The sequence below is a fragment of the Paenibacillus contaminans genome (assembly GCF_003285015.1).
GTDB lineage: Bacteria > Bacillota > Bacilli > Paenibacillales > NBRC-103111 > Paenibacillus_V > Paenibacillus_V contaminans.
In genome coordinates, this window is sequence record NZ_QMFB01000029.1 from 1 (window position 1) to 57,671 (window position 57,671).

Genomic DNA, 57,671 nt, shown 5'->3' on the forward strand with positions numbered 1-57,671 from the left:
AATCACCGTTATTTCTATACTTTTTGGCTGCGGAAAGTTGTTTTTTAACTTCTTTTTCGTTCATCTTCTATTAATATCCTGTATTTCCTGGCGGCAGTTTACCACGAGATCAAAGCGTTCTTGTGCCATGAATGGATTCCTCCTGCAATTGAGAAAGTATGGGAATTACCCCTTTCATTATAGTGAACGGGCATACTACATTCAATCTTATGAAGATAGCCCTCACCTGAAAGTATCGATATGAAATGTGCATTGCAACAAAACTGATGACGAGCAAGTCCTCCCCCTGACATGTAAGTATTAACGAATGCTGCCCCTTACTTCAACGATCAGGAGCAGGTCGCCTCGGCGCCTTGCAAACGTACCCGTTAGTTGAATCTCTCTTTTTTATTCAATTATTCCTTCGCCAGTTAGTTGTGTCCCACCGGGAATACCCAATTGACCAAAGGTGTAAGTATACTCAGATTGATTTTTCTTTTTTACCCCTTCAAGCGTAACGAAATATTCCTTACCTTCCTCTAAAAGGTTATATATCCTTGAGTCCTTTATCATTACTTTATACTTTAATTTGTTTTGACTACTGTCACTTGAGTTTGAACCAATTACCCACATTTTTAAGTGCCCAGGTCCAATATAATGTTCTTTCTTCTCAACATATATGAACATTGTAACACTTGTATAAGAGTTGTTCCCCAGCTCAGCGTAATAATACATCGAAGTAAAAAACGCTATTACCAATAAAACTGCAACCCAAATGCCCCATTTCCTCTTGTTAACCAAAAAATCACCTCAATCAGTTCTATATCTGCCCCTCACCTTAATTTACGTTTCCAACAGTTGGAAGGTTGCGCTATCCTGTCCGTTCGTTCAATCAACTTGCCCAAGAGACACAAGTGATAATATCCCATCTTATTTCGTTCAGGCGACCTGACAGGAATGAGATAATGTTCTTGTTATTTGGTTTTGACAAGAACTTTATCCCATAAACACAAGAAGCCGCTATTTACGCGGCTTTTTAGGACCACTATATGCGGTGGCGCATCTACCTTTATCTTACTCATACACAAACCTCCGAAAAATAGTCTAACGAATCCTGCGAGAAGTCGGGACGGTCATACTTTAATACAACCCGGAAGCCAGCAGCCACGCTCAACGTTCCACGGGCACGAGTCCTCGCCGCCCGCACTGCTCTTCACTTTTAAAGTGAGTACGGGACAAGCTGGCGAATGCTCTCTTAGGTTACGTTCAGGATAATGTCCTTTAGTTCAATCAGAGTCTTGATTCGATAGCTGGCCTGTGAGAAGTCATGTGTTTTTGTGAAATCGTTATGGACAATAGCACAGTCGATACCAGCCGCCACGGCTGAGTTTAACCCTCTGTTTGAATCCTCTACAACCAGGGTCTCTACTTTGGTAGCTCCGAAGCGCTTTAAGCCGGTCAAGTATGGTTCCGGGTGCGGCTTGGTACGCTCGTAGTCTTCGCGAACAAGGACGAATTCCATGAATTGTCTAATCTGGCGCTTTTCATGAATAAGTTGAAAATCCGCACGTTTTGCAGTCGTCACGATGGCCATGCGGACGTACTTTGACAGTTCGGTTAGAGTTTCAACTACGCCTTCAATCTCTATGGCTTCTGTTCTTAGATATTCCTGATAATAGACGTTGCGGACCTCACGCTGCTTGCTGATGGTCTGTTCATCAATACCTGCCGCCCTAGCTTGGGCCCAAGTGCCCAATGACTGGGTCATGTCGCGGAGGTATTGATCTTTATCCAAGGTAAATCCAATGTCAGCCAGAGCGCGTTCTCCCGCTTTATAATACCAGAATTCAGTATCAACCAGAACGCCATCATGATCGAAGAGTATGTACTTTTTCATTGTTTCGTTCTCCATTGGCATATTATGGTCATTCCCCTCCTTACCATGCTGGAGATCCACCATATTTTCTAACATGGCTTGCAATTCGCAACTATACTTACGGGAAAATGTAGGTGTTCCGCCGTGTGTTCATCATTCACATATATCGCATAGGTATGCTGTTCCCGCAAATCTGTGGAGTCCGACATGCTAAATGACTTGATCTCTCTGGTGCAATTCCTTCTTCAAGTTTCTTTCCTTCCCATGATCCCCTAACGAGTTTTACGTTTACGCGGATCATCGAATGTGCCGATAAAAACCATATCGTTGTACCGATAGTCAGGATCGCTTTCGGTGAAGGTCGCATTCCCATAGTAGCAGATGACATTGCCCTCATGAAGACCAATTTCGCGGCATCTTTCCACGATCGCTCGTTCGGTTTCCAGACTGTTGCAGCCGACCTCTGTGCATAACTCTTCGATCGGAACGATTCTCCGTTCCGCTGTCATGTAGCTGACAAAGAAATCGGTATCGATAAATTTGCAGCCAAAATCTCTATGAATGCCACAGTCCGAATCAGGGTCTTCCAGACCTTCGAAATATTCACTAAACCCCTCGAAGCTCTTGGTGGTGTTTCCCGCCCAGACCGAGATTTTGTCTGGCGTTCCATCGTTGATTTTTCTCATTGCGCTCGCCTCCAAAACTATTCTGAACGTTTTCCATCCGAAACTGACGGACGATCAGGCAAACCTCATCACGTAAAAATTGGGGCTAGATGCCCCAGCGCTAAGGAGTGTATCCGTTGATCTTTCGGGATATTTTCATATAGAAGATGCCCCCTGCCTGCCCGTTCCAGTTGTTCGATCATCGCCGCAATGCGTCCCTTGTTGAAATCGATAAAACGAAAATCGACCTGACGAAGGCTCTCCATGTCCCCCATGGGAGCAAAGGCTTCCACCTTAATCGCCGTATTGATCTCATTAAGCTTCAGAACCTCAAGCCGCTTGGCGGTCCACAGATTTCCGATGTCCCGCAGCGACTTCATGTAACTCAACTCTAGTTGCCGGAGATTGTCCAGCTTCGAGAAATCGCATAAACGTTCCACCTTAGAAAGCGACAAACTCAGAAATTCCAAATTTCGCATTTGTCCTATAGCTTGAATATCGGTCAGATTGCGTACAGAGGACAAAACCAGCATTCTCACGTTCGAATCGGCTATTACATCCAGCGATCCTTCAATTCGCAGCTATCGATAGACAAATACTTGATCAACGGCAGATATGCTACGACATCCAACCGGTCAATCGTGCAGTTCAACATAAGCGTATTCAGACGAGGGCATTCCGCTATAGGGGCCAAATCGTCGAATTTGCCATGCAGTTCAAGATAGGTTAATTTATTGTACATGCGGATAAAATCCAGACTTTGCGCTTTTTTCGACGAGTACACGTTTAAGAAGTCCATTTGCTTCATCTCGCCAAGCTTGGTCAAGTCCTGCGGTTGACGGAGATCCAGCCTCAGTGCGGCTACATGATTCATTGCAGCAAGTGTCCCCAGGAATTCCTCCGTATAGCGAGCCTTCTCGTCCCTATTCCATATGTGCAAAATCAGATCCGGCCGTTTGGCAAACACCCGTGCATCGAGTTCAAGTAAATCCTCCATCAGATCCGCGCCGACAGCGAAACTGACAGTTGCCCGGTGTCGCAACTGTTCAACCGCAGCGATCATCTTCTCTTCATTCCAGGGAGTCCCTTGCATGGAAGCATGCCAAGGTTTACTCATCATCTGTCACCTCCAAGCTCTGACTCTTGATCGTCGTAGCTTATTTTTCATGAGCCTATTTCTTCATTTAATCATCAATATCCGGAAAACACCAGAACACCAAATGCTTCAGTTCCTTCGCATAGCCTACCTGAATTCGATTCGGTTCAGTTTCAGTCGCAATAGGAGGCGGAATGTCACGAGCCACCCGACGCACCTAACTGGTAGAATCCATCGATGCGATCATTGCTGGTATCTGCCGTCTTGGCGTCTGCGATAGTTCCGCACAACCTCGTCTTTTGTCGGCATCTGTTCAAATACGCCACCCAGGTACTCCATTCTTGCCCTCAAATTATCTTTCATTTGTACCTCATGACAATAAGCGGTAACCCACCCCCTTCTCTAATCCGAATCTCATTCACATCCCCCGCTTGTAACGGACCGCTCCCTGCATCTGCATGACTTCGGCACTTCGGCACGCGACAGTCGTTTTTTTCTCAAGTGCGCCTGAATCGGCTTTCTTGAAAAGTATCTATATGAAAAGAGAACGCCCCCGAAGTTGAAGGGACGTTCTCTTGGATATTCCTGTCGAGATAATTTCTTTTCAAACAAACATTAGTGAGCGTTTTCAGACAGTGAAGGCACTCGCTTAATGACCCGGAGCCGGCTGCCTTCGAAGCGGTTATTGTGCCGGGCATTCTCCATGGTTGATTACAGATGAACTACGCGACGATAATACAAGTATTCGGCACGGTCCTCCCACTCCAACCCATCCTCGTAGGGGTCGCGATAATAGGTAGCGACAGGAAAATAGCCCCATGTGACGCCCATACCGCCGCAAATAAGCGAACCACCGTCCCCGCCTTTGCCGCGCACGAGTCCTTCAGGCGATACGGTCAGCTCCTGTTTGTACGGATCGCCAAGGAATTTTAGCCCCATGCCGCCACACTTCTCCAGATCGAAAGGTCTATCGCTAACTACCGGTTCGCCCTGCTCTTTCTGCTCCCGATCTAGTTCTTCGAAGTGCCTAACCTTCATCCGATAGTCAAAGCTATCGCCCCAAGGAAATAACGTTCGACAACCTCCGCCGTACACATATTCCCATTCATCTTCTGTTAACACATCGAAGCCATCAGGCAGTTCCTCTTTCGCCCACTCCTGCTGGCTGGGACTGTCAGCAAACAACCAGATGCGGATACGCCCGTCCTCTTTGTCCAATCGAAAAGACTGATGCTGCTCATAGAAGCCATAATTCGAGGTCTTGACGCGTTCGATCGCCTCCAGCACATCGTCGTCTTTTGCCGGATCCAAGTCAGCTAGTTCCACCTCATACCAGGCGACAGGGCGAGTTTGGCGCTCAATCATCAACGGGCCGATGTCAGCCACTCGCACAGGCGACATTTGCTGACGTATCAAATGCTCCAACTCCGCAGGCTCTCTGTTCAAATCCTCCAGGCCGCTCTCGAACTCTCCTTTCGTCTCTTCATCCGGTCCGTCTGCCCATTGCCCCCAGCCGAGTGTGACCCGGTCACCAGGCACATATACGAACTCGCAGCCTTCATACATAAAGATACCCGTTTCCAGCTCAAGGCCGAACCGCTCGAAGCGTTCCATTTTCAGAAACGTGAAGCCCGCAGGCAGACGTGTTTTCAACTCGCGCAACAACTGCTCCTTACATTCACTTGTCTGTTTATTCCATGTCGCTCGATCCTTTATCACGATTGTCCCCCTTTATTTTGCAGCAAACTACAATTCGATCCATTAAATACATGTTGGACGAGTTTTCGTCTACCTGCGATTCTGTATTTACTAGAATTTCTCCGATAAAATCATTAGCATACATTTGAAAGACCTACTTTCAGAAACATAAAAAGGGATTCTCTCACTTATCGCACTGTTCCCCCCATTAATCAAATCACCCGATAAACCTGCTCCACTACCACCACCCGCATCAGTTGGGGCGGGTAGGACAGAGGGCGATTGTCACAATAAATGCTATGACTTGTTTTATTAACTTGATGGACAGCAGAATATTACGATAATGCACGTTTTATTGTAATACTTCCTTCAGTCATAATTTGTATCAGCAAATTACAAGTTCCCTTCGATAGCAATTTCATCCACATGCTTTAGTGTTGCTACCAACCATCGACCTACATAATCAATAAATTCAGCGCTGGATGGGTTACTGATTGCTAGTATAGACCAATGGTTCAGGATCACTTTCCATTCCGATTTGTTAATGAAATTCATGCCGGTATGATCAAAATTCTCAAATCCCTTCACCTTAAGTGGATATACCTCCTTGATTCCTTCGTATAAAAGATGAAAATCCTCGCGATATATCCATAACCCGACACCCAAATTATCACGCCAATGCCCCTTCTCATCTTCAGCATAAGGGTACAAGCCGTAGCCGATATGCCCATCACCACGACGATGAAATTGCCGTACATCGATGAGATTATCTTTTTGGGTGATATAGAGTGTCAAAGCGGGATGCTCCATATGCTCTTTTATTTGCAAGACGATTTTTTCGAAATGTTTCTGTCTGCTGTTATCTTCCATACGGTTAAAAAAGCTACATTTCAATAAGAAATGCCCACTCCATCTCTCTTGCTCCGTCCACTCAAAAAGAAACAATTCTTTAGTTGTTCGGTCTGGTCTGCCTGCATTTACCCATTCGAATAAAACGGTTTCCTCTTGTACGGCTGTTATAGATGAACCTGTCTCAACAAGAGAAAAGTGCACTGTGCCAAAATACTCTATCAAAAACGACTTGATCCGAAGTTTTTGTTCGTGAAGTGTCAGATAAAATGTGCAAGCAATATCAATGTCATAACGCAATAATATAACTCCTTTTAGATTGTGGTAATGGGGTAATCTATACTTATAACTGGATTATTCTGCCCGATCGTTCAATAGACTACCTTTCGTGACGGTACTTTTACAACCTTCAAAACATCCCGTTTTTTGCTCAAGAAGCATCTCTTCCGCATCATTAGATAGAGGTAAGTCTTTTGCCCAAACGATTTCAAACTAGAAGGCGGCAGTATCCTTATTTTTCATTTTCACAAGCGATGGATCGGTTCCATCGCCACGCTATCGTATCCGTTAGTTGAATGTTCAACAGGTATCATCCATGCGTATCGAGTGACTCCTGTATGAATTGGGAGATGCGGATTGTTTAGAAGCCTAGGTTTTATTTCTTTAATGCGTTGTATTCAGCCCGAGTTTTTTTCGTGATAGATTCTGGACTACGCTCTAATAGAGGCTCAGCATCTTTAAGAGCGGAAACTGGAAGTTCTCCTTTATTTACTGCAATAACAATATCAGACATTCGTTCGTACTCAGTCCTGGATATTTTCACATAACCAGGGGCACTAGGATCAGAATATTGAGGGGCAACAGGACTGGAGTGTTGAGTATAAACAGCCGCAGATACACCTACGACAAGAACTGTAGCAATCGCACTGGAAAACATTATTTTCTTTGCTTTGTTCATTTGGTTGTTCCTCTTCTTTCCTTAATAAGATTTAGAAACAACACTATGAGAAGTTGGAATAAACTAGATTGTTTAATATTTATTCCATCCTAGTATCTTCCAATATTTTAGACGTGTATTATTCGGATTTGTTGCACTATACTGCCCTTTAGCTTAATGCAGCTGCCAAGATCGATCTAGCATCTGCATGATGGTGTCATTGAACAACCGTACCCGTTAGCGCAACGATTTATTTTCATCAATACAATCGTAAGCATCTCCAAGTGATTCAATCTCTTCTTTCAGCCAGTACCACCGTTCACCGTTATTTTGAACCAATTGATTCAATAACTCAGTAAATGATTTAGCAATTATAGGACATTCTCCTACAACTCCATGTCGGTCCCAAAAACTATCGTAACATATCCCAAGTCGTTCATTATGTAAATCAATAGAAATGTAGTCGCCATTTCCGTCATGACCAACTATAAACCAGTGGGAAGATATATCCTCATCTATATATCCCCCCACAATGACTGGATTGGAAAAAACGAACTCTGTAGACTGGACGATTTGACAGTGATAATCTTTGTTTTCAAATAGCCTCACGCCTCCACATAGCCCATAAAAACGTTTTAGATCTGTGGGGAGGTTGTACTTATCCGTTTGCGGCAAACCATTTGGCGGAACAACAGTGCAGTTCGGTAGGCTCGCTATCTGTCGTAGTAATTCCTCTATGTCCTTCAGGCTGCATCGTTCCTCTCTTTGGATTGCACTAGTGCCCGTTAGCTGAATATCCACCAGAACTTAATCAGGGGCGCTTCGGTCCGATTTTAACTCTTTTTTTTCTGTTTTTATCAAATAAAATCGCAATAAATAAACTGATAAAACTAACAATTAGTGGCATGAATATAAGGCTATCATTTTTGACAAAACCAGAAATTTCAATATCGAACATTTTACATATTATTATTCCTCCGAAACAAAGACCGCTTAAAAGAAACAAGCTAATTCCGATCTTTGAAATCATGGGCAGCTCATAAAATTCTTTAAGTGTTTTTATTTCGTAGGTTATTTTCATTTGTCCACCAGCTTTCGGTTCTTTATTAACGTACCCGTTAGCTTAATTACTCAGCCTTTTTTACAGCCATCATTATGTTTGACTTTGGAAAAATGTGAGCTATATATTTTAAATTCAACTCTACATCAACTCCATCATTTCACTATCGTACCCGTTAGCGTAATGATAAAGCACGATCGACTGATTAGGATTCTTTTCGATTTATTCGTATAAAGCTCCAGCGGTCGAACCATTTTGATTTAGATAATACGTGAAAATATGCTTATCTTTATCTGTGTACCACAATTCGATTTTTGCAACTTTGTCTTCATTAGACCAAAGAACCAAAAGCTGAGCTTTAATATATCCTTGTTCAAGACCCTTAACGTCAATTTTGTTTAAATCATCGTATTGATATCCTTGAATAGGCGATATATCATATCTCCAAACCGCTTGTTGCGAATCATCATTAGTTCGTTCTACACTCGGTTCTCCCAAAAGACTTTTTACATATTTTCCATCCACTCCGTTAGTTATGTGGTATTGGACCATCCAAACCTTTTTTGCCACTTCATCGACGTTTGTGGGCTCATTCATTATCGAAATCACACCGTCTATATCTATATACCTTATTCCAAGACCCAAACTTTCTGCTACAAAACGTACTGGTACATAAGCATGACCGTTATAGTTCAATACCGTATATTCACTGCCGATTTCTTTGTTTTGTCCATTCATTTCGAATTTCGCAGGAAACAAGTATGCTTGAATAGTGTCTGAAGCATATACAGCAGTCGTAGCTGTCAAACCAACTCCGCAAATTAGACCTAAAACAAACTTTTTCAAAATTTATCTCTCCCTTTGTTTACTACTGTAATTTATAGACGGAGCAAACAAGTGGTATATTTAACCATGTATATAATTTTCCTCAAACATACTTGCATGCAGGTATTCCACATAACTGCTCGCTAGTTGAGAAACGGCAGCCGATCGTTCAGCCCGGCCGCCGTCATGCATGTATTGAGCTCTTGTGCCCTTTAGTGAAGTACAGCTAATAACTGAACAGTAAATCTTCAGGAGGGTGATTCACTATGAAGATTATTTATTCTTAAATAACATTTGACTAGAATATAATACATTACATAGGCTTCTTCATCATCCATTAAAGATTTTTTAAATACATACCAGTTGGTTAAGTCTCTATCAGCTGAAACGGTCAGATTCATTAAAGAAACCAATTCATCAGAAACCCCAAGACAAAAGTGAGAGATAGCTTGCACTTCTTCATGAGAAGTAGGGGGTTCTTCATCTAATACTGGAGGGACAAGAAGAGAACCCTGATAAAGTATATCAACAATTTTACTCGTAAATGTTTCGTCGGTCTTTTTGAAGTGCTTATTTAAGGTTGTAATCAAAGCCCTTTTTGCCTTTAATACATGCTTCTGTTCCACGTGTTACCCACCATTTCGAATTTACTTTGTTGGAGCTCCCAATTGCATAATCCTGGCGTTTGCAATAACGACTCGTTAGTGTATCCTCCAACGCTCACGCAGTAAGAAAAAGTATATCAACTGATCTCTTAATTCTGTTTCTCTATCAAAATTAAGTTTATGAAGTAAGTTTATTGATCTGTCGTTTTTTTGCTCAACAGTAGCTTCAATTAAATCTAATTTCATCAGTTTGAAGCCAAAATCTATAACAGGCTTCAATGCTTCTTGCATAATTCCTTTTCCCCAATATCCTCTTGCTAAATCAAATCCTATTTCTGCTCTAGGTTGTTCTCCTTGAAACCAGCAATGGAATCCACAAGTTCCTATAAACTCAGCGTTTCTCTTACTAAAAATCCCCCAGCGGCAACCTGTATCTTCTAGGTGAAATCTTATGATTTCTTTAGCTTCTTCTCTGTCTTTACATGGACTTATATCCATAAATCTTGTAACATTCTCGTCTGAGAAATGATTAAAGACGGCATCAGTGTCGTCTAAAGTCAGAATGGCCAGTTTCAGCCTGTCTGTCTCTATATCAGGAAATATAAAGTTTAAAATGGACAATTTTATGGCCTCCATTATGTAGATCTCGTCATCCATAGATAATACCTCATATTGGAACTATCCTACCCGTTACTTCAGTATCCTGCTAATGGAATAGACGAGATAATAATAATAAAACCATAGGACCTATTACCATGAACCCAATAAATAACGCAATAATCTTCAATGGAATCGATAATCCTTTGGGCTCATATAAGTTATCAAGTTTTTCATTAATTTTCTTTAGCTCATTCAATATTTCTTTACTTAACTCATCAGACATACTCAATGCCCCCAGAACAGTAAACTTCTTCCCAACCTATATTACCATAATTAGGAATCTCCTGTCTTGAGTTTCACTCCGCAAAACTGCCCGTTAGCTAACGCTCACACCATGGTTGTTATTCGTCAATGTGTTTTCTAGTCTCATTCTCACGTTTTGATTCGATGTTTTATTTTTCCTTCATGACTTTTATAGCTATATATCTCACAAGGTTCGTCCTTAAATTCAACAAAGATCGTGATTCCCCACTCCCCGCCCTTAGATCGAACACCTTTAATAGAGGTTATGTCATTCTCTGAGTATTTTTTTGATGAAGTAGATATTCCTTAACATTAGATTCAAAAACTCCCAATTTGTAGCCAGTTAAGACATAAAATATGCCATAAAAAAGTGCGATAGTTAAGAATACGATCAGGACCATTTTGTAAAATATGCCCCTTGAACTTTTGATTTCCATGTTTTTTATCTCTACCTAATATTTATTTTCCTTTGACGATGTCGTCGAGTAATTCTGCCGTTAGGTGAATAAAGCAGCCGGTCATTCTGGTCGGCTGCCTTCATGGTGAATCTATTCTACTCTTGTACCCATATGCTCAATGACTGCTCTTGTATAGTTGATATTAACTTTTCGACCAAATATCCAAAGCTTGAGCTTTTCAATATCTATAAATGGACCTTCGAGAAGCATGTTTTTTTCAGAACGTTCGAGAAATGTTTTTGACCAGCGATCAAGGTTTTTAATATCGCCATTTCTGTGTAGGGATGAATATAATACCGCTTGTCGAAGATCCAAAAAGATCCCCAACTGTTCTAATAATAATTTGTACTCTATTGAGTTTTCTTCGGAGTACCCTTCAAGGAAATATGTAAGGTAACGTTGAGTAAATGAAATTGCATTTTCATCTTCTGAAGGAACTGCAATACCATAAAATAGATTTACTGAAATGTCCTGTACAAACCAACCATATTGACTCTCATCAAAATCAAATACAGTGATTGTTCCATCTGCTTTTACAGAATAGTTTCCATAGCAGAAATCACCATGAATTAAACCGAACGACTCGAAACATTTCGGTAGCAAATGTATTTTTTTTATTAACTTTTGAAAATTATTGACAAAACAGAGGATTCATTGCAGGAACATTATGAGTAAAAGCTTTTAGATAATCATTGTCATACCATAAAAATCTCTTTGGTTGTGTAGCCAGTGGCTCGTATCTTTTTGTTAATGAATGCATTTTTCCCGCAAGCTTTCCCAACAGCTTAAACTCTTCGTTTTGAGAAATGGTATCGCTCCATGGATTTCCCGATGCTTTATTATAAGCAACAACTATAAACTTATCCTGGTTGATTTCCAAAGTTTCAATACGAGACCCCACACAAGAGAGTACAGGACGCGAAACAGCGACACCATTTTCCGCCAAATATTCTATCCAATTTAATTCAGCCTCAATTTGTTCAATGCTTCTATGTGATGAATGTGAAATGCGTAAAATATATTCATTTCCACCTTTTTCGTAACCATAGACATAGCTTTGATTATTTCCAAGTAAATTAAGTCCTGCGGTGCTTATATCGTAAAGATCGGCTGCTTTTGTGCGAACTTCATACGTAAATCGCAATCTCATTTCTTGATTCATACGAACCTCCAAATAAGTTAAATTCGATACTGTTTACGTGTGGGGGATACTTAACTACCAAGGGAAACGATAGTTGAATACTGACAACAAGGTATTCGGTCAGAACTGAGCGACTTTGTTTTGTAATGTAACACCTGTTCCACATATTGTAAACTACCAGTGGATCAAGACAACTGCTCTTCTTTGAAGGACTGCCCACTTTCCTTTCTTCAACTATGCTGCCCTTAGCTGAACAGGCTGCCGATTGTGCCGGCAGCCTGTTCTCATTATGCTAGCGTTCCCGTTTCTGGTCCAGTGAAATGTCGAATACAAACCCCAAAGCTGAAAAGCCGACGTTCTTCATAATCAGGGGCGCCCCGACCTGAAAGGCTAAAATTCTACAATGTAGTATCCGAACCCATTTATTATCTTGGTGTTATTATATCGATGTATCCTTTCATTTCTCCCATAGTTTAAGTGCTGATGACCGTGAAACAAATACTTTGGTTTATACACTTCCATGAAATTAATAAAGCATTCGAATCCTTTATGAACGTAGTCATCACCGTCTCCAAGCTTATATACGGGTGCATGAGTCAACAATATATCGATCCCATTGTGCAGCCAAATCTTTGGCTTCAACTTAAGGATTCTCCACCGCATTTGCTTCTCAGTATAATGAAAATCTCCAGGGCCGTACTTGAAGCATCCGCCTAAACCAGCGATACGAAGCCCTTTGTAAGAAACAACTTTATCTTCGATGCTTTCGCATCCTTCAGGTGGATTTCCCCTGTAATCTGTATCGTGATTACCGTGCACGTAGTATAACGGAGCATTTATCATACTAACTAGAAAAGACAAATATTCTTGCTTCAAGTCGCCGCATGAGAAAATAATTTCAATGTCTTTAAATCTATTTTTGTCAAAATAATCCCAAATATATTTCGATTCTTCATCAGAGACAACTAACAGTTTCATTTTTTCCCTCCGACTTCAATCGTATCTTCTTAATTGATAGTTCATGTAACATCTTATGCAAGCCTTGTATTGTTATTGTTCTATATACTAACAAATAATTGAACTCAACTGTACGTTAGTTGAGAAACGGCAGCCGGTCGTTATGGCCGGCTGCCGTCATGTATAAATTGAGCTCTTGTACTCCGTTAGTTGAGCGACTCTATGAGAAGGCTCGAGGACTAATAGTACCTAAAAGTCATGGATACATTTTTACGGAAATTTAGACCAATGCCTCCATTTTAATTAAGCGCCCTCTCTACTTCCTACAATTTCTCTTGTATATTATACAAAAAAAGCCGCGCCCCCTTCGAAAGAGCGAGCACGGTGCAGTGATTAAGTTTACAACTCAGTTACCAACTTTATTGTATAGTTACTAACTATACTGTCTGCCAACAAAAAGGGTAGCGGCAATGCATCATGGGCAGAGGCCATATTTTCGCTTTCCATTCGTTGGAACAGCCAACTTCAGGAATTGAAACCTTTCGCCTTCAAAGGCTGCTGTCCACACGAGGCCATCCAAATAGTAGTTATCCAATTCCTCGGCTCTCCTCGTGGGTGTACCCAGCTTAGCTTCGATCTGGGCTCTTGAATCACTTTGTAACAATCCATTGGGAAGCGGACCGATATATTTTCCATGTTTCTTATTTTCTTCCATGATCGTCATTGTTAATTCGTCAAATATATAATCGCCCTCGCTTTTCTTGGTGATACCGTTGCTTTCAGCGCCAATATCGAAGTGGAGAACTACTCCCTCTTCACTCACAAAATAGGTCGTATCAAGATTCCTACGCACAGTCGGCCGCCAAGTTATCTTGTCCCGCGAAAGCTGATCGACCAAAGGAGGGTAAACGCTGCTGTGTCCCAAATATTCAATGTAATCCAGAGGGGTCATTACTGCCTATTCCTTCCTGCTTTTTAGTTATAATTATCCCGTTTTTTTGTTCAAGGGTCAATGTAATCTGCCCATTTAGCGGAACAGGCTACCGATTGTACAGGCAGCCTGTAACATAGTGCTATCGTACCTCGTTAGTCTTCTTTTAAACGTCACTTATTTATTACCGAGTTGTTCCGCCAAACCGATTAGAAGTCCTTCTTTTCCGCGAATGTAGCAGAGCCGATACGAGTCCTCGTACTGAACCACTTCGCCAACGAGCTGAGCACCATACTTAGTGAGTCTGGATACCATTTCGTCAATGTCTTCAACGGTGAACATGACGCGTAGATAACCGAGGGCATTTACAGGAGCAGTTCGGTGATCTGATATAGTTGGTGGGGTGAGAAAACGCGAAAGTTCAAGTCGGCTGTGGCCATCTGGGGTAACCATCATAGCAATCTCTACACACTGTGAACCCAGCCCGGTTACGCGACCCGCCCATTCACCTTCGACAGTAGCCCGCCCTTCGAGCTTCAAGCCAATCTCCTCGAAGAAAGAGATTGCGTCATCAAGGGATTCTACAACGATGCCAACATTGTCCATTCTTAGTAATTTGTTTGTTGCCATAGTTTTATCTCCTTATGTGTACAAATTTATTACCTGATCATTTTCATATTAATTCTATCAAGCACTACTAATTCCTTCCAAACGATTGATATCTTGTCACAATTCATGTTAACAAAGAAAAGTCTAAAACGAAATAATGAACGAAAAAGAGCTTTCCCCTCGGTAAGCCCCCACTCTCGTACCCTTTAGGATAATCGTTAATCCCATAAATATTTCGCATAACTGAACAAATTTCAAAGAATAAGGGATTCTCTGACTGCGCTATAGCCGGAGAATCCCTATTACAGTAATGTGCCCTTTAGGCCGCTGGGTCAACCGCACAACTAAACTGGAACGTAGGTTAACCTGATCACCTGCTCGCCAATTCGATCGCTTGCCATGAGGCGCAGCGGCGGCCGCGGACCGGCGAAGAACGGCTTGCCGTGACCCAGCACGACTGGATGGAGATAGAGTCGATACTCATCAACGAGACCGAGCTCCGTTAGACTGTGCGCCAACTCCGGCCCGGAAACTTCAATCACCCCTTCATGCTGAGCCTTCAGTCCACGTATGGCCGCTGCGAGGTCGCCCTCGATCAGAGAAGCGTTCGGACCGACGGACTTTAACGTCCTCGACACCACCCACTTCGGTTTGCTTTGCCACGCCGCTGCGTATTCCCGTTCCGGCTCATCCCATTCCAAATGGTCTTCGTCCCAATACCGCATGGTCTCGTACATGCGGCGCCCGTACAGGCTGCCCGCCAGGCCGCGCACGTCGTCGATGAAATGACGGAATACCACGGGGTCGGGCTGAAATGCCATGTGGTCAACGAACCCGTCCAGAGACTGGTTCAATGCGAAAACGATCTTTGCCATGCGAATGATTCTCCTCTCTGGTTTTCTCTCACATTCATCATCAGGAGTATACGTTCCATTTGCAGCCTCCTTAATGTCTACATTTTATCATCCAACAGCTTGCCCTGTTTCTCATGGATTGCTAATGTGCACAGTCATGTCCCCGACCGAATAGATGGTATAGGAGATTTCCGCAATGCGGTCAAAGGTCTGGCAGCAGTTAGACCATCATCTTCTGTAAAGCTTTCACATAACGTGATCTCGCAATGACAAAGTAGACGGTCTGGGCGACCAGAAAAGCCAGTGCTACTGTAAAAGTAGCCGTATTGACATATGAGATCTTCATATATCCCAGTACAGGCTTCAAAACCACAAGCGTTTGTATCGCGGATATCGGAATCGGAATAAAAAAGATAAAAGCAATTTGCTTCGTAGCCGCTGCACTCATTTCTCTGCTGCTCAGCCCGATCTTCGAAAGTGCATGGTACGTTCGGCTGTCGGCGGATAGCTCATTATGAAGCTTGAAGTACAAAAAGCTTGCCGTCGAAATCGAGAAGATCAAGGCGATAAAAATCCCGATAAAGCTGAACACTGAGGTCGTATTTTTCGTGCTCCAGTATTTATCGGAACGAACCGTCAAATAATTAGCACAATTTGGACAGTCTGGGACGCTGCCCCGGTTCTTATCCATTTGCTTCTGATTCCATGCGTACAGCTCTGTGCCGATCTTGGATTGCTCATCTTGCTGTGAGGGAAGCTGTGTCCAGGAAGGTACATGATAGAAATACTTTTGTCTGCTAGATAAATCAGCTGTTAATTGGGTAAAGTATGCATCTTCCACAATGAGCATAACCCCTGCATGACTAACGCCTCCCATCTGACGCATGCCGATTTCCTGCTCAATCGTAATGCTGGACTCGGTTCCCTCAAGCTTTAATGGCTGCCTTGGCAAACGATTTGAGCCCGGATAAACCGCCACAGCCGTTTGCTCCGACAGATGCTGCAACGGCGCTAGCTCCAGCAAAGTCGCCAGTTCACTAATCTGGCTTGCGCGAACAAACTCTACGTCGCTGCTAGTTGTTGGGTCGTGGGCATAATTCCGCAGCCCGGCGGCAATAGTGTCTATCCGATACCGCTCAAAAGCGATGCCGGCTTCCTGCATGGACTGCTCAATAGTCGCCAGCTCCGCATCGATATGCTCCGGCTGAATTACGTCATAGCTGAAAGCAAATTTATTGTTCAAAAACTGCTGCTTATTGTCTTGATCAACGGCCAGTACGAAGCCTGCGCTTATGCAAGCTATCGAAGTAACAACCGTCACCAGAAACAGCATTCTGGCATTATCCTTCAGCTTATAGCTGATCTCGGAAATCCACAGCAAATTAGTGCTTCGCCATACACGCTTTCGATTTCGTTTGAGCAAACGAATGATGAGAACCGACAGCTGGGAGTAAAAGAGATAGGTACTGGAAATGCCGGAAAAAGCGGCGATAATCAGAACTTTCGGAGATAAAGTGCCCTTGCCAAGGACCACAAAACCAATAGTCATCAAAATCGCGCCCAATATGGAAAGCCAAATCGAAGCATTCGGCTCCCGCTTCGGCCTGCTGCTGCCCTTCAAAAGCTCCAGCACCCGGTTTTTGCGAATAAACAACAGCGTAAATAGCGATATCGCCATAAATAAAGCAACAAAGCAGCTCGCCGTCAGAACAATTGCCTTCATTGGCCAATAAAAGGCCAGCTCGTTAATATCGATCATTTTTGTACTGAACAGCAAAAACAGCTTGGACAACAGCAGCCCGCCGGCGATTCCGGTGACAATGGCAACTGTGCCGATGATCATATTTTCCAAAAAAATCAGGCTATTTATTTGTCCTGGCTGTGCGCCCAGCATCATTAAAATCCCAAACTCCTTATTGCGGGACTTCAAAAAAGCGCTGATCGAGTAGAGCACAAAAAAGATCGCAAAAATAAACACCACGTACGCCGCTACCTGCATGCTGATTAACGTCAATTCGCCCATCGGCGCCCGCCGGATTTCAGGATGATAGATGAAAACGGCAAACGTAAAAAAAATCATCACCATAAAGGCGCTGCTTAACAAATAAGCCATGTAAGCACGGCCATTGCGCCTGACATTATTAAACGCGAACTGAGGAAAATTCATTCATATTCCCTCCCCAGAAAGACAAAGTATCGATGATTTTCTGAAAAAAGGTTTGACGATTTTCCCCGCGGTGAATTTCAGCAGCCAAACACCCGTCTTTAATAAACACAATCCGATGGCAGTAGCTGGCTGCAAGCGGATCATGAGTGACCAGCATCAGCGTAGTGCCCTGCCGTTCATTGATGTCGGCCAGCGATTCCATGACAACTTTCGAAGAGGTTGAATCCAGTGCTCCTGTGGGTTCGTCAGCGAGCAGCAACGATGGGGCAGCGATAACCGCCCTGGCTATGGCAGTCCGCTGGCGCTGCCCTCCAGATATATCATACGTCCGTTTGTTTAATATCGATGTAATATTCAAACGCTCGGCAATTTGCCTCAGCCTCTCTTCCATCTCCGACAGTCGATAGTTGTCCAGTGTCAGCGGAAGAACAATATTTTCTGCGACAGTAAGGGTGTCCAATAGATTGAAATCCTGAAATACAAAGCCAAGCTGCCGGCGACGAAATAATGCCAATTCCTTCTTTCTTAGCTGAAACGGATTGCTGCCGTTAATCAGCACCTCCCCGGAGCTGGGCTCATCAATCGTGGAAACCATATGAAGCAGTGTCGTTTTTCCGCTGCCTGACGGTCCCATAATGCCTACAAACTCTCCTTGCTCGATGGTCAGATGGATATCCGTTAATGCATGTGTCGCAATTTTTCCCGGGTATACTTTATTAAGAGCCTTCACTTGCAAAATACTCATGCTATTCATTCCTTTCAAGAAACGGATCATTGGTTCTTTCTCTATAAATCTACCTGATCGGCGGCGTAGAAACTATCGATTTACCTTAATGAAAGCTTACATCTCGGTTAAGTTTATGTTCGCCTTTGCGTTCGGTAGCTTGTTCAAATTCATTCCGTTCTACTAAATAGACATGGAAAGAAGTGCAGGAAATCAAAGCTTCCTGCACTTCTTTTCCTGCCCGTTTGGGCAAACTATGTGCGATGCTGAAACAACAGGGTTATGGTCGTGCCTGCTCCCGGCTTTGATTGCAACGCAACCTCGTGTCCAAGTCGTCCGCAAACCTCTTTAACCAAATACAAGCCCATTCCGGTAGATTCGTGATATTGTCTCCCGCGTTCCCCTGTATAGTAAGGATGAAATACGCGGTTCAAATCCTCCTTTTCAATCCCGATACCTTGATCCTGTACGGTCAGTTTACACGAATTACCCAGCTCTTCCGCTGAAATCGAAATCATTTTGCCTGTCCCGACGGTGTAGTTCAAAGCATTAACCACAATTTGATCCAACAAAAATCGCAGCCATTTCGCATCTGAATACACCTTCAAACCCTCTCTGATTTGGAGCAATGGGGTAATTCCCTTGCGGATAAACAGCTTGCGGTTCCCGGCTACAACCTCGTTGACGATCTGACGCAGCTCCACGGCTTCGACCGAGAAATCATGCTCGAACCGGTCGAGTCTGGCGGTGTACAAAACCATTTCCAGCCCTTTTCGCAACCGGTCCAGCTCCTCCTGGACGCTGTCGGCAGCCGGCTCCTCCAGCTCCTGCAGCAGCAGTTGAATGACGGAGATCGGCGTTTTCATCTGATGCACCCAGCGGTTCATGAAAACGAGATGCTGCTCGTTTCCGCTTTGCTGCTGCTGCAACTGGTCCTTGAAATGCCGATGGTAGCTGTGCAGCAGCTCATGTACCGCATCGGACAGCGGCGCCTCATCCATGGGCTGTAGCAACTCCTCCAGCGCAGCATGCGACAGTTCCAGGCGCCGATACAGCTCCCGGTGCTGGTAGTAGCGGTAAATCAAATATAATGCAAGTACAACCGTGCTTAACAGGAAGCCGTATAAGACGATCGCAAAAGGCCGCCCTTCTCCGGCAAGCCAATAAAGCAAAGGAACTAATGCAACCTGAACCGAATAAAACAGCAGCAGAGGCACATGCTCCTTCCAGAACAGCTTCATTGCAGGTCCTCCCGCTTTACTGCAAGCTTGTAACCCACTCCCCGGACCGTTTCTACCAGATCCTCAGAGCCAAGCTCCTTCAGTTTTTTGCGCAGCCTTGTAATGTACACATTTAAGGTGTTGTCATCGATAAAATGATGATCTTCCCACATCAGATCCAGCAGCTTCTCTCTGCTTACTGCTCTCCCCTGCTTCAGCATAAGCGCCTCCAGCAGCTGGCTTTCTTTCACAGTCAGTTCGGCTCCATTGCCCTCGTAGCTTACGATGTAGCGCTCGGGATACAGGGTTAGCTCGCCGGACTCCAGCTTTTTCTCTTCCTGGCTTGAAGCGTAAGCTCCGAAAGCTCTGCGTAAATGGCTGCGTATTTTGGCCATGACGACCTCATAATGAAAAGGCTTGGTTATGTAATCATCCGCCCCATTCTCAAGAGCCATCACCTGATCCATCTCATTGTCCCGGGCAGATATAAATATAATCGGGCAATGCGAATGCGTACGGATTTGTCGGCACCAGTAGAAGCCGTCGTACTTGGGCAGGTTTATATCGAGCAGTACCAGATCGGCTCCATATTCCTGAAGCTCCTCCAGCACATGATTGAAATCGGCTACCTCCCTCGCTTCGAATCCATATTTGGACATGTACGAGTGCAGCAGGCTGGAGATTTTCGCATCATCCTCGACTATGAATATTTTGTACATAAGACCAGCTCCTGTTTCCGACTTGAAAGCGCAAACGAATGGATTCCTTTGCAATTGTACCAAAATATACGCAAATAAACCTCCAAATCGCTGCTAACGATTTTGGAAGCTATTGTTTTGTCGAAAAGGATAGGTTGGACAAACTAAGCATTTATTTATCGAAACTGCCCGCTATTCCCCCAACCCACGACGCGCTTCGCGGCACCACAGATGATGTGACCCTATAAAATCAAAAACCCGCGTGTTATGCGGGTTTGAATCGTTCTTATGCAAAAATGTTTCTATTAAAGTAGCGAGAGGCGTCCATGATGCTTAGCTGTGCAAGCCCCCTTCCAAGCGAGGACGATTACGATAGTGACCGATCGGTATTTGGATGAGACTGGTTTTTCCATAATGAGCTAAATCGTAAATCTCATCGCAAAAACTTGGATTATATCCGAGCAACGGTCGCCCTCCCATTCCGATGGCGGAGGCTGCCAAGAGTAAGTGTTGTACAAGCATCCCTGCTTCCATTTGTTGAATACGGTATCCCCTGTACCCCAAAGCCGATTTGAAATAGTCTTTCTCACCAGCCACATGCATGCAGAGCGGTATTTGAAACAAATTGACGTTGTCCAGGGACATCCCCTCTTGCAGCCTGAATCTATGATCTCCGGGAAGTATTCGATGCAACTTATGGCTTGCACCGTCATAACGATAAGCGCCGTCTGGAATTCCTTCAACGTTATACATACAACAGTACAAGGACAAACGGGGCACAGACTTTTTGTGAGGACCCTTCAAATCATTGTAATAATAGAAGGATGCCGTCGCTTCTTGTAACAACGAAGCCACTGTCGACGCATTCAACTTGCTTAACACAAAATCCGACTCCGGCGAATACCGATTTCGGCAAATCGATGCCAGATCATATGACAAACGCTCCACACGGGGCATAAATACCGACCGCATTCCGCTGTCAACGTGATTCTCCGTTACGTCATAGCGAAACCGTTCCGTCGAATCCAGCATTGATTCTTCGTTCATTTTGGCCAGCATCGGGTATTCCTTAACTTTTTTCGACCTTATGAAATGTTCATGCTGAACGCCGGGTAGCTCCCTGCATAGATCAACCGCAGCAACTTCCCCATTTCCATAATTCCCGCCATAAAACCAATTTATCGCCGGCTCCATCGAAAGCGGAATCACCGCATATACGCTCTCCTCATTCTCAGATATCCCGAGTAAATGATTAACTGCCCGATCGAGATATTGAAAATATACGCCGGATTCATAACCGAAACGTTTCGTCACCTCAAGCAATTGCCCGATCAATACTCCGGAATCCAATCCTTGAAGTCGATAGGCAAAGTCGTTGTATTTATAAAAATTTTTCCAGAACATAACCGAAACAAAAACAGTGCAAAAACAATGTGACATATCGCAACGATTGCCGAGAGTACGGGCAAGATAGGAATCGAAATTTCCTTCACGAAGCAAAACCAAACGATGATGCGCCGCATCATAATGGTAAATCCCATAAGGGGTATTCATCGTCTTCAAATATACATATAGTTCGTTGGGATATAACCCCCCTCCTGACGGTATGAAACGCCGGTACATTTGAACCGGGCCCGCCGATAGGTTTACGGATTTAGCCGCAGAGTTTTGGCTTAATTGGGCGAGGCCATATACATGCCAGAGTAAATGACCGATTGTCGTCAAATCCGTATTGGCGGGCGATTCACGCCGTTCAAGCGTTAGCGGTACTTCCGAGGATAAAGGTACGACCGGCAGGCTGCGATAGAGCTTATAGGTCAGAGGCGCGTCCTCCCAATCGATCTCCCAATCCGGCGGTCTGGACTTGTCAGTATCCGCATGTAGATTGCTCAGGAATTTATCAAGACTCATACTTCTCCCTCCTGAGGACATACGATGCAATATCTGCATCTAATGTACATTCGTACTCGGGTCTATGGGAAGGGATGCGGTTGTGAATTTAGTTGTTCCGGAAGCAATGGCTGGTCCGTATATCCGAGCATCGCGGGCACCTTCAGCACCCTCTCTAGCCCAGTCAAACGGGTGAGATGATGACCGAACGTCATCGGCAGCATCCCTGGAATCAGTACCTTTACACAATGCAGATCGTTTCGTTTCAATTCCGGCGTAGTCTGATCCACCACGATCACATCGAGGTTCAACTTCCGGAAAGCCAGCAGGACATCCTTCAGTTCATCGGTCAAATCCGTATGAACCGGAGTCCGGTTGAATTCCTCTTGAAACGTTCGTAGAGGACGATTTCTTTCCAGTAGAAATTGCAGACGTTCCTCTGCTTGCGGCAAGCTGTACAGCATCGAATGATCCTCCATCTCCCGCACCAGCCACGGATTGTGGTACATCTGCTCGTATTGCTCCCGATTCGCATGGAACTTTTCGTTTAGCGTTAGCATCATTCCGGATAATTCATGAACCGAACTTTTCGCCGCCCGAACCGGATCCTGATGTGCTCCGGCAGCGCAAATCAGATTTATGCCCTTTTGCTTCTTGTTTTTTGCCAATGCCCAGATGCTTGGAATTCCGTTCTCCATAGTTGCGTTATACAAATGAACATCAAATCCTGCCACCGTCCGCAAACGGTTTATCATTAGATCCAGTTCGGGATCTCCCGCGGAATGAGGATCAATCCGAGGCAGTGGAAGCTTCGCATACCAAGTCAGCAGGAATGAATCCCGCTCCACCACTTCCATGATGCCATAGAAAATGGCCTCCTCTAAGCTGCCTCCAAGCGCGCAGCCGTTGGACGTCTCATAGACAAAACCTTGTCCGCAGCTCGAGCTGTAATAGGCAAGCTGTTGGGGAACTAGAATAGGATTTTGACGCATAAACGAATAGCCCCAAACCCAATCGATCGGTTCATCGGGATGAAATGGCTTGAAAGGAAAATTAGACTGCATGTACTGCTCATTCGCATACATGCCTACCGTGACGGGGTTAAGAGCGTGATCCGCCAGATTGCGGTAACTTTCGATGACCATTGTTTTTTTGCCGCGGGGTGCCATCCCGCAATAACGCTCCAACCCTTCCATGATGGCGGTCAGCTCGCTTTCCGCATAGGAATGCGTTCGGCCAGCCGCTGGCTCGTCATGATCAAACATCGGTAGATTTACGCTCACATCGGCAAACGGCGATACGAAATCAACCATTTTGCCGCTCAAAAAACCGGTCTTAAAACCCAGGTAGTCTTCGACCAGAATATCCTTCAAGTCTGCAAGTGAACGGCAGCGGTAACTTTTCTCGCTGATTTTAGGACTTGGCTTCAGTGAAATGCAAGCTGTATCAGGCGTGTCTTCAGGCAGTTGACCGCAAACCGGACAGAGCGGATCGGGTAGAAAGAAGTGGCTTTTGCTTTTCAACGTTTTCATGTCTATGAAAAACATCCGTTCTTCCAAGCCGGATCGGTTGCCCTGAAGAAACTTTTGCGATTCTGCCACGAGCAGGAATGCCATCTGTGATAATCCCGTAAGCGAAGCCCACGCATCGCTCGGAATTCCACCAGCCTCCCCCAAACGGTGCCGCAGCATCCACATCTCCTTGCGGTCACGTCCGGCCATAAGCTGCCGGGTATCGGCACATTGCGTACATCCGGGTAAACCTGGGCGAACCAGCGGTCCGACTACACCTTCGCCGAATGCGACGAAACCTCGCAGCCATGGAATGCCCGCTGCCCGAAGTAACGTTTCTGCCTCCCGATGAACGGAAGGACGCCATGCATCGTGCAGCACCAAGGCAAACGCCGCCGTTTTCGGTACTCCGTCCTTTAAATCGCTTAATCGTATAGTCCGGCATAGTTCGGACATTTTTTGGCTTACAAGGTCCGCTAACTCGCCTTCTCCAATGATGGCCGCCACTGTGTTCACCGGGACATCTCCTCTCGCAACAATACGCCAAACACGCCTTCAAACTCTTCCTTCAAAAACGGTTCCACAGCCAGATCCACAATGTAGAGCTGTTTGCCGTTCTTTCTCAAGGTTTGAATGGCTTCCCGTAAAACTTTCGATTGTGTTACGCCTTCACTTGAGGGTATAACTAGATCGACCGCGTCCTCTTTACCGAGTTGCACAGACGAAGCTTCCACCACTTGAGCCGCAATGCGTTCGGAAACATTCTGTACGCTATGCAATGCAGCTTTTAAGGCTTTACGAAACGCCATTGTCATATTCAAGCCTGTACTGCCATACCAGCGATCGCCCGTACCGACCCACGCCATTGGGAACCCGAACATTTCCTCCCCCAATCCGATCACAGGCGTACCGTTCATAGTGGTCAAAGACTGTAAATAAAACCGGCATTCTTCATCTTCCATCTTGTTCGAATTTACCCGAATGACAGGTACCTTCCCGACCCTATGCCGCCTTGCCAACTGTTCACTTAAATTTGCATGCAAACCGCGATTAACAGCTTCGGCAGCTGTTTCCCCTACTCCGAATCCAATAATCTCCTTGGTCTTTACCAGGACATCGGCCAAACGTGACACATACATCTCAATCCCGGTAAGCCCCGCTTCTCGCCGCGCTTCCTCATGAGTCAAACCAGAACAGACAAGACCCCGAAGAAGTCCCGCCGGTCCCTCCGATAACGGATCAACCGACTGAACACGGCACTGGGAGAGCGGAAGCTGTCTCAAGTTCCCTTCTTCCCAAATATGAAGAATTCCCGTTTGTTCTGAAGTCAATCGGTTCAAATATGGCAGCAAACGGTTCGATTCGACTCTGTCAGAGCTCCCGTCAAACCACTGCTTCGAAACTTCAATTCTTTTGGCTGCCTCATGCCCGTGTACCAAAGGATGCGGCATGAAAGGATGCCAGCTTCCTTCAAGCGTTTCGAGATCAAGCAAAAAGAACGAATTTCTTAAATCCGATTCTCCGGTAACCGATTTAAATAGCTCGAAAACGAGCACATTAGCGAGCATCGCTCCCGCTGTAGAAGAAAAGTCATGCAAACTAGGATCTTTATAAATGGCTGACTGATGGATGCGGCGCCATGCCGATTCCCAGCATCCCCCAGAATCCGGATGTACGACCGGACCCGCCATTCCAGTTTGATGGACACACATTGCCGGCAGGAGAACCTTGTTCTCGGCTTTGCAAACCGATTGAAGAAGGCGGAGTTCTTCGACATTTCCCTCTTGAGATACATACAGAATCGATTGGAACGGCTGCACTGCCTCTCTCCAGCCGTCTGCTCCTCCTTTCCCTGGCTTGATCTCATTCAGAAGCACATCCGGATCCGTTCGGCGGGCTTGCTCAGCTAACTCTGTCAGTCGAAGCCGGTTCGTCAGCCCAGAATCCGTTATCAAGATGTTGAGCTTAGGCATTCCTGAAGTGATTAAAGAAGCAACCAACGCAACAAAAAACGGACCGGACCCGATCGCTAATACGTCCGTCTGTCGATAACATTGAAACCTGTATGCGCCGGAATCGCCGAGACTGTCTAAAAAAGCTATTTGTGCAGCGTATTTTTGAAGAATGTCATCAGACAATTGATGCGGACGATCTTGACTCACATCCCGAATATAGCCATTTTGATACAGCACGTCCGCAATTTCAAATACCCGGTCCCGATAAGGGGCCGATAATCCGTTCGTCAAATCTGCTAATGTGAATTCCCCATTGAACACAGGGATCAGTTTTTCAATCCACCGATCGATCATTTCGCCTTCCATACGAAAGGTGCCGACGTTATTCCGGAAATACACGCCGTCGTTCGGAACCGGGAGATAAAATGTATCACTGTTGACGTTCAGACGCGCCGCAGGGGTCAACTTAACCACTTTGCTCCTCCTTACTGTTATTTACCTGAAATCACCTTCCATAACTATATGTACATCAATTCGTCCGACATGCCTTGCTCTTCAATATATAATGCCCCTGACAACTTGTCGCTGTACAGGGGCAGTGCTTCTCATCATGATATGCGGCTTCTTTATTGATAACTAATAACGATCGGTTAACGACAGTGATGGCAAAAGCCGCCGCAGCGATGAAAACCGCCGCAAAATCCGCCACAGCGATGGAAGCCGCCACAGAAGCCGCCGCAAAATCCGCCACAAAATCCGAAGCCGCCACAAAAGCCGCCAAAACCAAAACCGCAAAAGCCGATGCACAGCCGTGACGGATCTGTCGTGTTCATATCATTAGGATATTGGCCTGTCAGATTTGGGTTTTGCTGATTCCAAGGTGTCATCTGGCCAGCCTGAAACTGAGAGACGCTCAACTGCTGAAGTTCATTTTGGAAATCGTTCATTATAAAAAACCTCCGGTAATTTTTTGATAATGAGTATTGGCGCAAGGAAAGATAGAACATTATTGAACATGATTCCAATCTATGGAGCGGAATCCGCACTTGTTACTGATGTAAACGCCCATTTTATAGGCCTTTGTACTATACAGAGGGTGATTATGCGGAAAGGAATTAACTGAAGTAAGGCTGCTGCGGGTGGTCATTGCGAAAGTAATTTATCCTTACGTTGGTAAGGCAACGGGTAGAATTCTTCAGCGACTTAGGGCAGATAAAGAAAGCGCCGATGAAAAAAAGCTGTAAAACCGCGTCTTGGGTTGCGGTTTACAGCTTTTTTTGGCGTTCATTTTCCGGCCGGAACTATGCGGCTCGGGCATGGTTAAGAGGCGATTGCGGAATTTCTATTTCAGCTGTTTTGCAAGTTTGAAAAACCCGTCGCGCCGACGTATTACAGCAATTCGGCCAACCGGATCAAGTAGTCCGGCAAGTCGATCTTTCCTTCCACTCCGAGCGCTTTCACCTGTTCCATATATGCACGGATCGAGGCCAGCTTGACCTGCGGCTTTCCTTCTTTCTCGGCCTGCTCCGCATGTCTCAGCTTGACCGTCAGCGCATTGGCGATTCCGTGCGCGTTCGGCTCGGTCAAGGCGTGTTCGGTCGCACGGATCAGGCCGTCGAAGTCGACGGAGCTTTGCTCCTCACCGACTGCCCCGGCTGCGGGAAGCCCGACTGATTCGTCTTGTACGACGAGATCGTCGATGTAGACGTCCGTCCCCGCTCCGGCGCCGGTCGAGAGCAGCAGATGCGTAACGACCGGCCCCGGATTCGCCGCCGGAATTTGTCCCTTATGGACGCCGTTCACATACACATCTGCCCCAGCCTCCGCCAGATCGAAATCAAGACGAATATCGGACCATTGATTCAAGGGCAGGACCGTCGGCACGGGCAAGTCATGAAAGAGATCCGAAACGGTCGGAATGGTTTTTACGGTCATCATATCTTGCAGCGCATTGCTGAATGTAAAGGCCGTATCCGCATAACGCTGATGCACTTTTACATAACGCGCGTCCACAGACATACCGCCCAGTGTAATGGTGCCGCCCGTTTTGCTGAATATCCAGCCGGTTATTTCCCTCCAGTCTCCTGCGTTCGTATCGCTTGCATAGACGGACAGATCGCCCGAGGTCAACCGATTCGTTCCATCGCTGTCCCGCAACCGGATTTCCTTGATAGTCTCTACACCGCCCAGATCGACCCCGACGCTGCGGCTGCTGTAGTCGAGGGCAACGGGCCCCGTATGCGTAAAATTGCTTAAATTCCCGGCGAGCGGATTTGTATCCCCATGCAGAAACCCTGTCATGGGATTATGCTCCGCCGTCTGAACGGTCAACATGTCCTGCAAGTCGTTTACGAACGTAAAGCCCGTGTCCGGGTAGCTTTGATGAACCTTGATGTACCTCGCTTGAACCGACATCCCTCCAAGCACGATGTTCCCGTTCGTTTTGGCAAATGTCCACCCGTTCACCGGCACCCAGTCGCCGTTGTTCGTATTGCTTGCATAAACGGACAAGTTGCTTGCGGTCAGCCGATTAACGCCGTCATTGTCCCACAGCTTGATCGTCTGAACTGTCTCCACGCCGCCTAGGTCGATTCCGATGCTGCGGCTATCGTAGTCCAATCCGAACAAGCCGCTACCGCCAAAATAGTTTATATTCCCGTTAACCGGATCCGTATCTCCATTCTTATAACCGCTCGTGCGGGACTCGCCCGTATTCACCTCCATCATGTCCAGCAGCTGGTTCACAAACGTAAAGGCGGTATCGCCGTAATTTTGGCGCACTTTGACGAATCTTGCCTGCGTCGACAGCCCGCCGATCGTAATGCTTTCGTTCGTCTTAGCGAACGTCCAGCCCGTTACTAGGCGCCAATCGCCGGCATTCGTATCGCTGACGTAAACGGACAAGTTCGTTTGGCCGATCCGATTCGCTGCGTTATTGTCGTGCAGCTTGATTTCCCGGATCGTTTCGACGCGGCCGAGGTCCATCCCTATGCTGCGGTATTTGTAGTCGAGGGCGAAGAGGCCGACGTATCCTAAGTGTCCCAAGTTGCCTTCGGACGGATTCGTATCGTCGTTCAAAAACCCGACCTTTCTATTGTACGTCGCCGGGGAGCTCGAATAGGCAAGCGAGCCGTCCGGCGTCACCTGAAGCAAGTAAGCCGTCCCGACCGCATTCGATTGCTGTGAATAGCCTTCCTGCAGCGAGATGTTGAGCCCGTTTGCGAAGCTGGACCCGTTAACGGAAAAGCGCACGCTCCCTTTGCGAACGGCAGGGAACAGCCTGGAGGCGCCTGTTAGCGTAATATTGTTTGCGTTGTCGAAAATACGCAAAGAGCGTTCGCCTTGTTTGGCGCGATTGGCGCTCGTCGACACGACGCCGGAGCTTGTCGTTTTCCACCAATAATCGTTCGCCAGACGGCTGCCGTTATCCGGAGCAGCGGCGTTTTTCTCATATTCGAAATCGTCCAGCGCCCCGTGGCTGCGGCGCAAAAACCGATCGAAATCTTCCACCAGCAGCGAACCTTTCATCGTTACTCCCGACCACGAGAACAAGTAGGCGTCGTCACCGGCGGGTACTTTATCCGACTCGGTCGCCTGAACGGTCTCGGCATTCGAGTACCAGCCGGGAGTAGAAAACTGCGTCCGCCCGAACACGTCCCGGTACCCGTTCCACGTCTGAGTTTCGTCGTCGCTGTACGCCACGGTCAGATCGTTGCGTTGGTAACTGTCCGCCCCCATCGCATTATGCCCCGACCAAGTGAGCAGGATCGAACCGCTTCCTTCGCGGCTGAGCGCCGGGAACGTGTTCGAGCTCAACACGTCGCTGTCCTCCACGGGGGACCAGGTCGCTCCATGGTCGGTCGAAACGGACGAGCCCAAATGCGTCTTATCTCCCCGCTGCTGGCGGGCGTATATGCGAAGGGTGCCGTCGGCCAGCTCGATAATCGCCGTCTCCGACACGCCGCCTTCTCCGCCGATTGCCGGAATCGTCAGATCGGAGGCGCTTTTCGTCCATGAAACACCGTCATCGTCCGAGTACGCGACGCTGGCCGCGAACGTGCCGTCGTTCCCGACGACGAAGGCGAACGAGGCGACGAGTCGGCCGGTGCTTAATCGGATCGGATTCGAATACGTAAGCGCATAGTTGATCGGATTGCCGAGCGACGATACCATTCCTGACATTGGGACCGGCGTGCCGAATACCGGCTTATGGCCGTTAAATCCCGTCGATTTGACCGAGTACATATCGGTACGGCATACGGATTGGTCCAGACAGCTGTGTACCCCGTCCCAGACGCCGTAGTAGAAGTAGGAATAAAAGACGATATGGACGACGCCCGTATTCGGGTCGACATAAGCGCCGCCCGGACTGTCCAAAGATACGCCCGCTCGGCTGCCCGGCGAAATCAGCGGCTCCGGCGCCGTCCACGTTTTGCCGTCATCGAGCGAATATTTGGCGTAAATGCCCCGCGTTATATCCGTTTGCGCCATCAGCATCAACGTGCCGTCTTTCAGCCGCACGGGTTTTATGTTCGCTCCGTAGGCGACGCCGCCATCGTCATGCGTCGTCAACGTTTTATTGCCGTATTCGACCTGCAGCGCCTCTTGGCCGGCGCCGACGAAGACAGCCTGCGGATTGCCGTAATACATATACAGCGTCTGCGAGGCAAGCGGCTGCATCTCGGGGATGCGGACGTAAAAGCCGCCGTCGTCCATGTAGAACGGCAGCTCCATGCCCCCGGCGTCCGCGAACCGAACATCGCGTAAATCGGCCTGCATGTGTCCCGCTGCGATGAGCGACTGGACGTCAATCTCGCTTTTCTCCACATAAACCGCCCGGTCGTAAATCGTTTCGCCGTTCGGATTGGATACGGCTACCGATTTACGGTACAGCCAGTCTCCCCCTCCGCTCGCCGTCCATCGTCCCGGAGGCAAGTTATGGACGGAGATCATGTCCTGCACATTGGAGGCGGAAAACTCGGCGGCACTGTCGTCAAAATGGTTGTGCACCTTCACATACCGGGCCGTTTGCCCGAAATTGTACAGTAGGATCGTATTGCCCAGCTTCATAAAGTCCCAATCCCGGACCTTCGTGAACGCTACATTGTCCTGACTTATGTATAGCGACAAATCGCCCTTTTGCATACGGTTTGCGTTCGCGGAAGCGGCTTGAAGCTCGATCGTATTAAACGTCTTCATGCTGCCCAGATCTGCCCCGATACTATTCAGCCCGCTGTCGAGGGCAAAGGCTCCGGTCGCCCCGAACGAAGTCAGCGCGCCTTTCGCCGGATCGCGGTCCCCGTATACGGAACCGGCCACCGTCGCCAGTTTGCCGGGACCGGATACGCCACTCTGAATCAGCGGCTCGGCCTTCACGGGGGATACTTCCAAAATCGCCGTAAACGACGTCAGAGCCATAATAGCACATAGTAGGATCATCAGCGTTTTTCTCAACAAGTCCATCGAATTCCCTCCTCGAAGATACAAAGTAACCATCCCTTGCTGAATGCTACTCTTTCACCGACCCCAGCACGATGCCGTGAACGAAAAATCGCTGCAAGAACGGATAAATAAGCAAAATCGGGATCATGGCGACCATCAGTTTCGCGGCGTTCAAGGTCTTATTCGATGCCTTCATCGCTTGAAGCATTTGTTCGGTCGACATTTCAGTCATCATATCGGGTGTGATATTAATGACCAACTGTTGGATATACGTCTGCAGCGGATAATGATCCGGCTTGCTCATATAAATCAATCCGTCGAAAAAAGAATTCCAATGCCCGACAATACTGAACAGCGTCACGGTCGCGAGCGACGGAACGGAAAGCGGAATATAAAGGCGAATCAGCGCATACCACGGACCGGCGCCATCGACGACCGCCGCCTCGTCCAATTCCTTCGGCAAGCTGCGAAAGAAATTCATAATGAGAATGACATTAAAAATGGGAACCGCTCCCGGAACGACCAAAGACCAGATTGTATTTTGCATCCCGAGCGTCGTGATCGTCATATATAGAGGAATCAAACCTCCGGAAAACAGCATGCAAAAGACGAGATACCACATGTACAGGTTTCTCCCAGGGAATTGCCTCGATTGCCGGGACAAAGGATACGCCATGAGGACCGTGAGCAAAAAGTTGAGAGCGCCTCCCAAAACGACCCGCTTGACGGATACGCCGAACGCCCGGAAAAATTTTTCGTCATCGAGAATAATATGATAGGACGTCAGGTTGAACCCCGCCGGCCACGCGGTCACCTTCCCCGCATTCACGGCGGCTTGGTCGCTGAAGGAGAGCGCGATCGTATACCACAGCGGATAGAGGGACATCATCGCCATGAGGGCTAATACAAGAAAAATCGTGAAGTCAACCATGCGATTAGACAGTGTTTGCGACCTTACCATAACGGCCTCCTTTCTAAAAAATCCGATAGTTGGCCAATCGGTAGGCCAATCGATACGAAATCGCAATCAGAACGATCGCAACGACCGACTTCAATAAACCCACGGCAGTAGCCAAGCCATATTGCATTTGCACGATGCCGATCCGGTATACATAAGTATCGATAATATCGCCGGAGGAATAGACGAGCGGATTATAGAGGTTGAATATTTGATCGAATCCGGCGTTGAGTACATTGCCGAGACTCAGAGTGGTCAAAAGAACGACCGTCGGCATGATCCCGGGTAGCGTAATGTAAACCAGTTTATGGAGCCGGTTTGCCCCGTCCATTTCCGCCGCTTCATATAAAGAAGGATTGATGCCGGTCAGCGCGGCCAGATACACGATGGCGCCGAATCCGAACTCCTTCCACACATCGCTCCACACGACGATATGACGAAACCATGTATTGCTGGCCAAAAACATGATCGGGTCCACGCCGAAGAGAGCAAGAAACTGATTGAGGATCCCTTCAAGCGACAAAATGTTGGCCAGGATGCCCGCCAAAATGACCCATGACATAAAGTGGGGCAAATATACGACCGTTTGAACGAGCCGTTTGAACGAACGAAGACGGACTTCATTCAGAAGCAGCGCGAATGTGACCGGTACGATAATGCCGGCAGCGATTTTCATAGATGCAATAATCAGCGTATTGAACAGCACTTGCTTGCTGTCAGGAATTTGCAGCATAAAGGTAAAGTTGTCAAATCCGATCCAATTCTGTTTCCAAATCTTTTTGCCCGGCACAAACCGCTGAAATGCCATAACGAGTCCGAACATCGGCACGATGCTGAACACAAAAAGCAGCAAGGCGCCGGGAAGCATCATAATATGATAGTGCATGATCGTTTTTTTGTCTCTCATTCCCTCTCACCCTCGCAAGAAGCATGGAAGGCGCCAAGTCGGACAACTTAACGCCTTCCTTTTCTTTCCTGTCGTTTATTTTTTCGCCGCTTGTTCGACTTCTAAGGTGATTTGGTCGCCTCCGAGCCGCTTCCATTCCGCAACGAACGAATCGAACTGGTCGACAGACCCTTCACCGAGAATGATCTTCAAGAACGTTTCGTTTTCAAGCTTCTGTAAAATGGCCCATTTCTGCTCCATCGTTTTCGTCTGTCCGAAAAAGACATTGCGCACGACATTGTACTTGGCCGGATCGGTTTCCGCCGAGCCCGCCATCCTTGCCGTCGCATCGGACCAAGCGGCGACATCCTTCTTCGGATTCTCATCGTTTTTCTTTACGTTGTCATACCAGGGCTTTACAGACTCGGAGAGTTTGGAAGGGTCTTTGGCTTCCCATGCCTTCTTCAATACCGAATGATCCCTGAACACAACATCTTCATAATCCAGCTGGAGGGCAAACGGCCATTGCGTCCAGCTGACGTTAAGTCCCTTATAAATATCTTTGGAATCGGGATCAAGCAACCGAATGCCATCATACTCGACATTCAACACCTTCATAACTGCTTCGGGATTTTTGTACCCCTTCCTTACGACAAGGAACGAACCTACCGGATTCGGATCATACGTATTGTATTTCCCGTCCTCATCTACCGGAACGGAATAGGGTCTCCACTCTGCTTTCGGATCGTTTTTAACGGAGTCGGGAAACGGGCTGACAACCGGAGACCACCACGGTCCGAATACGATACCTGATTTCCCTGCCGCAGCAAGCTCATTTTGGTCTTTGCGTACGGCGAATTGTTTATCGATTACGCCCGCCGCATACATGTCGCGGAGCTTCGCCAATGCGGTCTTCATTTCCGGCAATATGGAACTGTAGGAAATGTTGCCCGATTTGTCTTTCAGCCACTGTCCTTTATAAGCGCGGTAAGCTCCAAAGATAGGATCGAAGGTGTTCAGCGAGTTATACCCTGCCAAAGTCGGAAATGCGGTCAAACCTGATGTATCCTTCTGACCGTTGCCATCCGGATCTTTTTCGATAAAGGCTTTGGTAATATTGATTAAATCGTCAACCGTCTTTGGCGGCTGCAATCCCAGCTTTTCCAGCCAATCCTGCCTGATCCAGGTCAAGCTGTGCTGACCGCTGATGTTCGTGCTGGGAAGCCCCATCAATTTTCCGTTGAAAGTTGCCCTGTTTAAAACGCGGTCGCCATACGACTTGTAATAGTCTTTGATTAGCGGGCTTGCCAGCTTCTGATAGACGTCTGTCAAATCGGCAATCAGATCGGCTTCCACCAATTGCTTCAGCTGCGCTTCTTTCACGATGAACGCGTCCGGAAGATCCTGGCTTGCGATCGATACCGACAGCTTTTGCTGGTAAGCGTCCGGCGTCTCCGTCTGCCAGGCGTGCGTCACTTTGACGTTCAATTTTTTCTCGATGTACCGGTAGAATTCGTTGTTGTCGACGGTGTCCCCGTTGGGCAGATTCGTGTTTTTCGTGCTGATGCTTTTTCCCAGGCTAAGCGTAATCTGCTCCGTAAATTTGGAAAAAGGATCGTTCTTGCCGACTTCTTGCGCGTCTTTCGTTTGACTCGGCACAGTGTTTGGAGCCGCTTCCTGATCACTTTTGCCGCATGCCGACGCAAGGAGCGCCAGCGACATAAGCGATACTGCGGTCGTCTTGTACTTCATTCTATTTACCCCCTCGACTGAATTTTCCTTGCACTTCGAGTCTATAACACTTTTCGCCCGGAACGGGAGCGAATACCGTCGGCGGCAGGCGGAGTTCTGTCCTCTGTTATGTGGAGCTCGTCCGGCAACCGACCGTTTTCCTACCGACTCTGACGAAATTCACACCTAAGTATCGTCGCCAGGCATCGTAAGCGGAATTGTCATCGTCATAACAGTACCTTCTCCGATCCGGCTTTCAATCTGGAAGCGCCCATGATCTCCGTAGTGAACGCCGATCATCCTCACCACGTAACTGAGCCCGATGCCAAGACCTGCTTTATTTTTTTCTTTCTCATAGGTCATCAGCCTGGAGACTTCTTCCTCGGTCATTCCCGCTCCGTTATCTTTCACCTCAATGTTCATATGGCTTCCTCGTGCGGCGACGCGCACCACCACGACTCCCTCTTCATCCCGAAGTCCATGATACAGAGCATTTTCCACGATAGGCTGCAGAATAAAACGCGGAATCGTCTGATCCAGCAACGCTTCGTCCACGTCGTAACGGACATCGAACTGGTAATCGTAACGGATGCGCTGGAGCTCCACATAGTCTTTCAAAGCGCCTAGTTCCTCGCGCAGCTTGACCGCAGCTCCCTCTTTCCCGAGATTATAATGCAAGACACGCGTAAAAATGGACACGAGACGGTCGATTTCATGCTGTCCGTTCATGCGCGCGATCCATTGGATCGTATTTAACGTATTATGAATAAAATGGGGATTGATTTGATGAAGGAGCTTCTCCACCTCCAAAAGTCCTTTCGTCCTTTCCTTCTGTTCGATTTCCGCGAACAATTCCCCGATTCTGATTCGCATCCGGTCGAACTCGTACAGCACGCTGTCGAATTCGCGCACGTTTGTTCGGTTAAGCCCGGAATCGAACCTGTTACCGGCCATGGAGCGGATTTCTTTCAGAATGCTGCGGATAGGACGATAGACGGTTCGCCACACTAGCAGCGCGAGTGAGATACTAATGGCAAGACATGCGAGGCTGATGCCCCCATACCGCAATAGCCAGGCGCGGAATTCTTTCTCAAAATCGCTCTTATCGACCGCAACGACGATACTCCACCCTTGCGCGCTGGTCTCTCTGAATAGGTAGAACCCCTCATCTTCCTCTGTCTTACCATTCGCAGCTTCCTTCTTCGGGAATTCGACGCCGGATGGAAATTGAAGCGGGGCGTCGCTGTAGGCAATTTTACCGTCCTGATTGAGCAGGATATGGGAAGCGTTCATCCCATAATGATGCTTGTTTAGCACTTCCTCAAATAGAAGCAGGTTCGTTTCAATATACACAAAGATCGTTTGCGGTTCGACGCCGGGCACATTGATCGGCCTAGATAACGAAAAAACGGTATTCCGGCCGAACTTGTAGGCCGTTTGATGCGGACCGTAATAGGAGCCGCCCTTGACCCCGGACAGCAAAGGCAGCGAGTCAATAGCGAAATCATCGCGAATTTCCCGGGTTTGGAACTTGGCCTTCTTCTCGTCGGTAAAATAGTAAAGCATGACACCTAAATAGGGATTCGTGAAATTGACGAGATTCATATTTTTCTGAATGTCGGTTGTGATCTGCAACTGCTCAAATACGCTTTGTGAAGAAAGCAGGCTGGACAGCGATTGGCCGAGGGTTCCTTCTTGCGAGAGCTGCAAGGAAGCATACTCCATATTGCTGAGCGTATTCTCGAGACTTGTCCGCGTTTGGGACAGCGCATTTTGGATCCCGTTTTGGATTTTCTCATGAAAAATGGTTTGCAGAGCCAAATAAGAAATCGCTCCAAGCAAGATAAGCGGTATCATAGTGCTCATTAGCAGCGTGGCAATCAGTCGCGTTTTCAAGGATGACCAATCAATCTTCATTTGGCCTGTTCAATCCTTTCGGCTGCTTTCCGGTATTCTGCCGGATTTATGCCGACGCGCTCCCGGAAAATTTTGCTGAAGTATTTTTCATCTTTATAGCCGGTCCGGTCCGCAATTCGGTAAATCGGATCCGATGTTTCGACCAGCAGCCGTTTCGCTTTCTCGATCTGCATTTCCCTCACGTACTCGCCGAACGATTTGCCGACGATCGTTTTGAAACATTCGCTGAAATAGCCGCTGCTCATATTGAATTTTGCAGCCACCAAGTCGCGCTTGACCCGTAAATCGTCCAATTGCGATAAATAATAAAGCGATTTCAAAATACTGACGATGATTTCGACAAAGTAAGCGGAGCCTTTCATTCTTTGTTTCAGCTCACTTCGAAGTTCGTCCAGCACTTGCTTTGTATCTCGCCAGGACAGTAACGATTCCGGAAGGCGCTCATACGGGTCCGGACCTCCGCTGCTTCGGAACATTTGGCGCCAAAGGCTCACGGATAAACGGAACATCTCCGTTACTAAACGGCTGTCCGGCCTCGTTTGTTCGATTAAGGCGATCGCAAGGCGCCACTGCTCCTCATCATAAAGCCAACGGAACGAAAACCAATGCTCCTCCAGCCGCTTCGTTTCATCGCGAGTTTGATTGCCCGCCGCTTTTGCCGGCAAATCAGCCAATTCGAATGCGCTTCGATTCGGTTCGTATTCGTAAAACAAATAATTCCAGATACTTGCAGCGGAAATATGCGTCTCTCCATGAACAATGACGAGGACGAAATCGTCCGATTGCGCAGCAAATCGTCGTAAGGAGGATTCCGTTTCATCATCCGTGTATGCGATCGACCAAATGCGATCGCCGTACGGCGTTGCGGAAGGGACGCTTGTTTTCAGTAAATTGGAAGCGGACTCTTTATCCTTGTTTGCTGACATTAGAGCTAATAGAAAAATACGTCGGGGCGCTGTTTTCGGCGTTTGCGTACCAGAACTGGCCGCTTTACTCCCCTGGTCGTACCGGATCCGCTCCACGATGCGCGCGAGGATGTCATCCATGCTTTCTTTATCCATTTGTGTTTTAACGATATAGTCGATTGCACCGGCACGCATTGCCTCTTGAATATAGTCGAAATCTTGGTGGCACGTTAGCACGACAATCCATGTTTTTGGATCCTGCATACGCACCTCCTTCATGAGTTCGAAGCCGTTCATCGTCGGCATCGTCAAATCGACGAACAGCAGATCGACGTCATGTTTCTGCATAAAATCAAGCGCCGCTCGCCCGTTTCCCGCTTCCCCGATAATGCGAATTCCGTATTTTTCCCAAGGCATCGTAGAAATAAGTCCTTTGCGAACGAGTTTCTCGTCATCTACAATCAAAGTGTTTAACATTTATTCCCCCCCCATCCATCAGCATTTGATGATGATCCGGCCCTGCAGGTTCACAAGGCAAATATAATAGCCCCCCCGCCCAATAACATAGTTTTAATAACAACCTAAATTAGGCCATTTCATGCGCATTGAAGTCACCTCGAATCGGATTTACATCTTATGTAAGCGTTTACGGTGAGGGCGATGCCTATCGGCTTCCATGAGAATAGGTGCTTCTCGCGTGAGTTTCTATGTAATATGGTATGACCAAAAAAACTCTAGTATTAGAGTAGCCGATAGCCTCTGCGTAATCAACCCGGTTCTTTCATGATACCTTCCCTTCATCTTGCCTTAATATTGCTGCTTCATAATAGGCATATTTGATATATATATTTAAAATAAAGGCTATGGTTAAATTACATTGTTGATTTATGACCCAAGTAAAGCCGCCCCATGGAAAGGGCGGCTTTTTGAGCTATCGTACCGGTTAATGATTACGACTTTACCTCAAATTGTACATCTTGTTGAAAGGAATTATCTCGTTTTTTCCATGAAACAACCACATTGATTTGTTTGGCATCTGATGAAAATGTCGAACCTACGCTAAAACTTTGCTTTTTTTCAATCAAAGGATATTTTGCAATAGCATTTCCAGTTTCAACTACAATGTTTTCAGCTTTTGTATCACCTTCGTATGTCAGTTCAAGTATATAAATTGGCGTATTGGACTTGCTTGATTTTGAGATTATCGAAACTGTCCAATCCTCTATTTTTTGCTTTTTGGGGTAATATTGTCACGTTTTCCGTGAGCGGTTGGTTGAAAGTATCTAAGTTTACAGTAGGTTGAGATGAAATTGTAGGTGGTAATGATGGTTTACCTTCATCTTTATTCGTACAACCCGCTAAGAAAATACAGGCAATAAAAAATACAATAGATAGCTTATTAACTAAAACCACCCCCACGCCAATATCTTCCTAATAGTAAATTAGACGCAAGAAAGCTTGACTAAGTTTCAATCTAAAATCCCATTTTCATTGTATATTACTGACTTTAGAGCTTAACTAGAAAATGCAGAAAGTCGGAGTCGGTTAATCGTGTCCGTTACAGAAAACAAGCAAGAGTTAACCAACATGTGCTTTTTATTCGACGCTGTATTCTCATATTCCTTACTGTCCAAATAACGGAACCATTCCAGATAATGTTGCAAATACTTTGTTGGTCATGGCTAATACCACTATATTTAGCTTTCCCACCACGCTTTTTCAGTTCTTTCAAATCCATGGGTAAATCGTCTCCGAACCTTGCATGATACCTTAATTACAGAACATGTTCGCAAGGTTCGGATATCAACAACACAGATTAACAAAGCCAAAATAAAAAGAAAAAGCCGCGATTTAAGCGGCCTTTAATGAGATCATGTTTTTGTCACTAGATAATCCTTTATCTATAGTTTGATCCTCCCTCATCACTATTTAAGGTGAATGGAACAGCGTGTTTACTACCTATCCGATGAAATTCTTTTGTCTGCACCTAATTTAGGGGCGTTTGTCCTTGGCTGCCTGCCATTGTTCTTCTGTTCCTACAAAAAAGGTAAGTCTACTAGGGCCTCCCCCTCCCCCTCCTGTGCCCTGCCCATGGATCATTGACACATCTTTTGGAGATTCAATTAGTCGACCATCTTGTTCAACATAAATTAAAACCATTGTTCCTGAAACATTCTTGCTTGAAGTCATTACTTTTCCTGAAGGTGGAACCTCATAAAGTAAAGTGCGGCCCTCTTCTTTTAATGCAGGAGAACCTGATTGTTCGTAGGCAACCTCAACCCATCCCGTAAACTCTTTTGGCAATAAAAACTTATGTGTAGGATTCTCCAGTGATTTGTTTAATAAAATAAGGCCAACTGCCACAATGCTAACAGTAATAATCGCAGCGATGAACAGAACGAGATAATTGGAAAAATGCGATTTCTTTTCCATAGAAGATTACCCTTTCCTCCGCAGATTTACCACTCCCGTTACTTTAATAAAACAAGCAACCGATCATTCTAGCCTGCATACTACGTGTTCTTATTCAGCTATTGTGCCTCGTTTAACAAAGCCCTATTTTACTGTAAACTCTGTAAAAGCAGTTGTCTTGTTCCAGCTCACCTGTATTCTATATGACCCAGGTTGTAAGTTCATAAATATTCTCCGAGGCAGATGGAGCAAAGGTTTACCTAGTGTCGGTTCTTATTCCGCTCCCGTTCATCGAGACATTCACTCCTGCTCGGACGGAAGGTCCTGTCTGCGAATTCCTATAACAAGCCGTCTTCCAACTGCTCAAGCACGCAGCTCCACCAATGGTTTTCGTCTGCCAGGCTCGCCGCGTCCTTCTCTTCAAACAAAGCCCTCATCCGGGTCAACTCCGCCTTGCGGTCGAAGGCCGGCCGCTTCTGCCGCTTCGGGACGATCTCACCGCGGCGGAATGCAGCCAGTCGTTCACTCATTTCCTCCGCCGTCCATATCGTCACTTGATCACCTTCGGATTGAGTTGCTATAAACGATTGGACGCAGGATAAGAACAACAGAAACAGACGGATATCCGAGTTAACGAATCCTGATTGCCCGGAGGCCGGGTTGTAGGAATATAGATGCCCCGAACCTTGAGCCAGCCCCAGCATGGCGCTTTCCGGCTCCCATTCATATCCGATGGGCAGCAGCTTGCGTTCGCCAGCGTGCAGAAGTCCCATATCCGCGAACGATTGGAAGCGAACGCCTAAGACGGCATCCGCGGCCTCGATCAGAGGAAGTCCTTCCTTAAGCAAGCATGCCTCTACCTTCTCAGGCAAATTGACGGATCTGACGAGATCCGGATCATAGACGACAACACGTTTCAATGATCCATTCCCTCCTCTTAATTAGTTTAGCGCTTTTTGTTATATTGGTCCCTAATTGATTCAAATGCTTCAAACTGCTGACCCTAATGATCGTTATGTAAGTTCATATTCATAAACTCCGCATAACTGTATTTCTTCTGAAGAAAGTTCTAACAATGATGCGATAACCATACCGTGGCAAACTACAATTATATTAGATTTATCCAAGTAACCAGATAAGACCTTTCTTACTCGGTTAACTACGCTTTGCTTCGATTCCCACAATTTTCTCCCATCTTCCGGATAAATTCCATTATGCTTCAAAAAATCTTTCCACAGTTCGGTTATTTCATCTAAACCGGATGCTTGCCAATTATCGGGAGTCCATTCATGCAAATCATATTCTACTTTTAATGGTAATCCAATTTTCGTATTTATAATGGCCGCTGTTTGTAGAGATCGAGTATATGGGGATGAGAGAATGAGGTCACAATTCAATAAATATTTATGGTTGGGTAGTACTTGTTCGGCTTGATACACCCCGTTATCTGTTAAAGGAACAAAATCTCTTAAAGCGCCTTTTAAATTTCTTTGATCTTTGAGAAACCAATTCGGCTCTCCGTGTCGGACGAGATAAAATATGGTCAAATTACATCCCCCATACATTTATCGATCAATAGTTACCCGTAAGTCTCTCATGTCACGCTTCGCTACATCACAGAGGATGTTTGATCTTTCAGAGTAGTAGAGCGATCGCCATTTTGTCAGATAAACAGTTCTTTATAGCATGGACAACACGGCTTTTGGAACTTTACAAACGACGCTGTAGGCGGGGTTGAACACATTGGCCACCTCGTATTCCACAGCTTGGCCCAGGAGTAGGCTTGCTTCCGAGGCAGTCAGGCCGTAGTCCTTCGTCAGCATAGCCAGCATTTCCGTCGTTGCATGCTGCAACGCTTGATCAAGCGGCCTGGCGTTGCCGATGCAAAACCAGTGCGTGTCCGATTCGCCTCGCGGCCAACCGATCGTTTTCCCCTTCAATACCTGAACAGTGAAACGGACGTCGAGCGATATTTCCACACCGGTGCCTACAATTTCCCCGCAGCCTTGAACGGCATGCCCGTCCCCAAGATGGAAGAGCGCACCCTCCGCAAAAACCGGAAAATAGACGGTAACACCGGCTACAAGGCCTTTATAGTCCATATTCCCGCCGTATTCCCCACTCGTTGCCGTTGAAATAGCCTGATCTTTCGGAGGAGCAACGCCAAAGCAGCCCAGAAACGGGCGCGCTTCCAGCTTCAATCCGGCCAAACCGGCCGGCGGCTTCTCCAAAACAACTGAAGCTTGCTCAGCGTCCACAGACCAACGCACAATGTCGAATGGCGGTAAAGCTGCGGCAGCTATAGGATCGACGACGTTCGGCGCCAGCACGTTGAACGTCCAGCCCCAATCCCGGCTCGGCACTATCGACTCGAGCCGTACGGCAAGCGTATCGCCGGGCTGCGCCCCTTCCACATAGAATGGACCCGTCATCGGATTGCCGCGCCCGGCCACGCTTTCCCCTCTGTAGTCCCAGCCTCTGGCGTCTACTGTGGATGTCACGACGGAATCGCCGTCGGCAATTTTGAGTACGGGCTCGTGTGCCCCTATGGTGTTATGGTAATGCTTGGGTTGAAAGTGGTGTACAGCCATCGTTTCGCCTCCTCAATTAATATCCATTATTCGTGCAAATTGCTCGCCATTCCAAATGACGACAGCAAGATTATAGGCATGTTCTTGTCGTTTTCGAAAATACAATCTTCCCTTTACACCAGTTTCTCCGAACCCTTCATAACCAAGTTGTGTAAGTTTATTCGTTACGGAATTGCTCAACTCAAGCGTTTTCACGCCTATCAAAACATCAATAATTGGTTTTGCAAACATCCCGATTACCGAGGTACTGCCGAAATGCTGGATGTCGATAGCATCATCTCGGAAAGCTTTAAGAAGATTTATTTTTTCGTTTTGAAATAAGGCAATCCACTTTTCATCATAAGGAATCACACTAATAACCTCGTCAATTCCCATCCCAAATTTCACTCCCTCTCCTCAACTTCCAGTCAGTATTTACCGCACGCAGGGCAACACAGTAAATATTCTTATATTTCAAGAAAAAAGCCGCCTTCTAGGCGACCTCGCTTTTAACAATTCACAGTTGGTAGGATTTCTTAGGGTTATTTGCGACCAGTGGGCGTAAGTTGTCAACGAATTTCGCTGCTTCTTTCGATCCGGGAACAATATCACAAAATACTAACGAAGCTAATTTACCATTTGCATTTATGTAATTAATAATCAAATATCCGGTAATCGTTCTCTTTTTTTTGCTAATTATGCCATTATGAGCGTTACTTTTAATGGTCTGAGAAATTTTCACATCCATTTTGAAATCGGCGACACTAATCTGTTCCATTCCAATACTAAACACACTTCTGCCATTCTCTATGATTACTTTATGATCAGATAAAAATAAATGGCATTGAGATCCATTTGCGACTGGAAGACCATTGACATGACGCAAAGTTACCATCATTTTCGAACCTCTATCGGCAAGAAGTTGCTTTCTCTCCCTTTTGCCCTTAATAGTAATCCTTACTCCAAAAACAATGATCAACGCTAGCACGGCTATAAAAACCAATCCAGCCGTTATTGCAATGGTTATCTCGAGTTCGGTTAAATCCTTGTATGCAGCAACCGACAAAGAAGCTCCCCTCCACCTTTTTACTATATATTACCACATCCTTCGAAAGTGGGGCTACTTCTATTCTAAAAAGATATAACCGGATTCAACAATTTTCCACTCATTATTCTACCAAACCAGCTCACACATTAATACGACATTATGTCGTCCCATTGCTGACGTAAAAGCCACTCTTTCACTTTTTCCTTTGGGGGTTCAGCTAAACGGGGCTATCGGCGAAAAATATGAAGGAGCTTGTCACGGCGTGACAGCTCCTAGAAATCCAAATGGTCAGCGTAAGCAATATTCTCTTTCGCCATCCCCTTAAATTATGTACTACTTTGTAAAGGTGCTTAGTAATGACGGCCATACGGAAAGTTTCTCACTGCAGGATGGACATATTGTTTCCCCCGCTAAATAATGCAGATGCTCGGTCAATGTTTGCTCTCCGATAGCTGCCGCCCGCTCCGCTAATGTTCGTACTTCTTCATCAGGAAATGACGTGACTGGGACAATCACTTGAGGTTCTTGACCCGTGTGAAAGACGGGATCGTGTTCAAAGGCTTGAAGAATTCCTGCTTGGTCTTCAGTAGGCCATAAATACACATCTTCCTCGCAAGCCGGACAGACGGCGACATACTCATCACCTTCACTGAACGTCATCAACATATTGGCAGGGATATATGAGCCGCGATAAGCAGCATCCGCAATAAGGATGTAACGCTTCTCTATCTCATCCATAGTTTGTTGGGCTGTATAGGCGAACACTTCCTTTGTAAGCGTCCTTAGCTTGTCAATTGCCTCTACATATTCTCTGTACAATTCAGTGCAAACAGAGCTACTTACATCCTCAGCTAGTTCAGCCCATGATGCCGGGAATGGTGCCTCATCTCTCCCATCGCGGCTTGCCTCGATGATACCGCAATTGATAAACAGTTCTTTGCGCACTTCCGCATCCGAAGTGGAGCATGCTAGCTGTGCCAAAAACGGCATCGCTGCGTAAGTAGCCGTATATATCGTGTTTTGATGGAACAAATATTCCTGAAAGAGTTCGTCAAAAACCTCTTGGCTATACTCCTGCATCAGCTTCTGCAATAACACAGGTACGTTGTCTGCAGAACCATACGGACCTTTCAGCTTACCCCATACATCGCTATCCCACTTAATCAAGCTTTCCCTCCGTTCCTAATTGCCAACTTCTACTTAATTGTATCAAATAAAAAAACTGGAACCAGTGCCCAGCATCCTATCTTACAACTAAATCGAACACATTTAGTACCGTACTTGTTCGCAACTTTTTAGCGAATTTGAGCCATTGATTGAAATAGTTAGAAAAGCACGCCATCTTTTATAAGAAGAAAGCCCGAAGATATGAGAGTTAAATAGATAGATCCTCAAGTTCTTGTCGTCCGTTGTCCGATTAAAAAACAAAAACCCGCTAGTTATGCGGGTTTTTGAATCGAGCTATATTCTTGACATCCGATGGCCGTCGCGTCCGTGGCCCGGGCCTTCAGCTTCCATAGAACCACTCCGTGGGGATGGCGGCGACGCGAAGATCGATCCTGTCTTGCAGCCGCCAGTCTGCCAGGTATTCGCAAGTCCAATAGTTCACAATCGCCGTGCCGGCGGAAGTGAACCGGCAGCCGGGATTGGAATAGGCGCGGCGTTCATCGCTCTCAATATCGCGTAGTAATTGCCATGTCCGGCCTTCATCCCGGGACACCGCCGCAGTAAGCGGGTTGCGCGGGCCATAGTGCGAGCGGAAGGACGGGTTGTACTCAGTGTTGTTCCAAATCATGAGCAAATCCCCCGTTGCCGGAATCCGGGTCAGCTCCGGACATGATTCCGGCGTGCGCAGACCGGTCGTCTGAGGCAGCGACCAGGTGATTCCCTCCGTCGTCGAAGCCGATAGGAACAAGGAGCCGAGCTGATTGCGCATGACCATGAGCACCCGGCCGTCCCTCGTCTCTTCCACATGCGGCTCCATCGCGCCGCGCATAGGCAAATGGATGCGGTGATCCGCCTCGCGCCAAGTGAGGCCATCATCATCGCTCAACAAGACGGCGATGGCGAAGCTGTATTCGGGCGGGGGTGCCCCCTCGACCGGAGAGGCGGTCGGCAGCAGCAGCCGCCCGGAGTTCAGCCGCTTCACGACTGCATTGCATAGGTTGTATGACGACCTCTTTGCGAACACGGCATACGGCCGAAAGGTAACGCCCTCGTCATCGGATTTCCATGTGTGGAAGGTGTTGTCGAAGGGCAACACGGAATGCCGCCGCATGAAGATCAACAAAATGCCGCCATCCCGGCTGCGTATCAGATTGGGCGAGTACACGTTCACATCCCCCGGCGCGGTCTCCGTCAAGACGCGATGCCGTTCCCAAGTCAAACCTCCGTCCGCGGACTCTTTCGCCGCCAGCCGCGTTTTGTCGAAATCGTCGCCTTCGCTACCGAATTCCATATAGACGAGCAGCAAGCGGCCATCCTTCAGTTCCACCACATCGCCCTCGCTCTTGCGGGCATAGTCGGGCGTGCTTTCCGATACGGTTGTAATGTACATCGCGAATTCCCCCTCATTAATCGTCTCTCGACAGCCGGCTAACTCCCTGCTTCCCCTTTTAACAGCAACCGCCACGGCTTCGGATCAGCCTTTCAGCGAACCCATCATGATGCCTTTGACAAAATATTTCTGCAGCCACGGGTAGATCAGCACGATCGGCCCAATCGACAACAGCGTGATGCCGGATCGGACGTTGCTGAGCGACAGTTCGGCCTGCTGGGCGTTATCGCTCAGCACCAGATCGTTGTATTGCTGGCTGACCGAGGTGAGCATCTCCCGCATGATGACCTGAATGACAGTCAGATCGCGGTCCCGGATATAAATCATCGCGTCGAACCAGGCATTCCAGTGGCCGACCGCTCCCCACAGGGCCACAGTCGCCAGCACGGGCGTGGACACCGGCAGAATAATTCGGAATAAAATCGTCCAGTATCCGGCGCCGTCCATGAGCGCGGATTCCTCCAGCGCGGCGTCGAGCGACATCAAATAATTGCGCATGATGATGATGCTGAATATGGCTACAGCGCCCGGGAGAATCAGAACCAGGAAATTATCCAACAGACCCAAACTTTTGATCAACAAATAAGAAGGAATCAGGCCGCCGGAGAAAAACATCGGAATAATAAAATACGCGGTCACCGTACTCCGAAACGGCAACTCCCGCTTGGCGAGCGGGTAAGCGGCCAGCACCGTAAACAGCAGCTCCAGCGCGGTCCCCGACACCGTTCTCAGGATCGAGTTCAGATAAGGCCGAATAATCTCGTCATACGAAAACAGGAACTTGTAGGCTTCCAGGGACCATGTTTTCGGCCAGAAATGAAAGCCTAACGAAGTAGCCTCCAAAGCTGTGGAGAACGACAGGATGACGACCTGCCAGAACGGGTACAGGATGAGCAGAACGAGCAGCCCCATCAACCCGATGTTCAGCGTATCGAACCACCAGCCCGGGCGCAGCCGCGCGCGAGGTCGAACAGGATGGGCCATAATTACCACACTCCGTAGTCGCTGTGTTTGCGAACGAATTGATTGACGGTGACGAGCAGGATGACGCCCACCACATTTTTGAACAAGCCGACCGCCGCGGAGTAATCGAAGCGAACCTCGAGCATCCCGACCCGGTATACGTACGTATCGATAATATCGGCCACTTCGTACACAAGCGGATTGTACAAGTTCAGAATCTGATCGAAGCCGCCCGATAAAATATTCCCCAGCCGCAAAAGAAACAAAATCGTAATGACAGGCACAAGAGACGGGATGGTGATATGGATCATTTTCTGAAAACGATTGGCCCCGTCCGATTCCGCCGCTTCATACAGCTCAGGCGAGATGGAAGCGATGGAAGCCAGGTAGATGATGGAGGCCCACCCGATCTCCTTCCACACATCCGTAATCAGAAGCAGCGGCACGAAGAACAATTTGCTGGACAAAAAGTTGATCGGCTCCCCGCCGAACAAGGTAACGACGTAATTCACAACGCCGCGCTGGGGCGACACGATTTCCACGACCATGCTGGCGACGATAACCCAGGACAGGAAGTGGGGCAAATACGAGATGCTCTGCACCGTCCGTTTGAAAAATCGGGTCCGCAACTCGTTAAGCAGCAGGGCGAACAAAATCGGCATCGTAAATCCGAATACGAGACGCACCAGGCTGATGACAAACGTATTGCGCAGCGCCCGCAAAAAGACGAAATCGTTCAGCATGGAGCGGAAATGCTCGAAGTTGTTCCACGGACTGTCCCATATCCCCAGCCCCGGGCGATAATCCTTAAATGCGATCAATACGCCGTACATCGGGGCATAATGAAACACCGCCAAATGCACGACAGGGAGCAGCAGCATTAAATAGAGCATTTTCATCCGCTTCCATTTTTTTCGGAGAACGCCCCGGTCCGCAGCGGTCCGAGGAGCGGCATGCGCCTTCATAGGTGCTTCCATAACAGGCTCCTTTCATCAAAAGCGCGGGCGATTGGCCCCGCTGGACCAGTCGCCCGCTCGCCGCCGTTATTTTTTGCGCAGGTCCGCGGTTTTAGGCGCCTTTTCCAGCTCGGCCGTCATTTCTCTGCCGCCGTTGTCCAGGTAGTTTTTCACATAATTGTCCCAAGTGGAATCGATATTCAATTCCCCGGTAATCGCCTTGAACATGTACTCGTCGGTGATCGTTTTCAGCTTGGCTGTATATTTGGCACGAAGCTCGTTATATTTCGTCTCGTTGAAGTAATCGTATCTCGCGTTCGCATAAACCGTCTTCCGGCCTGCTTCGACGCCCCAGTAAGCGTCAAGCAGCTTGAGCGTATACGAATCGTTCCAAATCGGCGTCACCGCGACGGGACGCATGACGTGATTGTAGTAAAAGACGCCTACCGCCTCCCGTTCCGCATCGTTCTTCTTGAGAATCGCTGCCGATTTTTTCGGCGTGCCTTCCCAAGCGAAGTCGACTCCTTCTTCCCCGAACTGAGTCAACATATTTCCGTCAAAATCCAGATTGATGTAGTCGAACATTTGCAGGATACGGATCAGCTTCTCATCCGAGACATCCTTGCGGATAACGGCCGAATAAGAGAAGCCGTCTACACCGTTTCCGTTGGACGGCGCGCCTTGTTTGCCGTTCGGGCCGATCGGAGGAGGAGCGAACAAAATTTTCACGCTCGGGTCCTTCAGCACGAGATTGCCCGGTGGACGGGTTTGCGTATAAGGGACCAGAGCAGCCGATTGATGCAAAGCCTGTGCGCTGCCGTATTTGCCCGTCGCGAATTTTTCCCAGCTTTTCGTCAGATTAAGCGTAGTGAATTCGGGATCGATGATGCCTCTTTTGTACCAGTCGGCCATTTGCTTCAAGTAATTCTTATAGCCGTTACTGATTGCAGAATGGAGCAGCTTGCCGTCCTCTTCCACAAACTGCCCCAACCCGAAACCGAATGCGCCCATAAGCGTGGCCTGGGTATTGGACGGAGATTCATAGTCGAGCATCGGGCCGTACGTATCCTTCTTGCCGTTGCCGTCCGGGTCCTGATTGACGAACGCCTCGTACATCTTCGTTTCTTCCTCGATCGTGAACGCCTCGGTGGTGTAGTAGATGCGCTCCAACCCGCCTGACGTGCCAAGCTGCGTTACGGTCCCCTTCGGCTTGATGCCGAGTTTCTCCATCCAGTCGAGCCGGTACGCCTGCCCCCAGAACTGATTGACCGTCGTATCGACGTAACCGGTGAGCGCATAAAATTCATCTGTCTTGCCCGGCACCAAATTCACCTTGAAGCCGGTTCCGTACGAGTCTAGCAAGGCGGCGTATTTCGGAGCATACTTGACGATCATCTCTTTGGGGATGCTGCGGGTCACGCCGTCGCGATACAGCTTGCTCGGATCGTCCAGCGTGTAGGCGTAGTCCGGCAGCTCGCCGGAGGCGACCATCAGGTTGCGCTGCTCGGCGCTGTTGATGTCGATTTTCCGGTTGATCAGCTTCACGTTGAATTTCTTTTCGAGCATCTGCTGGATCTTGTTGTTGTCCTCGACCTTGCCCCGGGCCCCTTGTCCGACCCAACTGATCTCCAGCTTCTTGGACATGGCATCCGCCGTTGCCGCTGGCGTCCCTGTCCCGGGAGCGGCCGTTGGGCTGGCGGACTCCGGACTGCCTGAGCTTGAGCAAGCGCTCGTAACGACCAGCAGGATACCTAGCGTGACGGCCAATGATTTTTTGCCTGCCATTGTACAATCCCCCTAACATGAATGTGATACAAGTCAAGTATAGATAATTTCGGAGGGCGGCCATGACAAGATCATTCGAACTTCCTAACACAATTTTCACCTATTTGTATCCGCTTCCACGGATTCGTCCCGCACATAGGGCAGCTTCAAGATCACAGCGGCCCCATGCGGCTCGGCGCGGGACATCGTGATGCCATACTGCTCGCCAAAATGCAGTTGAATGCGGCTGTTCACGTTATATAGTCCTACCTTTCCGCGATCTCTGCGCTCCAGGTTGTCTTGAATGGCTGCCAGCTTCTCGTCCGCAAGCCACGGCCCGTTATCCGTAACGGCGATCCGCACAGCGTCGCCCTCGCGGGTGATGGAGATAGAGATTTGCACTTGATCCGCGCCTGACTGGAGCGTATGCCGAATGGCGTTCTCTAACAAGGGCTGCAGGATCATTTTCACCACGATGCCGTTCAGCAGTTCCTCGTCGATCTGCCACTCGCAGCGGATTTTATCCTTATAACGGAAGCTCATGATCCGAATATACGTTTTCGCATAAGCCACCTCATCGCGCAGCGGCGTAACCTGGCTCTCCTTGCCCATAGCGTACCGGAACAGCCGGCTGAGCAAACCGATCATCGTGACCGCGCCATCACGCTCCCCCTTCTCGATCATATACATCACGATCTCCAGCGTATTATGCAGAAAATGCGGGTTGATTTGGGCCTGCAGCGCCTCAAGCTGCGTCTCCTTCTTCTCGTATTCCAGCTGCAGCCGTTCGTTCTGGGCCGTCAGCTTCTCCTCCACCAATTGTCCGATCTGCTCCAGCAACAAATTGAATGAATCCCGGAGCTGCTCAACCTCGTCGATCGCATAACGAGCGTCCGAGGGGAAACGTCCTTCAGGACCCAGATCCATCCGGACAACTTTCCATTGAAGCAAAGAGAGCGGCCGGATAAGATATTGGGACATCAAATAAGAGGCGAGCAATATCAGTAAAAAGATAATAATGAATAAATAAATGTCATCGTAGATCAAACCGATCGCCTGCCCGCGAACGGTGGCTGCGTCGAAAACCGTGACCAAATACCAGGGAAGCCCGCTCAGCTTGCTCGAGAAATATAAAACTGCAGAATTCCGCTGCGATAACGCATTCAGTTCTCCGGGAGGAACCGGCAGCTTGGACATTTGTCCCACTTTCTCGACCTCCGGGTGCGAGAGGATGCGCCCGTCCTGATGGACGATGAACGCTTCGCTGCCGTTCCCGTTCAGCTCGGCATACAGGCTGGAGAGGAACACGCCGCTCACATCGGCCTTCAGAAAGCCGAGCGGTTCCGGCGATATCTGAATGTTCACGACAGCCATGCCGAGGCTTACCGTGGACGAGCCGGTCTCGGCTGGCGGCAGCCAATCATGCATATTTTTGCGCTTGGTCATCATGTTCTCGTACAGCGAGCTGTCCATACGCGGCGCTTGCTTGCGGCGGTTCGTATAGATCAGCCGGTTGCTTACATCGTACAAGCTTACAACGTCTTCGCTAAGAGAGGAATACGTGCCAGTGACCAGAAGATCGTCCATCTTCCCCCTATTCTCCTCCACAGGGTCCTCCGCATATTCGGCGACCCAGGCATTATAAGCAAGCCAGCTCAATGCCGATTCCTTCTGCTTCACGAATAACTCCAGCCGATGCGCGGACTTCTCGAACAACACGGAATACGTCTGCTGCACTTCCTTCGACACCATCCGCGTAGACTTGATATAGAACAGCATGACGAACAGCAGAATCGGCAGCAAAATCGTCAACAGAAAATAAACGAAGAACCGTTCCCTCATCGTCGTGATCCGCGTGTTGCCGGGCCAGCCGTTCCCGGTATCCCAGCGATCCTCCAACCGCTCGAACCCGCGAATCCAGCGAATGAGACCGTGAAGCGGACGCAAAATGTTTTTGCCAATCCAGCGGGAGAAGATGTAGGACAGCAAAGCGCTGCCCAGCAAGGTCAGGATAGAATACCAGGCGATGATCCTAATTTGGCTGCGGTGAAAATCGATCTCGGGTTCGACGAAAACGAGACGAAACCCGTTGAAGCCAAGCGGACGAAATTCATAGCGCTGCCCGTGCAGCGAGAACGTCTGCGCGTCCAAGCCACCGCCGTTCCGAAGCTGCTGAGGGAAGTCCGCGTCCAACCCGTCGCCGCGATAGAGCAGCTTTCCATCCTCTCCTATAATGGCGAGGGAGTCGGCATACGGAATTTGCGTCTTCAACGCGCTTGCGCTCAGCAGCATGAACATTAGCCCGATCTGCTCGCCATTCGCATCGTTCAGACGGCAGACGAAATACATCGAGCCTTCGAGCGGATCGATCATGTCTATCAGAAGCGGATTGTCGATGCGGTCGCGGTCGAGATGAAACAAGTCATACGTTCGGCCCGGAGGCACGAACACGATTTGATCCTGCTCCATATACAGGGGGAGCCGGTTGCCGTCGAGGAAATATTCCACATATTTGAGATTCGAACTAAACTGCTGCTGCTGTGTCATGACCATCACATGCTCGATGGAAGCGTTTCCGATTTTGAAGTTGGTAATCGCAGTCTGCAAGCTTTTGGCCACAGTGAAGCGCTCGTAGGAGGACGTGCGGTTGTCCGACAGCTTGCGGACGGAATCGATCAGCAGCTCGTGATTGCGGAAGCCGTCGAAAGATTTGTAAAGGTCCTCGAACTGTTTGCGCACGTCCGCCGAAGCTTGGTTCAGCTTCATCGAGTGGATCAAATTGATCTTCTCCGCAAGAATGTGCTTGGTCTTATTGTAGAGGACGGTTCCGATGACCAGCAGCAGGACCGTCGTTACGCCAAGAGAGAACAGCATAAGGAAATGCGTGAATTTGATCGCAGGACGTTTCATCATGGCTCAAATCCTGCCGGTTTTCCGCCGCTCCGGGCGAGCTCTCGATACGTTTGCGGCGTGACACCGTTCAGCCGCTTGAACAGTTTATTGAAATAAGAGAAGTTGCTGTAGCCAACCTGTATGGACACTTCGTACACTTTTTCGTCCGTCTCCACCAGCAGGCTCCGCGCTTTGTGAATGCGAAGCTCGTTCACATAGTCCACGAAGCTGAGCCCCATCTCGCGTTTGAACAGGGAGCTGAAGTAATTGGGGTTCATGTAGAGGAATTCGGCCACATCTTCCAGGCGGAGCTTTACTTCGTAGTGTTCGTCGATATAACGCTTGGCTGCCAGAACGTACGGATTGCCCGGCTTCGGATAGAGCTTCTCATTACCGGGCGCCTTGTCCACATGGCTGGTATGGGGGTATTCCTGGCGAAGCTCCTCCGCCACGGTTTGCAGCAGCTCGACGAACTCCTCGCGAATGATCGGCTTGAGCAGATAACCCTTGACGCCCAGACGGATCGCCTGCTGCGCATACTTGAAGTCGTCGTAGGCGCTCATGACCAGGAGCTTCGTGCGCGGCTCCTGCTCTTTGATGATCTGAATTAACTCCAGGCCGCTCATGCCGGGCATGAGTATATCGGTGAGCAGCGCATGCGGCTTGGCCGAACGGAACAGCTCCAGCGCCTGCTCCCCGTTCTCCGTGCTGCCCACGACTTCGAAGCCGATTTCTCTCCAGGGCATATGATTGGCCAATCGTTCTCGAATGTAAGGCTCGTCGTCCGCAATCAGTACGCGATACATGATCCGTCCTCTCCTTCGCTCATGAAGCTCGGCCTTGAATGTAGGCTCATTATATCAAGGAACGGAGCGGGTCGGGAAGTCTTGCACGGCGCAAATCGCGTTTCAAGCGAAACATGTGAAAATCGTAATATGAAACCTGATGATTGTGTTATGTAAGCGCTTAAAACATTGATTATACTTGACCTGTATAAAATCCAAGGGGAAAAGGTGGAATGTACGAATGGGCATGATTCGAATGTCGACTTGGAAAGATCTTGTTTTGGCGGTTGTGCTGGCAAGTTCTTGCGTATTGGGGATTGCGAGGCCGGCTTCCGCGTACGGCAGCGCTGCGAGTTGGAAAACAAGCTTTGACAATCTCCTCGCTTTAGGAGATACCCCTACCTATCATTACGGATACACGGATTTGGCTGACGATGCTTTCTTGGCCCAGAACGGGAACTATACGCTTGCTGCTCTGCGGCGCATGTATGAGGTGACGGGGCAAACGAGCTATTTGCAAAAATTGAGCACATACACAGACAACATGTTCAGCCATATCGGCGATGTGGACGGCGACGGGTTCCTTGGCTGGGGTTCGACCTACTATAGCCCCACCAATCAATACGAAGAATATCTTCTCCATCGCGGCGCAATGGTATATGAATTCGCCAAGTTCATCCAGCTTGTTCGGGCGGACAGCAGTATCGCCGGCGCGACGAATCCGCAAGGCATCACTTACGGATCGCAGGCGAACGCGATGGAAACCCTTATCAACAGCGACTTGATTCCGGCGTTCGACAACAGCTGGTCGAATCAGTACAATGTCTATCTCGATAATCTCCATGCGGGTCTTTCCTTGCCGTACAATCAGTATCTGGCTATGGCGTCGGCTCAATTGGAGATGGCTAAGCTTGATCTGGACGCGCATAAGCACTATTTGACGTGGGCGGACGGCATGACGGCCAAATGGCATTATTGGCTGACGCTGGACGGAACAGGCTACCATTGGAACTATTGGGATCGGTTAACCCCGGCAGATAATCATACGGTTCGTCTGGAGGATTGGAGCCACACGACGATCGATTTTATGCATGCCCTTACAGATTACACTCGGGGCGGGAAATTCAATACGGCGGCGATGACCCGGCTTGCCAACACGATTTACAACAATATGTGGAACGGAAGTACGACAGCCCCGAAATTATCGTATTACGTAAACGGCAGCGGTTCTTATACCGGACAGTTCACGCTGCAAATCGGGGATATGGAGAGATGGAAGCCGGGGATATGGGCGTTGTTCGAAAAGGAGATGTCGTTGAGAAGTTTAAGCACATTCTCGGCGAGATCTTTGAACGACATCGCCATCCTGTACCAGCTGCATCCCGATCACGGGACGCCTGGATCGTTCTCGCTCGCCAGTCCGGGCAACGGAGCGACCGGCCGCAACCTGGATCTCGCCTTTTCCTGGACGCCTTCGGTGAACGCCGCCGACTATACGCTGCAAGTTTCCACCGTGAGCAATTTCGCAACCCTGACCGCCGAAGTTCCCAAGATTATCGGGACGAGCGCGATGTTGACGGGCTCCGTATTGTCGCCCAACACGACGTACTTCTGGCGGGTGATCGCGCGCAACGGGGCTGGGACGACCACGACCTCGGGCTCGAACAGCTTCACGACCGGATCGAACAAAACGTACACCTTGACCTTCGCCCACCGGGACAATCGAACGGGCGGCCTCGCCGGGTATCATTACAAGCAGCTGCTGATCGACGGCACGGTTGTATGGGAAAAAGACGTGACAGCGGACGCCGCCAATACGTGGCTTACGGAATCGATCGACGTGACCTCGTATCTGTCCGGCAAATCGTCCGTGGACGTAAAGCTCAGACTGTACGAGAAAAAAGCCGTTTCCAACTACACAGTCGATGTGTATTGGGACAGCGTGGCGATCACGAACACCGAAATTATGAACAGCGGGTTTGAAACGAGTCCGGATTGGTACTACACGGAGAGCAACCCTAATTTTCTCGGAGGTTTCTCCTCTACCGCCCACAGCGGGACCAAAGCGTTGTCCATGTCTTTACCTGTCAATATCCCGACGGTTATTGGCGATCATTCCTCCGTCAGTCAAAAAATTAGCGTGATAAGGTAAGTCCCATTACGAAGCAATCGGAACACATTCTTGTCATTCGTTTTTGACAAGAAAGTGTTCCGATTAAAAAGAAAACCCGCGATTTATGTGGGATTTAATCGGACAAAATTTTTGTCATACGACAATAATGCACCATAAAGTAAAACATACCGTTGGGCAATCGGACAACACCTGTTTTAGAGTATTTAGTGAAATCGAGGTTTGGGTCACCCCAACTTGGCTCCATGCTATTTGGTGTATAAATTTTATCTTTCCTTATCGCTTCCTCATCAGTATCGCGGTAAGAAGGTAGCAAAAAGAAGTAACTATAAACAACTTGAAGATACTTGGCGTCATCGCTAAGTAAAGGCTTATAGGGAGTGACCAGAAGAATGCAATGAACATAATAATACGTTTGTTAATAATTGAACCAATTAATGCTACACATGCTGGGGCTAATAGGAATAAGCCAGTTCTTACTAAAACACCACTACTAGCCGGCTCAGAATTGTATGGGTTAAAAAAGTTAAGAACTAGCCACAGTGCCATAGCTCCTAATGATGAGAACATGCCAATATATGTCCAATACTTCACCTTCCCTCCCCCTTACCAGAATTACATTATTACTCATCAAAATTGTACCATTTTTTGGAGCTATTCTGTCCGTTAATTCAACAAAAAAAAGGAAATGCATCCCTGCAAGCTCCTCATATTCGTACCAGTTAACTTAATGGATTACTACAGGCCAATATTGCTTTTATGCCCCTTGTAATGCCCTGCATCTGGGAAATCATTAAAGACAAGATTCATAAATACCTTCGAAAAATTCAAATGTTCCAGCTGATCAAATGGCACAAATCGAATATCTGTAATGTTATTATCATCATACAAGTTTGAAGGTAGGGTTATTGTACCGTTGATTTTCTTTACGCGGAATAGAAAATGAATCCGTGAAACCTGTTCTTCAGGTTTATCGCAAACGTATAATAATCTTTGAATTTCCACATTAAGTCCTGTTTCTTCGAACATTTCCCTCTTCATTGCATATTCCAGAGTCTCGCCTTGTTCAACTTTCCCTCCCGGCAGTGACCAAAACCGATTTTCATCCACTTTATCCGTGTGTTTTACTAATAGAATGCTTTTCTCTTCAATTAGAACGCCTGTAACACGAGCCTGAATAGAGTAGTTATCCATACTTCCTCCTTGATAAATCTGTTCAGCAAATGAGTTCGTTAAGAATAATTAAAACTCCTTCAGCAAATCAAACTAAACTGCTGCCAGTTAGGTGAAAAAGACCGCCAATCATGCTGGCAGCCTCGTTTTAGTTGATTATTGAACTCACGTTAGCTTTTCGAGTTTATTTCTTTTCCGATAAGATTATTCAGTATATTTGAATTTGATATTCCCGTGCATTTCCCCAAAATCCTCGATTTCTTTCGCAGTTTGCGTCCCGATCAGAATATCGGCCATCATGCCGTTGGAACGGAACCAGCCTAATCTGCGCTCCCGCTCGTTATAGAAAAGAGCGCAAAACGGATGATAATACGAGTCCAATGCCCGGAATGTACTGTTAAAACGTTGTTCCGCAAGCTTTCTCGCTTGTAACGAAGAAACCAACTCGCCCTTTAATCGACCTTTGGCGGAATGCTTCATGTGGCTGATGGCAAAAATCGCTGCAGTAATCATAATGTTTTCACAAAAAGATTCCATATTGGGTTCCCAGTACCAAGTATCATTGTCCATGAACATAATTTGTCTCTTTACCGCTGATAACGCAAAAGGCTCTTTTTTTCTCATTCGATAGACGATATTTCCGTCCGAAACATGGATCTCATTAATCGGCAAGTAGCGATCCTTCTTTTTCGAATTTCCGTCGGTCGTCAGCAGTGGATCGTTGCCGACAGTAAGATAATATATGCGCATATCGGCCGGCAATGAAACTCCTAACCTTTCTTCCGCGTCTTCGATTTGTTCTTCCGTGCAGCCAAGAGAAATATCATTGCCATGAACGATGTAGCTTAAGGTTTTCAACCATTGTTCCATATTCCGGATTTCTTCGTCAGATGCTCCGTGATTTTGAACCAATCTCGGGGCTTTGCCGTCTTTGCCATCATTCAAAACTTCGGATGAATAATACGTGCCGTAG

50 protein-coding genes (1 of these 50 running past the window's edge) are annotated in these 57,671 nt (G+C 47.7%); 1 reads left to right on the top strand and 49 read right to left on the bottom strand.

The genetic code is table 11. The annotated features are described in order from the left end of the window. Positions 1 to 387: 387 nt before the first annotated feature. From DQG23_RS32725 to DQG23_RS32945, 47 genes are all read right to left on the bottom strand, one after another. Positions 388 to 780 (bottom strand): hypothetical protein, encoded by a 393-nt coding sequence (locus tag DQG23_RS32725; RefSeq protein WP_113035247.1) that lies wholly within the window; start codon positions 778 to 780, stop codon positions 388 to 390. Between the two features lie 454 nt (positions 781 to 1,234). Then, complete coding sequence (locus tag DQG23_RS32730) at positions 1,235 to 1,876, bottom strand: HAD family hydrolase (protein WP_113035334.1); 642 nt, start codon at positions 1,874 to 1,876, stop codon at positions 1,235 to 1,237. A gap of 251 nt (positions 1,877 to 2,127) precedes the next feature. Next, positions 2,128 to 2,541, bottom strand: a complete 414-nt coding sequence (locus tag DQG23_RS32735; RefSeq protein WP_113035248.1) for an immunity 22 family protein — start codon at positions 2,539 to 2,541, stop codon at positions 2,128 to 2,130. Between the two features lie 68 nt (positions 2,542 to 2,609). Further along, a complete protein-coding gene (locus tag DQG23_RS43210; protein WP_238178153.1) occupies positions 2,610 to 3,059 on the bottom strand; it encodes a hypothetical protein in 450 nt (149 codons plus the stop codon). Between the two features lie 14 nt (positions 3,060 to 3,073). Then, entirely contained in the window at positions 3,074 to 3,637 is a 564-nt protein-coding gene (locus DQG23_RS43215) for a hypothetical protein (protein WP_238178154.1), read from the bottom strand. A 690-nt stretch (positions 3,638 to 4,327) separates the two neighbouring features. Continuing rightward, positions 4,328 to 5,335: a hypothetical protein gene (locus DQG23_RS32745; RefSeq protein WP_113035249.1), complete on the bottom strand. Its 1,008-nt coding sequence runs from the start codon at positions 5,333 to 5,335 to the stop codon at positions 4,328 to 4,330. A gap of 372 nt (positions 5,336 to 5,707) precedes the next feature. Continuing rightward, positions 5,708 to 6,463, bottom strand: coding sequence for a hypothetical protein (locus tag DQG23_RS32750; protein WP_113035250.1), 756 nt, complete (start codon positions 6,461 to 6,463; stop codon positions 5,708 to 5,710). 355 nt (positions 6,464 to 6,818) lie between these two features. Beyond that, entirely contained in the window at positions 6,819 to 7,121 is a 303-nt protein-coding gene (locus tag DQG23_RS32755) for a hypothetical protein (RefSeq protein WP_113035251.1), read from the bottom strand. Between the two features lie 216 nt (positions 7,122 to 7,337). Then, positions 7,338 to 7,847, bottom strand: a complete 510-nt coding sequence (locus tag DQG23_RS32760) for an SMI1/KNR4 family protein (protein ID WP_113035335.1) — start codon at positions 7,845 to 7,847, stop codon at positions 7,338 to 7,340. Positions 7,848 to 8,382: 535 nt separating this feature from the next. Then, the gene (locus tag DQG23_RS32770; RefSeq protein ID WP_113035253.1) at positions 8,383 to 9,006 is read right to left on the bottom strand and encodes a stalk domain-containing protein; all 624 of its coding nucleotides are present in this window, start codon (positions 9,004 to 9,006) and stop codon (positions 8,383 to 8,385) included. A gap of 227 nt (positions 9,007 to 9,233) precedes the next feature. Continuing rightward, positions 9,234 to 9,611, bottom strand: coding sequence for a hypothetical protein (locus DQG23_RS41945; protein ID WP_146762426.1), 378 nt, complete (start codon positions 9,609 to 9,611; stop codon positions 9,234 to 9,236). A gap of 75 nt (positions 9,612 to 9,686) precedes the next feature. Continuing rightward, positions 9,687 to 10,211, bottom strand: coding sequence for a GNAT family N-acetyltransferase (locus tag DQG23_RS32775; RefSeq protein ID WP_113035336.1), 525 nt, complete (start codon positions 10,209 to 10,211; stop codon positions 9,687 to 9,689). 85 nt (positions 10,212 to 10,296) lie between these two features. Beyond that, a complete protein-coding gene (locus DQG23_RS42655) occupies positions 10,297 to 10,473 on the bottom strand; it encodes a hypothetical protein (RefSeq protein ID WP_192894662.1) in 177 nt (58 codons plus the stop codon). Between the two features lie 568 nt (positions 10,474 to 11,041). After that, complete coding sequence (locus tag DQG23_RS43525; RefSeq protein ID WP_158560809.1) at positions 11,042 to 11,554, bottom strand: phosphotransferase; 513 nt, start codon at positions 11,552 to 11,554, stop codon at positions 11,042 to 11,044. A 28-nt stretch (positions 11,555 to 11,582) separates the two neighbouring features. Further along, a complete protein-coding gene (locus DQG23_RS43530) occupies positions 11,583 to 12,113 on the bottom strand; it encodes a phosphotransferase enzyme family protein (RefSeq protein ID WP_113035255.1) in 531 nt (176 codons plus the stop codon). 369 nt (positions 12,114 to 12,482) lie between these two features. Further along, positions 12,483 to 13,070, bottom strand: a complete 588-nt coding sequence (locus DQG23_RS32790) for a metallophosphoesterase family protein (protein ID WP_113035256.1) — start codon at positions 13,068 to 13,070, stop codon at positions 12,483 to 12,485. A gap of 454 nt (positions 13,071 to 13,524) precedes the next feature. Beyond that, positions 13,525 to 14,001 (bottom strand): hypothetical protein, encoded by a 477-nt coding sequence (locus DQG23_RS32795; protein ID WP_113035257.1) that lies wholly within the window; start codon positions 13,999 to 14,001, stop codon positions 13,525 to 13,527. 156 nt (positions 14,002 to 14,157) lie between these two features. Further along, entirely contained in the window at positions 14,158 to 14,610 is a 453-nt protein-coding gene (locus tag DQG23_RS32800) for a VOC family protein (RefSeq protein ID WP_113035258.1), read from the bottom strand. A gap of 323 nt (positions 14,611 to 14,933) precedes the next feature. Continuing rightward, positions 14,934 to 15,464 (bottom strand): dihydrofolate reductase family protein, encoded by a 531-nt coding sequence (locus tag DQG23_RS32805; RefSeq protein WP_113035259.1) that lies wholly within the window; start codon positions 15,462 to 15,464, stop codon positions 14,934 to 14,936. Positions 15,465 to 15,663: 199 nt separating this feature from the next. Continuing rightward, complete coding sequence (locus tag DQG23_RS32810; RefSeq protein WP_113035260.1) at positions 15,664 to 17,610, bottom strand: FtsX-like permease family protein; 1,947 nt, start codon at positions 17,608 to 17,610, stop codon at positions 15,664 to 15,666. Then, positions 17,585 to 18,355, bottom strand: a complete 771-nt coding sequence (locus tag DQG23_RS32815) for an ABC transporter ATP-binding protein (protein WP_113035337.1) — start codon at positions 18,353 to 18,355, stop codon at positions 17,585 to 17,587. The genes DQG23_RS32810 and DQG23_RS32815 overlap by 26 nt, the downstream gene beginning before the upstream one ends. A 233-nt stretch (positions 18,356 to 18,588) precedes the next feature. Next, complete coding sequence (locus DQG23_RS32820; protein ID WP_113035261.1) at positions 18,589 to 19,575, bottom strand: sensor histidine kinase; 987 nt, start codon at positions 19,573 to 19,575, stop codon at positions 18,589 to 18,591. Further along, entirely contained in the window at positions 19,572 to 20,273 is a 702-nt protein-coding gene (locus DQG23_RS32825; RefSeq protein ID WP_113035262.1) for a response regulator transcription factor, read from the bottom strand. Before DQG23_RS32825 ends, DQG23_RS32820 begins: the two co-directional genes overlap by 4 nt. Before the next feature lie 312 nt (positions 20,274 to 20,585). Further along, positions 20,586 to 22,163 carry a SagB family peptide dehydrogenase gene (locus tag DQG23_RS32830; RefSeq protein WP_113035263.1) on the bottom strand — a complete coding sequence of 526 codons (1,578 nt, stop codon included), beginning with the start codon at positions 22,161 to 22,163 and terminating at the stop codon, positions 20,586 to 20,588. A 62-nt stretch (positions 22,164 to 22,225) separates the two neighbouring features. Beyond that, on the bottom strand, positions 22,226 to 24,169 hold the full coding sequence (locus tag DQG23_RS32835) for a TOMM precursor leader peptide-binding protein (RefSeq protein WP_238178155.1): 1,944 nt from the start codon (positions 24,167 to 24,169) through the stop codon (positions 22,226 to 22,228). Beyond that, positions 24,166 to 26,082, bottom strand: coding sequence for a putative thiazole-containing bacteriocin maturation protein (locus DQG23_RS32840; RefSeq protein WP_113035264.1), 1,917 nt, complete (start codon positions 26,080 to 26,082; stop codon positions 24,166 to 24,168). The genes DQG23_RS32835 and DQG23_RS32840 overlap by 4 nt, the downstream gene beginning before the upstream one ends. Before the next feature lie 176 nt (positions 26,083 to 26,258). Then, positions 26,259 to 26,555, bottom strand: coding sequence for a heterocycloanthracin/sonorensin family bacteriocin (locus DQG23_RS32845; protein WP_113035265.1), 297 nt, complete (start codon positions 26,553 to 26,555; stop codon positions 26,259 to 26,261). Between the two features lie 442 nt (positions 26,556 to 26,997). Further along, complete coding sequence (locus DQG23_RS32850) at positions 26,998 to 31,071, bottom strand: DUF2341 domain-containing protein (RefSeq protein ID WP_158560810.1); 4,074 nt, start codon at positions 31,069 to 31,071, stop codon at positions 26,998 to 27,000. Between the two features lie 46 nt (positions 31,072 to 31,117). Next, positions 31,118 to 32,011, bottom strand: coding sequence for a carbohydrate ABC transporter permease (locus tag DQG23_RS32855; protein ID WP_113035267.1), 894 nt, complete (start codon positions 32,009 to 32,011; stop codon positions 31,118 to 31,120). 13 nt (positions 32,012 to 32,024) lie between these two features. Then, the gene (locus tag DQG23_RS32860) at positions 32,025 to 32,915 is read right to left on the bottom strand and encodes an ABC transporter permease (RefSeq protein ID WP_113035268.1); all 891 of its coding nucleotides are present in this window, start codon (positions 32,913 to 32,915) and stop codon (positions 32,025 to 32,027) included. A 75-nt stretch (positions 32,916 to 32,990) separates the two neighbouring features. Next, on the bottom strand, positions 32,991 to 34,646 hold the full coding sequence (locus tag DQG23_RS32865) for an extracellular solute-binding protein (RefSeq protein ID WP_113035269.1): 1,656 nt from the start codon (positions 34,644 to 34,646) through the stop codon (positions 32,991 to 32,993). A 165-nt stretch (positions 34,647 to 34,811) separates the two neighbouring features. Beyond that, complete coding sequence (locus DQG23_RS32870) at positions 34,812 to 36,542, bottom strand: cache domain-containing sensor histidine kinase (RefSeq protein WP_113035270.1); 1,731 nt, start codon at positions 36,540 to 36,542, stop codon at positions 34,812 to 34,814. Continuing rightward, positions 36,539 to 37,924 carry a response regulator transcription factor gene (locus DQG23_RS32875; RefSeq protein WP_113035271.1) on the bottom strand — a complete coding sequence of 462 codons (1,386 nt, stop codon included), beginning with the start codon at positions 37,922 to 37,924 and terminating at the stop codon, positions 36,539 to 36,541. Before DQG23_RS32875 ends, DQG23_RS32870 begins: the two co-directional genes overlap by 4 nt. A 681-nt stretch (positions 37,925 to 38,605) precedes the next feature. Beyond that, positions 38,606 to 38,866: a hypothetical protein gene (locus DQG23_RS41950; RefSeq protein WP_146762427.1), complete on the bottom strand. Its 261-nt coding sequence runs from the start codon at positions 38,864 to 38,866 to the stop codon at positions 38,606 to 38,608. 573 nt (positions 38,867 to 39,439) lie between these two features. Next, positions 39,440 to 39,880: a DUF6843 domain-containing protein gene (locus DQG23_RS32885; protein ID WP_113035272.1), complete on the bottom strand. Its 441-nt coding sequence runs from the start codon at positions 39,878 to 39,880 to the stop codon at positions 39,440 to 39,442. Between the two features lie 317 nt (positions 39,881 to 40,197). Then, complete coding sequence (locus tag DQG23_RS32890) at positions 40,198 to 40,779, bottom strand: SUKH-4 family immunity protein (protein ID WP_113035273.1); 582 nt, start codon at positions 40,777 to 40,779, stop codon at positions 40,198 to 40,200. 93 nt (positions 40,780 to 40,872) lie between these two features. Continuing rightward, positions 40,873 to 41,406, bottom strand: a complete 534-nt coding sequence (locus DQG23_RS32895; RefSeq protein WP_158560811.1) for a histidine phosphatase family protein — start codon at positions 41,404 to 41,406, stop codon at positions 40,873 to 40,875. A 132-nt stretch (positions 41,407 to 41,538) separates the two neighbouring features. Next, positions 41,539 to 42,450, bottom strand: coding sequence for an acetamidase/formamidase family protein (locus DQG23_RS32900; protein WP_113035275.1), 912 nt, complete (start codon positions 42,448 to 42,450; stop codon positions 41,539 to 41,541). Positions 42,451 to 42,462: 12 nt separating this feature from the next. Further along, a complete protein-coding gene (locus DQG23_RS32905; RefSeq protein WP_113035276.1) occupies positions 42,463 to 42,825 on the bottom strand; it encodes a GrpB family protein in 363 nt (120 codons plus the stop codon). A 121-nt stretch (positions 42,826 to 42,946) separates the two neighbouring features. Continuing rightward, positions 42,947 to 43,495 carry a hypothetical protein gene (locus DQG23_RS32910; RefSeq protein WP_113035277.1) on the bottom strand — a complete coding sequence of 183 codons (549 nt, stop codon included), beginning with the start codon at positions 43,493 to 43,495 and terminating at the stop codon, positions 42,947 to 42,949. 315 nt (positions 43,496 to 43,810) lie between these two features. Next, positions 43,811 to 44,644, bottom strand: a complete 834-nt coding sequence (locus tag DQG23_RS32915) for a hypothetical protein (protein WP_113035278.1) — start codon at positions 44,642 to 44,644, stop codon at positions 43,811 to 43,813. Between the two features lie 340 nt (positions 44,645 to 44,984). After that, positions 44,985 to 46,034, bottom strand: coding sequence for a sialidase family protein (locus tag DQG23_RS32920; protein ID WP_113035279.1), 1,050 nt, complete (start codon positions 46,032 to 46,034; stop codon positions 44,985 to 44,987). An 84-nt stretch (positions 46,035 to 46,118) separates the two neighbouring features. Then, positions 46,119 to 47,018 (bottom strand): carbohydrate ABC transporter permease, encoded by a 900-nt coding sequence (locus tag DQG23_RS32925; RefSeq protein ID WP_113035280.1) that lies wholly within the window; start codon positions 47,016 to 47,018, stop codon positions 46,119 to 46,121. Positions 47,019 to 47,020: 2 nt separating this feature from the next. Next, positions 47,021 to 47,974 (bottom strand): ABC transporter permease, encoded by a 954-nt coding sequence (locus DQG23_RS32930; protein WP_113035281.1) that lies wholly within the window; start codon positions 47,972 to 47,974, stop codon positions 47,021 to 47,023. 66 nt (positions 47,975 to 48,040) lie between these two features. Beyond that, on the bottom strand, positions 48,041 to 49,738 hold the full coding sequence (locus DQG23_RS32935) for a type 2 periplasmic-binding domain-containing protein (RefSeq protein ID WP_113035282.1): 1,698 nt from the start codon (positions 49,736 to 49,738) through the stop codon (positions 48,041 to 48,043). A 96-nt stretch (positions 49,739 to 49,834) separates the two neighbouring features. Then, positions 49,835 to 52,630 (bottom strand): cache domain-containing sensor histidine kinase, encoded by a 2,796-nt coding sequence (locus DQG23_RS32940; protein ID WP_113035283.1) that lies wholly within the window; start codon positions 52,628 to 52,630, stop codon positions 49,835 to 49,837. Continuing rightward, positions 52,627 to 53,415, bottom strand: a complete 789-nt coding sequence (locus tag DQG23_RS32945) for a response regulator transcription factor (protein WP_113035284.1) — start codon at positions 53,413 to 53,415, stop codon at positions 52,627 to 52,629. The genes DQG23_RS32940 and DQG23_RS32945 overlap by 4 nt, the downstream gene beginning before the upstream one ends. 220 nt (positions 53,416 to 53,635) lie before the next feature. Between DQG23_RS32945 and DQG23_RS32950 the strand changes: the two genes are divergently transcribed. Next, positions 53,636 to 55,546: a fibronectin type III domain-containing protein gene (locus DQG23_RS32950; protein WP_113035285.1), complete on the top strand. Its 1,911-nt coding sequence runs from the start codon at positions 53,636 to 53,638 to the stop codon at positions 55,544 to 55,546. Positions 55,547 to 56,263: 717 nt separating this feature from the next. Here DQG23_RS32950 and DQG23_RS32955 read toward each other — a convergent pair. Further along, the gene (locus tag DQG23_RS32955) at positions 56,264 to 56,719 is read right to left on the bottom strand and encodes an NUDIX domain-containing protein (protein ID WP_113035286.1); all 456 of its coding nucleotides are present in this window, start codon (positions 56,717 to 56,719) and stop codon (positions 56,264 to 56,266) included. Between the two features lie 183 nt (positions 56,720 to 56,902). After that, on the bottom strand, positions 56,903 to 57,671 hold the 3' portion of the coding sequence (locus DQG23_RS32960) for an SMI1/KNR4 family protein (RefSeq protein ID WP_113035287.1). Its footprint extends 59 nt past the window's final position; 769 of the gene's 828 nt are visible here — the last part of the coding sequence; the start codon falls outside the window, past its right edge; its stop codon occupies positions 56,903 to 56,905.

Coding starts and splice junctions, on each gene's coding strand:
- DQG23_RS32730 (WP_113035334.1), bottom strand. CDS start 1,876: ATGAAAAAGTACATACTCTTCGATCATGATGGCGTTCTGGTTGATACT.
- DQG23_RS32735 (WP_113035248.1), bottom strand. CDS start 2,541: ATGAGAAAAATCAACGATGGAACGCCAGACAAAATCTCGGTCTGGGCG.
- DQG23_RS43215 (WP_238178154.1), bottom strand. CDS start 3,637: ATGAGTAAACCTTGGCATGCTTCCATGCAAGGGACTCCCTGGAATGAA.
- DQG23_RS32755 (WP_113035251.1), bottom strand. CDS start 7,121: ATGAACAAAGCAAAGAAAATAATGTTTTCCAGTGCGATTGCTACAGTT.
- DQG23_RS42655 (WP_192894662.1), bottom strand. CDS start 10,473: ATGTCTGATGAGTTAAGTAAAGAAATATTGAATGAGCTAAAGAAAATT.
- DQG23_RS43530 (WP_113035255.1), bottom strand. CDS start 12,113: ATGAATCAAGAAATGAGATTGCGATTTACGTATGAAGTTCGCACAAAA.
- DQG23_RS32790 (WP_113035256.1), bottom strand. CDS start 13,070: ATGAAACTGTTAGTTGTCTCTGATGAAGAATCGAAATATATTTGGGAT.
- DQG23_RS32795 (WP_113035257.1), bottom strand. CDS start 14,001: ATGACCCCTCTGGATTACATTGAATATTTGGGACACAGCAGCGTTTAC.
- DQG23_RS32800 (WP_113035258.1), bottom strand. CDS start 14,610: ATGGCAACAAACAAATTACTAAGAATGGACAATGTTGGCATCGTTGTA.
- DQG23_RS32805 (WP_113035259.1), bottom strand. CDS start 15,464: ATGGCAAAGATCGTTTTCGCATTGAACCAGTCTCTGGACGGGTTCGTT.
- DQG23_RS32810 (WP_113035260.1), bottom strand. CDS start 17,610: ATGAATTTTCCTCAGTTCGCGTTTAATAATGTCAGGCGCAATGGCCGT.
- DQG23_RS32815 (WP_113035337.1), bottom strand. CDS start 18,355: ATGAGTATTTTGCAAGTGAAGGCTCTTAATAAAGTATACCCGGGAAAA.
- DQG23_RS32820 (WP_113035261.1), bottom strand. CDS start 19,575: ATGAAGCTGTTCTGGAAGGAGCATGTGCCTCTGCTGCTGTTTTATTCG.
- DQG23_RS32825 (WP_113035262.1), bottom strand. CDS start 20,273: ATGTACAAAATATTCATAGTCGAGGATGATGCGAAAATCTCCAGCCTG.
- DQG23_RS32830 (WP_113035263.1), bottom strand. CDS start 22,163: ATGAGTCTTGATAAATTCCTGAGCAATCTACATGCGGATACTGACAAG.
- DQG23_RS32845 (WP_113035265.1), bottom strand. CDS start 26,555: ATGAACGATTTCCAAAATGAACTTCAGCAGTTGAGCGTCTCTCAGTTT.
- DQG23_RS32850 (WP_158560810.1), bottom strand. CDS start 31,071: ATGGACTTGTTGAGAAAAACGCTGATGATCCTACTATGTGCTATTATG.
- DQG23_RS32855 (WP_113035267.1), bottom strand. CDS start 32,011: ATGGTAAGGTCGCAAACACTGTCTAATCGCATGGTTGACTTCACGATT.
- DQG23_RS32860 (WP_113035268.1), bottom strand. CDS start 32,915: ATGAGAGACAAAAAAACGATCATGCACTATCATATTATGATGCTTCCC.
- DQG23_RS32865 (WP_113035269.1), bottom strand. CDS start 34,646: ATGAAGTACAAGACGACCGCAGTATCGCTTATGTCGCTGGCGCTCCTT.
- DQG23_RS32870 (WP_113035270.1), bottom strand. CDS start 36,542: ATGAAGATTGATTGGTCATCCTTGAAAACGCGACTGATTGCCACGCTG.
- DQG23_RS32875 (WP_113035271.1), bottom strand. CDS start 37,924: ATGTTAAACACTTTGATTGTAGATGACGAGAAACTCGTTCGCAAAGGA.
- DQG23_RS32885 (WP_113035272.1), bottom strand. CDS start 39,880: ATGGAAAAGAAATCGCATTTTTCCAATTATCTCGTTCTGTTCATCGCT.
- DQG23_RS32900 (WP_113035275.1), bottom strand. CDS start 42,450: ATGGCTGTACACCACTTTCAACCCAAGCATTACCATAACACCATAGGG.
- DQG23_RS32905 (WP_113035276.1), bottom strand. CDS start 42,825: ATGGGAATTGACGAGGTTATTAGTGTGATTCCTTATGATGAAAAGTGG.
- DQG23_RS32920 (WP_113035279.1), bottom strand. CDS start 46,034: ATGTACATTACAACCGTATCGGAAAGCACGCCCGACTATGCCCGCAAG.
- DQG23_RS32925 (WP_113035280.1), bottom strand. CDS start 47,018: ATGGCCCATCCTGTTCGACCTCGCGCGCGGCTGCGCCCGGGCTGGTGG.
- DQG23_RS32930 (WP_113035281.1), bottom strand. CDS start 47,974: ATGGAAGCACCTATGAAGGCGCATGCCGCTCCTCGGACCGCTGCGGAC.
- DQG23_RS32935 (WP_113035282.1), bottom strand. CDS start 49,738: ATGGCAGGCAAAAAATCATTGGCCGTCACGCTAGGTATCCTGCTGGTC.
- DQG23_RS32940 (WP_113035283.1), bottom strand. CDS start 52,630: ATGATGAAACGTCCTGCGATCAAATTCACGCATTTCCTTATGCTGTTC.
- DQG23_RS32945 (WP_113035284.1), bottom strand. CDS start 53,415: ATGTATCGCGTACTGATTGCGGACGACGAGCCTTACATTCGAGAACGA.
- DQG23_RS32950 (WP_113035285.1), top strand. CDS start 53,636: ATGGGCATGATTCGAATGTCGACTTGGAAAGATCTTGTTTTGGCGGTT.
- DQG23_RS32955 (WP_113035286.1), bottom strand. CDS start 56,719: ATGGATAACTACTCTATTCAGGCTCGTGTTACAGGCGTTCTAATTGAA.